At 67.6% G+C, this 56430-nt stretch carries 54 protein-coding genes (1 of these 54 cut by a window edge); 36 read left to right on the forward strand and 18 right to left on the reverse strand.

The annotated features are described in order from the left end of the window. The first annotated feature begins 63 nt into the window (after window positions 1-63). Window positions 64-1587: an aldehyde dehydrogenase gene (gene adh, locus G6N53_RS10710; protein ID WP_163888439.1), complete on the forward strand. Its 1524-nt coding sequence runs from the start codon at window positions 64-66 to the stop codon at window positions 1585-1587. 1 nt (window position 1588) lies between these two features. After that, complete coding sequence (glpK, locus tag G6N53_RS10715; protein WP_163888440.1) at window positions 1589-3106, forward strand: glycerol kinase GlpK; 1518 nt, start codon at window positions 1589-1591, stop codon at window positions 3104-3106. A gap of 17 nt (window positions 3107-3123) precedes the next feature. Here the strand turns inward: glpK and G6N53_RS30185 are convergent, their stop codons facing one another. Next, window positions 3124-3870, reverse strand: a complete 747-nt coding sequence (locus G6N53_RS30185; RefSeq protein ID WP_163888441.1) for a (2Fe-2S)-binding protein — start codon at window positions 3868-3870, stop codon at window positions 3124-3126. Between the two features lie 216 nt (window positions 3871-4086). On the opposite strand from G6N53_RS30185, the gene rplM reads away from it, so the two are divergent. From rplM to G6N53_RS10750, 6 genes are all read left to right on the forward strand, one after another. Then, window positions 4087-4530 (forward strand): 50S ribosomal protein L13, encoded by a 444-nt coding sequence (rplM, locus tag G6N53_RS10725; RefSeq protein WP_159233522.1) that lies wholly within the window; start codon window positions 4087-4089, stop codon window positions 4528-4530. Window positions 4531-4544: 14 nt separating this feature from the next. After that, complete coding sequence (rpsI, locus tag G6N53_RS10730) at window positions 4545-5012, forward strand: 30S ribosomal protein S9 (RefSeq protein ID WP_163895742.1); 468 nt, start codon at window positions 4545-4547, stop codon at window positions 5010-5012. A 99-nt stretch (window positions 5013-5111) separates the two neighbouring features. Beyond that, window positions 5112-5540: a hypothetical protein gene (locus G6N53_RS10735; RefSeq protein ID WP_163888442.1), complete on the forward strand. Its 429-nt coding sequence runs from the start codon at window positions 5112-5114 to the stop codon at window positions 5538-5540. Window positions 5541-5648: 108 nt separating this feature from the next. Then, window positions 5649-6986 carry a phosphoglucosamine mutase gene (gene glmM, locus G6N53_RS10740; RefSeq protein WP_163888443.1) on the forward strand — a complete coding sequence of 446 codons (1338 nt, stop codon included), beginning with the start codon at window positions 5649-5651 and terminating at the stop codon, window positions 6984-6986. 51 nt (window positions 6987-7037) lie between these two features. Further along, window positions 7038-7343, forward strand: coding sequence for a type VII secretion target (locus G6N53_RS10745; RefSeq protein WP_163888444.1), 306 nt, complete (start codon window positions 7038-7040; stop codon window positions 7341-7343). Window positions 7344-7352: 9 nt separating this feature from the next. Further along, entirely contained in the window at window positions 7353-8747 is a 1395-nt protein-coding gene (locus tag G6N53_RS10750; protein WP_163888445.1) for a hypothetical protein, read from the forward strand. On the opposite strand, the gene G6N53_RS10755 is transcribed toward G6N53_RS10750, so the two are convergent. Next, window positions 8725-9864 (reverse strand): acyl-CoA dehydrogenase family protein, encoded by a 1140-nt coding sequence (locus G6N53_RS10755; RefSeq protein ID WP_163888446.1) that lies wholly within the window; start codon window positions 9862-9864, stop codon window positions 8725-8727. The two genes, G6N53_RS10750 and G6N53_RS10755, sit on opposite strands and share 23 nt — an antisense overlap. A gap of 44 nt (window positions 9865-9908) precedes the next feature. On the opposite strand from G6N53_RS10755, the gene G6N53_RS10760 reads away from it, so the two are divergent. Next, complete coding sequence (locus tag G6N53_RS10760; RefSeq protein WP_163888447.1) at window positions 9909-10484, forward strand: TetR/AcrR family transcriptional regulator; 576 nt, start codon at window positions 9909-9911, stop codon at window positions 10482-10484. A gap of 3 nt (window positions 10485-10487) precedes the next feature. Here the strand turns inward: G6N53_RS10760 and G6N53_RS10765 are convergent, their stop codons facing one another. From G6N53_RS10765 to G6N53_RS10775, 3 genes are read right to left on the reverse strand one after another with little or no spacing between them, the layout of a single operon-like run. Next, window positions 10488-10910: a PPOX class F420-dependent oxidoreductase gene (locus G6N53_RS10765; protein ID WP_163888448.1), complete on the reverse strand. Its 423-nt coding sequence runs from the start codon at window positions 10908-10910 to the stop codon at window positions 10488-10490. Then, complete coding sequence (locus G6N53_RS10770) at window positions 10907-11944, reverse strand: LLM class F420-dependent oxidoreductase (protein ID WP_163895744.1); 1038 nt, start codon at window positions 11942-11944, stop codon at window positions 10907-10909. Before G6N53_RS10770 ends, G6N53_RS10765 begins: the two co-directional genes overlap by 4 nt. 53 nt (window positions 11945-11997) lie before the next feature. Next, on the reverse strand, window positions 11998-12843 hold the full coding sequence (locus G6N53_RS10775; RefSeq protein ID WP_163888449.1) for a dienelactone hydrolase family protein: 846 nt from the start codon (window positions 12841-12843) through the stop codon (window positions 11998-12000). 55 nt (window positions 12844-12898) lie between these two features. On the opposite strand from G6N53_RS10775, the gene glmS reads away from it, so the two are divergent. The 3 genes from glmS (at window position 12899) to G6N53_RS10790 (ending at window position 16293) form a co-directional block, all read left to right on the forward strand. After that, on the forward strand, window positions 12899-14773 hold the full coding sequence (gene glmS / locus G6N53_RS10780) for a glutamine--fructose-6-phosphate transaminase (isomerizing) (RefSeq protein WP_163888450.1): 1875 nt from the start codon (window positions 12899-12901) through the stop codon (window positions 14771-14773). Then, a complete protein-coding gene (locus G6N53_RS10785; RefSeq protein WP_308206975.1) occupies window positions 14773-15663 on the forward strand; it encodes an alpha/beta fold hydrolase in 891 nt (296 codons plus the stop codon). Before glmS ends, G6N53_RS10785 begins: the two co-directional genes overlap by 1 nt. A gap of 252 nt (window positions 15664-15915) precedes the next feature. Beyond that, window positions 15916-16293, forward strand: coding sequence for an STAS domain-containing protein (locus G6N53_RS10790; protein WP_163888451.1), 378 nt, complete (start codon window positions 15916-15918; stop codon window positions 16291-16293). A gap of 8 nt (window positions 16294-16301) precedes the next feature. Here G6N53_RS10790 and G6N53_RS10795 read toward each other — a convergent pair whose 3' ends face one another. Further along, entirely contained in the window at window positions 16302-16676 is a 375-nt protein-coding gene (locus tag G6N53_RS10795; RefSeq protein ID WP_163888452.1) for a nuclear transport factor 2 family protein, read from the reverse strand. Between the two features lie 59 nt (window positions 16677-16735). On the opposite strand from G6N53_RS10795, the gene G6N53_RS10800 reads away from it, so the two are divergent. Genes G6N53_RS10800 through tsaD form a run of 8 tightly spaced genes read left to right on the forward strand, consistent with a single transcriptional unit; the run spans window position 16736 to window position 24355 of the window. Then, window positions 16736-18148 carry an NAD(P)H-hydrate dehydratase gene (locus tag G6N53_RS10800; RefSeq protein WP_163888453.1) on the forward strand — a complete coding sequence of 471 codons (1413 nt, stop codon included), beginning with the start codon at window positions 16736-16738 and terminating at the stop codon, window positions 18146-18148. Between the two features lie 10 nt (window positions 18149-18158). Further along, entirely contained in the window at window positions 18159-19550 is a 1392-nt protein-coding gene (gad, locus tag G6N53_RS10805; protein ID WP_163888454.1) for a glutamate decarboxylase, read from the forward strand. A gap of 38 nt (window positions 19551-19588) precedes the next feature. Then, a complete protein-coding gene (gene alr, locus G6N53_RS10810) occupies window positions 19589-20716 on the forward strand; it encodes an alanine racemase (protein WP_163895748.1) in 1128 nt (375 codons plus the stop codon). Beyond that, the gene (locus G6N53_RS10815) at window positions 20713-21801 is read left to right on the forward strand and encodes an alpha/beta fold hydrolase (protein WP_163888455.1); all 1089 of its coding nucleotides are present in this window, start codon (window positions 20713-20715) and stop codon (window positions 21799-21801) included. The genes alr and G6N53_RS10815 overlap by 4 nt, the downstream gene beginning before the upstream one ends. Further along, the gene (gene tsaE / locus G6N53_RS10820; RefSeq protein WP_163888456.1) at window positions 21794-22258 is read left to right on the forward strand and encodes a tRNA (adenosine(37)-N6)-threonylcarbamoyltransferase complex ATPase subunit type 1 TsaE; all 465 of its coding nucleotides are present in this window, start codon (window positions 21794-21796) and stop codon (window positions 22256-22258) included. Before G6N53_RS10815 ends, tsaE begins: the two co-directional genes overlap by 8 nt. Further along, window positions 22255-22884, forward strand: a complete 630-nt coding sequence (tsaB, locus tag G6N53_RS10825) for a tRNA (adenosine(37)-N6)-threonylcarbamoyltransferase complex dimerization subunit type 1 TsaB (protein ID WP_163888457.1) — start codon at window positions 22255-22257, stop codon at window positions 22882-22884. The genes tsaE and tsaB overlap by 4 nt, the downstream gene beginning before the upstream one ends. After that, window positions 22881-23336, forward strand: coding sequence for a ribosomal protein S18-alanine N-acetyltransferase (rimI, locus tag G6N53_RS10830; RefSeq protein ID WP_163888458.1), 456 nt, complete (start codon window positions 22881-22883; stop codon window positions 23334-23336). Before tsaB ends, rimI begins: the two co-directional genes overlap by 4 nt. Further along, complete coding sequence (tsaD, locus tag G6N53_RS10835) at window positions 23333-24355, forward strand: tRNA (adenosine(37)-N6)-threonylcarbamoyltransferase complex transferase subunit TsaD (RefSeq protein ID WP_163888459.1); 1023 nt, start codon at window positions 23333-23335, stop codon at window positions 24353-24355. Before rimI ends, tsaD begins: the two co-directional genes overlap by 4 nt. Here tsaD and G6N53_RS10840 read toward each other — a convergent pair. Continuing rightward, window positions 24343-25911: an HNH endonuclease signature motif containing protein gene (locus G6N53_RS10840; protein ID WP_163888460.1), complete on the reverse strand. Its 1569-nt coding sequence runs from the start codon at window positions 25909-25911 to the stop codon at window positions 24343-24345. The two genes, tsaD and G6N53_RS10840, sit on opposite strands and share 13 nt — an antisense overlap. A gap of 192 nt (window positions 25912-26103) precedes the next feature. On the opposite strand from G6N53_RS10840, the gene groES reads away from it, so the two are divergent. The 3 genes from groES to G6N53_RS10855 all read left to right on the forward strand — a co-directional run bounded on the left by groES (window position 26104) and on the right by G6N53_RS10855 (window position 28599). Continuing rightward, a complete protein-coding gene (groES, locus tag G6N53_RS10845; RefSeq protein WP_048630140.1) occupies window positions 26104-26406 on the forward strand; it encodes a co-chaperone GroES in 303 nt (100 codons plus the stop codon). An 88-nt stretch (window positions 26407-26494) separates the two neighbouring features. After that, window positions 26495-28123: a chaperonin GroEL gene (gene groL, locus G6N53_RS10850; RefSeq protein ID WP_163888461.1), complete on the forward strand. Its 1629-nt coding sequence runs from the start codon at window positions 26495-26497 to the stop codon at window positions 28121-28123. A gap of 71 nt (window positions 28124-28194) precedes the next feature. Continuing rightward, complete coding sequence (locus G6N53_RS10855) at window positions 28195-28599, forward strand: YkvA family protein (RefSeq protein ID WP_163888462.1); 405 nt, start codon at window positions 28195-28197, stop codon at window positions 28597-28599. A 134-nt stretch (window positions 28600-28733) separates the two neighbouring features. On the opposite strand, the gene G6N53_RS10860 is transcribed toward G6N53_RS10855, so the two are convergent. Further along, the gene (locus G6N53_RS10860) at window positions 28734-29024 is read right to left on the reverse strand and encodes a WhiB family transcriptional regulator (RefSeq protein WP_137148761.1); all 291 of its coding nucleotides are present in this window, start codon (window positions 29022-29024) and stop codon (window positions 28734-28736) included. 396 nt (window positions 29025-29420) lie between these two features. Here G6N53_RS10860 and G6N53_RS10865 point away from each other — a divergent pair, with 396 nt between their 5' ends. The 3 genes from G6N53_RS10865 (at window position 29421) to G6N53_RS10875 (ending at window position 32032) form a co-directional block, all read left to right on the forward strand. Continuing rightward, window positions 29421-30191 (forward strand): hypothetical protein, encoded by a 771-nt coding sequence (locus tag G6N53_RS10865; protein WP_163888463.1) that lies wholly within the window; start codon window positions 29421-29423, stop codon window positions 30189-30191. A 133-nt stretch (window positions 30192-30324) separates the two neighbouring features. Next, on the forward strand, window positions 30325-30903 hold the full coding sequence (locus G6N53_RS10870) for a sigma-70 family RNA polymerase sigma factor (RefSeq protein ID WP_163888464.1): 579 nt from the start codon (window positions 30325-30327) through the stop codon (window positions 30901-30903). Then, on the forward strand, window positions 30896-32032 hold the full coding sequence (locus tag G6N53_RS10875) for an anti-sigma-D factor RsdA (protein ID WP_163888465.1): 1137 nt from the start codon (window positions 30896-30898) through the stop codon (window positions 32030-32032). Before G6N53_RS10870 ends, G6N53_RS10875 begins: the two co-directional genes overlap by 8 nt. Window positions 32033-32053: 21 nt before the next feature. Here G6N53_RS10875 and G6N53_RS10880 read toward each other — a convergent pair whose 3' ends face one another. Continuing rightward, window positions 32054-32458 carry a DUF5319 domain-containing protein gene (locus G6N53_RS10880; protein WP_159232913.1) on the reverse strand — a complete coding sequence of 135 codons (405 nt, stop codon included), beginning with the start codon at window positions 32456-32458 and terminating at the stop codon, window positions 32054-32056. A gap of 179 nt (window positions 32459-32637) precedes the next feature. Between G6N53_RS10880 and guaB the strand changes: the two genes are divergently transcribed. After that, window positions 32638-34191, forward strand: coding sequence for an IMP dehydrogenase (gene guaB / locus G6N53_RS10885; protein ID WP_163888466.1), 1554 nt, complete (start codon window positions 32638-32640; stop codon window positions 34189-34191). Between the two features lie 39 nt (window positions 34192-34230). Beyond that, window positions 34231-35358 (forward strand): GuaB3 family IMP dehydrogenase-related protein, encoded by a 1128-nt coding sequence (locus G6N53_RS10890; RefSeq protein WP_205390543.1) that lies wholly within the window; start codon window positions 34231-34233, stop codon window positions 35356-35358. Window positions 35359-35368: 10 nt separating this feature from the next. Here the strand turns inward: G6N53_RS10890 and G6N53_RS10895 are convergent, their stop codons facing one another. Beyond that, window positions 35369-35947 carry a TetR/AcrR family transcriptional regulator gene (locus tag G6N53_RS10895; protein ID WP_163888468.1) on the reverse strand — a complete coding sequence of 193 codons (579 nt, stop codon included), beginning with the start codon at window positions 35945-35947 and terminating at the stop codon, window positions 35369-35371. Between the two features lie 102 nt (window positions 35948-36049). On the opposite strand from G6N53_RS10895, the gene G6N53_RS10900 reads away from it, so the two are divergent. Further along, window positions 36050-37786: a GMC oxidoreductase gene (locus tag G6N53_RS10900; protein ID WP_163888469.1), complete on the forward strand. Its 1737-nt coding sequence runs from the start codon at window positions 36050-36052 to the stop codon at window positions 37784-37786. Here G6N53_RS10900 and G6N53_RS10905 read toward each other — a convergent pair. Continuing rightward, the gene (locus G6N53_RS10905; protein ID WP_163888470.1) at window positions 37770-39995 is read right to left on the reverse strand and encodes an ATP-binding protein; all 2226 of its coding nucleotides are present in this window, start codon (window positions 39993-39995) and stop codon (window positions 37770-37772) included. The two genes, G6N53_RS10900 and G6N53_RS10905, sit on opposite strands and share 17 nt — an antisense overlap. A gap of 168 nt (window positions 39996-40163) precedes the next feature. Between G6N53_RS10905 and G6N53_RS10910 the strand changes: the two genes are divergently transcribed. Together G6N53_RS10910 and G6N53_RS10915 are read left to right on the forward strand one after the other, a co-directional pair. Beyond that, on the forward strand, window positions 40164-40841 hold the full coding sequence (locus tag G6N53_RS10910) for a DNA-binding response regulator (protein ID WP_163895750.1): 678 nt from the start codon (window positions 40164-40166) through the stop codon (window positions 40839-40841). A 388-nt stretch (window positions 40842-41229) separates the two neighbouring features. Beyond that, window positions 41230-42768: a SulP family inorganic anion transporter gene (locus tag G6N53_RS10915; protein ID WP_163888471.1), complete on the forward strand. Its 1539-nt coding sequence runs from the start codon at window positions 41230-41232 to the stop codon at window positions 42766-42768. Window positions 42769-42787: 19 nt separating this feature from the next. On the opposite strand, the gene G6N53_RS10920 is transcribed toward G6N53_RS10915, so the two are convergent. Beyond that, entirely contained in the window at window positions 42788-44017 is a 1230-nt protein-coding gene (locus G6N53_RS10920; RefSeq protein ID WP_163888472.1) for a glycosyltransferase family 87 protein, read from the reverse strand. A 152-nt stretch (window positions 44018-44169) separates the two neighbouring features. Continuing rightward, on the reverse strand, window positions 44170-44886 hold the full coding sequence (locus G6N53_RS10925) for a polyamine aminopropyltransferase (RefSeq protein WP_163888473.1): 717 nt from the start codon (window positions 44884-44886) through the stop codon (window positions 44170-44172). A gap of 200 nt (window positions 44887-45086) precedes the next feature. Between G6N53_RS10925 and G6N53_RS10930 the strand changes: the two genes are divergently transcribed. From G6N53_RS10930 to G6N53_RS10950, 5 genes are all read left to right on the forward strand, one after another. Continuing rightward, the gene (locus tag G6N53_RS10930) at window positions 45087-45488 is read left to right on the forward strand and encodes a MerR family transcriptional regulator (protein WP_163895752.1); all 402 of its coding nucleotides are present in this window, start codon (window positions 45087-45089) and stop codon (window positions 45486-45488) included. A 9-nt stretch (window positions 45489-45497) separates the two neighbouring features. After that, window positions 45498-47057: a glutamine-hydrolyzing GMP synthase gene (guaA, locus tag G6N53_RS10935; RefSeq protein WP_163888474.1), complete on the forward strand. Its 1560-nt coding sequence runs from the start codon at window positions 45498-45500 to the stop codon at window positions 47055-47057. Between the two features lie 59 nt (window positions 47058-47116). Further along, window positions 47117-48109: a sigma-70 family RNA polymerase sigma factor gene (locus G6N53_RS10940; RefSeq protein WP_163888475.1), complete on the forward strand. Its 993-nt coding sequence runs from the start codon at window positions 47117-47119 to the stop codon at window positions 48107-48109. A 94-nt stretch (window positions 48110-48203) separates the two neighbouring features. Next, complete coding sequence (locus tag G6N53_RS10945) at window positions 48204-49598, forward strand: DHA2 family efflux MFS transporter permease subunit (protein ID WP_163888476.1); 1395 nt, start codon at window positions 48204-48206, stop codon at window positions 49596-49598. 112 nt (window positions 49599-49710) lie between these two features. Beyond that, the gene (locus tag G6N53_RS10950) at window positions 49711-51267 is read left to right on the forward strand and encodes an HNH endonuclease signature motif containing protein (protein ID WP_163895754.1); all 1557 of its coding nucleotides are present in this window, start codon (window positions 49711-49713) and stop codon (window positions 51265-51267) included. A 24-nt stretch (window positions 51268-51291) separates the two neighbouring features. Here the strand turns inward: G6N53_RS10950 and G6N53_RS10955 are convergent, their stop codons facing one another. The 5 genes in view from G6N53_RS10955 to G6N53_RS10975 are tightly spaced (at most 11 nt apart) and all read right to left on the reverse strand, a layout consistent with a single transcriptional unit that may run on beyond the window. After that, on the reverse strand, window positions 51292-52188 hold the full coding sequence (locus G6N53_RS10955) for a MerR family transcriptional regulator (protein WP_163888477.1): 897 nt from the start codon (window positions 52186-52188) through the stop codon (window positions 51292-51294). An 11-nt stretch (window positions 52189-52199) separates the two neighbouring features. Beyond that, complete coding sequence (locus G6N53_RS10960) at window positions 52200-53699, reverse strand: flavin-containing monooxygenase (protein ID WP_163888478.1); 1500 nt, start codon at window positions 53697-53699, stop codon at window positions 52200-52202. 4 nt (window positions 53700-53703) lie between these two features. Beyond that, the gene (locus tag G6N53_RS10965) at window positions 53704-54624 is read right to left on the reverse strand and encodes a ferritin-like domain-containing protein (protein ID WP_163888479.1); all 921 of its coding nucleotides are present in this window, start codon (window positions 54622-54624) and stop codon (window positions 53704-53706) included. A 9-nt stretch (window positions 54625-54633) separates the two neighbouring features. Continuing rightward, window positions 54634-55467 carry an SDR family NAD(P)-dependent oxidoreductase gene (locus G6N53_RS10970; RefSeq protein WP_163888480.1) on the reverse strand — a complete coding sequence of 278 codons (834 nt, stop codon included), beginning with the start codon at window positions 55465-55467 and terminating at the stop codon, window positions 54634-54636. 1 nt (window position 55468) lies between these two features. Next, window positions 55469-56430: the 3' portion of an alpha/beta hydrolase gene (locus tag G6N53_RS10975; protein WP_237166483.1), read on the reverse strand. It continues 40 nt past the right edge of the window; 962 of the gene's 1002 nt are visible here — the last part of the coding sequence; its start codon lies beyond the right edge, outside the window; the stop codon is at window positions 55469-55471.

Below are 56430 nucleotides of genomic sequence, written 5' to 3' on the forward strand. Positions count from 1 at the left end.
TGCAACGGTTGTCGGCGTAGGTTCAGTGACACACGACACACCACGAATACCAGGAGAGTCACCATGACCGTGTACGCACGCCCCGGCGCCGAGGGCTCGCTGATGTCGTTCAAGCCCCGCTACGAGAACTTCATCGGCGGCGACTGGGTGCCGCCGACCGCCGGACGGTACTTCGAGAACCCGACACCGATCACCGGCCAGACGTTCTGCGAGATCCCCCGGTCCGACGAAGCCGATGTCGAGAAGGCCCTCGATGCCGCCCACGCCGCGGCACCGGCCTGGGGCAAGACGTCGGCCGCCGAGCGCGCAGTGATCCTGAACAAGATCGCCGACCGGATCGAGGAGAACCTCGAATCGATCGCGCTCGCCGAGGCCTGGGACAACGGCAAGCCGATCCGGGAGACGCTCAACGCCGACATCCCGTTGGCCGTGGATCACTTCCGGTACTTCGCCGGCGCGATCCGGGCACAGGAGGGCTCGCTGTCGGAGATCGACGACGACACCGTCGCCTACCACTTCCACGAGCCGCTCGGGGTGGTCGGCCAGATCATCCCGTGGAACTTCCCGATCCTGATGGCCGTCTGGAAGCTGGCGCCGGCGCTGGCCGCCGGCAACGCGGTCGTCCTCAAGCCCGCCGAACAGACCCCGGCCTCCATCCTGTATCTGCTCGAGGTGATCGGTGACCTGCTGCCCGCAGGCGTGCTCAACGTGGTCAACGGGTTCGGCGTCGAGACGGGCAAGCCGCTGGCGTCGAGCAACCGCATCGCCAAGATCGCGTTCACCGGCGAGACCACCACCGGCCGGCTGATCATGCAGTACGCGTCGCAGAACCTGATCCCGGTCACGCTGGAGCTGGGCGGCAAGAGCCCCAACATCTTCTTCAACGACGTGCTCGCCGCGGCCGACGACTATCAGGACAAGGCACTCGAGGGCTTCACGATGTTCGCCCTCAACCAGGGCGAGGTGTGCACCTGCCCGTCGCGTTCGCTGATCCAGGCCGACATCTACGACGAGTTCCTCGCGCTGGCCGCGATCCGCACCAAGGCGGTGCGCCAGGGCGATCCGTTGGACACCGAGACGATGATCGGCGCGCAGGCGTCCAACGATCAGCTCGAGAAGATCCTGTCCTACATCGAGATCGGCAAGAGCGAGGGCGCCAAAGTCGTCACCGGTGGTGAGCGCGCACAGCTCGGGGGCGACCTCAACGGTGGCTACTACGTCGCACCGACGATCTTCACCGGCAACAACAAGATGCGGGTGTTCCAGGAGGAGATCTTCGGACCGGTGGTGGCCGTGACCTCCTTCACCGACTACGAAGACGCGATCGGCATCGCCAACGACACCCTCTACGGCCTGGGCGCCGGGGTGTGGAGCCGTGACGGCAACACCGCCTACCGTGCGGGCCGGGACATCAAGGCCGGCCGGGTGTGGACGAACTGCTACCACCAGTACCCCGCACACGCCGCGTTCGGCGGGTACAAGCAGTCCGGCATCGGCCGCGAGAACCACAAGATGATGCTCGACCACTACCAGCAGACCAAGAACCTGCTGGTGAGCTACAGCGACAAGGCCCAGGGATTCTTCTGAGGTGGCTGAATTCGTCGTAGCCATCGACCAGGGCACCACCAGTACCCGGGCCATGGTCTTCGACCACGACGGTGCGGAAGTCGGCCGTCATCAGCTCGAACACGAGCAGATCCTGCCGCGGGCGGGGTGGGTCGAGCACAATCCGGTCGAGATCTGGGAGCGCACCGCCTCGGTGCTGACCTCGGTGCTCAACAACACCAACCTGCAGTCGAGTGACCTTGCGGCACTGGGCATCACCAATCAGCGTGAGACGGCACTGGTGTGGAACAAGCACACCGGGCGGCCCTACTACAACGCGATCGTCTGGCAGGACACCCGCACCGATCGGATCGCCACAGCGCTGGACCGGGACGGCAGAGGTGATGTCATCCGCCGCAAGGCCGGTCTGCCGCCCGCCACGTACTTCTCGGCGGGCAAGGTGCAGTGGATCCTGGAGAACGTCGACGGTGTCCGGGAGGCCGCCGAGAACGGTGATGCGATCTTCGGCAACAGCGACACCTGGGTGGTCTGGAATCTGACGGGCGGTCCGCGCGGCGGCGTGCATGTCACCGATGTCACCAACGCCAGCCGGACCATGTTGATGGATCTGGAGACGCTGGACTGGGACGACGAACTGTTGTCGTTCTTCGGCATTCCGCGCCAGATGCTTCCCCGCATCGCACCGTCGTCCTCGCCGGAAAGCTACGGGATGACGTTGGCCACCGGTCCGCTCGGCGGCGAGGTCGCGGTGACAGGCATCCTCGGCGACCAGCAGGCAGCCATGGTCGGGCAGGTCTGTCTGTCACCCGGGGAGGCCAAGAACACCTACGGCACCGGCAACTTCCTACTGCTGAACACCGGCGAGAAGATCGTCCGTTCGGAGAACGGCCTGCTGACCACGGTGTGCTACCAGTTCGGTGACGCGAAACCCGTTTATGCCCTTGAGGGTTCGATTGCCGTGACCGGCTCGGCGGTGCAGTGGCTGCGTGACCAGCTGGGGATCATCAGCGGGGCCGCGCAGAGCGAGGCGCTGGCCCGTCAGGTCGAGGACAACGGCGGCGTGTACTTCGTGCCGGCGTTCTCCGGGCTGTTCGCGCCGTACTGGCGCTCCGATGCCCGCGGCGCGATCGTCGGGCTGTCGCGCTTCAACACCAACGCCCACGTGGCCCGCGCGACTCTGGAGGCGATCTGTTACCAGAGCCGTGACGTCGTCGACGCGATGGAAGCCGACTCCGGGGTGCACCTCGAGGTGCTCAAGGTCGACGGTGGCATCACGGCCAACAACCTGTGCATGCAGATCCAGGCTGACGTGCTCGGTGTCGACGTGGTGAAACCCGTTGTGGCAGAGACCACCGCGCTGGGCGCGGCCTACGCGGCAGGGCTTGCCGTCGGGTTCTGGTCAGATCCCGACGAGCTGCGGGAGAACTGGCAGGAGGACAAGCGCTGGTCCCCCGACTGGTCCGAGGATCATCGTGCCGAGGGGTACGCGGGCTGGAAGAAGGCTGTGCAACGCACCCTGGACTGGGTCGACGTGTCCTGAGCGGCCACGCGTCACGGTCAAGCGTCTGGAGCCGACCCGAGAACGCAGTCCCCGCAAAGCCCGGCCCGCGGTGCCTGATAGAACAGGCAGCAGCTTCGCCGGACGAACCGGCCCTGCGTGTATGTGGCGGTTCCGGCGAGCGGTTCGATGTCCAACAGCGCCCGCACCAACTCGCGACCGGCGCTCTCGCGGTGCGGTTGGGACATCGACAGGACCGTCACGGCGCCGTTGGCGGCGGAGATCACGTTGCCCCAGCTCACCTGCGGTGGCAGCGACAGCAGGCGGTCCAGGGTGTCGTTCAGTGGCCCCAGAACGCCGCGGAGCAGCGAATCCTTGATCAGTTCTGCCGCGCGTGCCGGTGTCGGCCCGTCCGCCCAGTCGATGTGTGGCGCGGCGAACTGCGGAAAGGGTTTCGGGGTGGGCCGCCAGGTCAGCGAGTCGGGACCGAGCAACGGCACCGCGTCGAAGCAGCTGGCCGCTCCGACCGCCGGGGACAACAGACGCGCCGTGATACCCAGTTGGAACGAAGAGGCAGCCAGCCGGAGGGGGATTTCACCGGGTTGGCAGCGTGACGCCGCGGCAATCGCCGTCCGGGTTCGGTCTACGAAACCGCGCAACGTGACCTCATTCAGCAACCCGGGCAGCGTCCGCCATTCGCCGTCATCCTGCGGAGGAATTGCGAAGTACTCGCCGAGTGTTGCGAGTTGCGCCACCAGCCCTGGGCGGGCGGCGTGACCGGCCGAATCACGGGCAGGGGAGTTCACGGGTCCACACGCTAACCGCTGCCCTGGCGATGGCGTTTTGACCTGCGGTGACGCCCGCGGGTAAGCTGCGTCGTTGGCGTGCGCTGGCCTTCGGGCCGCCGGTCGCCTCGGGTCCCTGCCGGTCGCCGAGGCAGTCCACAGCCCACGCTTGACCGGCCCCCGGGACACCGGGATCCAACGCCGAGGTGAAGGCCTCGAAACAGAAGGGTAAGCGCTGTGCCTACGTACACGCCGAAGGCGGGTGACACCACACGCACGTGGTACGTCATCGACGCCACGGACGTGGTGCTCGGCCGGCTCGCCGTCGAAGCAGCGAAGCTGCTGCGCGGCAAGCACAAGCCGACGTTCACGCCCAATGTCGACGGCGGTGACTTCGTCATCGTCATCAACGCAGACAAGGTCGCCATCAGCGGCGACAAGCTCCAGAAGAAATTCGCTTACCGCCACTCGGGATATCCGGGTGGGCTGCGCAGGCGGGCCCTCGGCGACGAGATGGAAAAGCACGCCGACCGCGTCGTCGAGCGGGCCATCGTCGGCATGATCCCGCACACCAAGCTCGGCCGTCAGATCCAGAAGAAGCTGAAGGTCTACGTCGGTGCCGATCATCCGCACACCGCTCAGCAGCCGGTTCCGTACGAGATCAAGCAGGTGGCCCAGTGACCGAGACCCCCGAGATGACCTCTGACATCGCCGCGACCTCCGAGACCGAGGTGGTCGCCGGAGCCGAGGCGGCTCCGCGCGAGCCCATCGTGATGGATCGTCCGATCCAGACCGTCGGTCGCCGCAAGGAAGCCGTGGTGCGGGTGCGCCTGGTGCCCGGCACCGGCCAGTTCAACCTCGACGGCCGCTCGTTGGAGAACTATTTCCCCAACAAGGTGCACCAGCAGTTGATCAAGGCCCCGCTGGTGACCGTCGACCGGCTGGAGAGCTTCGACGTCTACGCCCACCTCGACGGTGGCGGCCCGTCCGGCCAGGCCGGCGCACTGCGCTTGGCGATCGCCCGCGCGCTCATCATCGTGCAGCCGGAGGACCGGCCCGCGCTGAAGAAGGCCGGCTTCCTCACCCGCGATCCGCGTGCCATCGAGCGCAAGAAGTACGGACTGAAGAAGGCCCGTAAGGCGCCTCAGTACAGCAAGCGCTGATCTGTTCACGGCATGGCGCCCGGTCTGCTCGCACTGCGAGTGGCCGGGCGTCAGTCGTCTGCGCGGTGGGTACTCCGCATGGACGGAAAGGAGAGGCCGATGAATGCCGTGAAGATCGAGGTGGTCAGGTACGCCGCGGCCGGTGCCGTGATGGGCGGGTCGTTGCTGTTCACCGCCGGGCTGGTCGTCGCACATGCACAACCCGAGGAGGAGTCCCCCGCGACCTCCGACGGCGTGGTGTCTGTGCTGGTCGGCGGCGCGACAGCGCAGGACAGTGTGCCGCTCGAGGAGGCAGCAGCAGCTGTCACCGAGGTCTGCGGCGGCGACCCTGCGAGTGTTGCGGGGGTGGCGCAGCAGGTTGACACCGACGGTGCTTCCGTGGAGGTGTGCCCGGATGTGCTGATCGTCCAGAACTCCGAGGTGCCGGTGCAGTCGACGCCGACGGAGTCCACGGTGGAATCCGAGGCTCCGGCCGTTCCGGGAGCCGAGGAAGAGGCAGCCGAGGAGGAGGCAGCCGAAGGCGAGTAGGTCCGCCTCAGCAGGGTGAGATCTCGCCCGGATATCGGTTCGGTGCCGGGACGGACGCCGAGAGCTGCGGTTGGCCCTCAAACCACTATTTGTGAGAGGTTGTCTCCCATGGCTCGACTGTTCGGCACCGACGGTGTGCGCGGGGTCGCCAACCAGGAACTGACCGCCGAGTTGGCGATGGCCCTGGGTGGCGCGGCGGCCCGTCGACTGCTCCGCACCGGTGAGACCCGCAGGCGGGTTGCCGTGGTCGGGCGAGATCCGCGCGCCAGCGGCGAGATGCTCGAGGCGGCGGTGATCGCCGGGGTGACGAGCGAAGGCGTGGACGCGCTGCGGGTCGGTGTGCTGCCCACACCGGCGGTCGCGTATCTGACCAGCGCCTACGATGCCGACTTCGGTGTCATGATCTCGGCGTCGCACAACCCGATGCCCGACAACGGCATCAAGATCTTCGGCCCCGGCGGGCACAAGCTCGACGACGCAACCGAGGATCGCATCGAGGATCTGGTCCGTCAGGGTCCCGGGACGAGGCCCGCCGGCGCCGGCATCGGCCGCGTCGTGCGGGCCGACGACGCGTTGGAGCGGTACCTGCGGCACGCGGGAAAGGCCGCCACCACCCGGCTCGAGGAGCTGACCGTCGTCGTCGACTGTGCACACGGCGCGGCGTGGGATGCGGCCCCGCGTGCCTACCGGGCCGCCGGCGCCAACGTGATCCCGATCCATGCCGAGCCGGACGGTTTGAACATCAACGACGGGTGCGGCTCGACGCACATGGAGGCGCTGCGCTCGGCCGTGGTGTCCTACGGCGCCGACCTCGGCCTGGCCCACGACGGCGACGCCGACCGCTGCCTTGCTGTGGACCGCCACGGCCGTGTCATCGACGGTGACGCGATCATGGTGGTGTTGGCGCTGGCCATGCACGAGGCGGGGGAACTCGCCTCCGACACCCTGGTCGCCACCGTGATGAGCAACCTCGGCCTGCACATGGCGATGCGCTCGGCGGGTATCGACGTCCGGACCACCGGTGTCGGCGACCGCTACGTGCTCGAAGAGCTCCGGGCCGGTCAGTTCTCGATCGGAGGGGAGCAGTCCGGTCACCTGGTGATGCCCGCGTTCGGTACCACCGGGGACGGCATCGTCACCGGGCTGCGGCTGATGTCGCGGATGGCGCAGACCCGGCGCAGTCTCGCCGAGCTCGCGGCGCCGATGAAGACGTTGCCGCAGGTGCTGATCAACGTCAACGTGTCGGACAAGGCCACGGTTGCCGACGCTCCGGCGGTGCGGGAAGCGGTGGCCCGGGTGACCGCAGAACTCGGCGACACCGGGCGGATCCTGTTGCGCCCCTCGGGAACCGAACAAGTGGTCCGCGTCATGGTCGAAGCCGTCGACGAGGACACTGCCCGACAGATGGCGGTGCGGGTCGCGGAGTCGGTCAGCGCACAGGGCTGACTTCGCGAAACGGGTAGGAACCGACTGGGCCTCTCCGGCGTCCAATCCCATATGGGGTATACAGACGCTGCGCGCGTCGACGTGGATGCGGTGCGCGCGATAGCGCGTGAATACGAGACGGTGTCGTCGATCGTGGACGCCGCTGTCCGAATCCATCTCGGTGAGCTCGCTTTCGGGGCGCCCTCCGCCGGGCGCGCTCATCTCGCCCATGGGGACACACTCCGCGCCGCCGTGGACGACGTCGTCACGTCGCTGCGGCAGTGGTCACGGGCGGCCGGCGAGATCGCCGGGGCGTTGCGCGCGTCGGTGGACCGCTACCAGGACGTCGACGCGCATGCCGCCGGACGGCTGGGGTAGGCCGCAGCGATGGCCGAGGCGTTCGATGTTCCGTCACGGTTGGCCGATGGGCGACCTGCCGTCGACATCCTGCAGCAGTACGTGTGGGCCTGCCGTCAACTCGGTTACCAGCATCCCGACATGACGCTGCACCCCGGCCAGTTGCGGGACTGGTACGGCAGCGAGGACGGCATGGATCTTGCTGTGCTGCACAGTGATCAGCTGGCTTTGCAGGCTGCCGCCGAGGCTTCTCAGGATGCGCTGGCGGTTCAGGACCGGCAGCTCACCGCACTTGCGGAAGCGTGGCAGGGTGCCGGCGCAGAAGCTTCACGAGGCTTTCTGCAGCGGCACCGCGAAGCGGCGGTGGCCGCGGCGACGGCGGTGCGTACCGCAGCCGAGGCGGTGGGCGCGCTGCGGGAGTGCCTGTGGCAAGCGGTGGACACGAAGGTGGAAGCGGTGGTCACGATCGAGAACGCCACGCAAGCACAACGTGCGGATTGGCTGGCAGCCGCTTCCACGGTGACGACCGGCGCGGGGGACCGGGCAACAGCCGCCGAGATGATCGATCAGGCCGTCAAACCGTTTGTGGACAACGAAGTCCGGAATCAGGCGCTCACCGCTCTGCGCACCGCGATGTCCTCGGTCGCCGACGCCTACCAGCGCGCGACCGCCGAGATGGTGGCCGAGCGGACGCCGGCGTTCGAAGTGCCAGGAGACCTCGGTCCGCGGTGGAGCGCACCGCCTGCCACCGTCTGTGATGACAGACCCCGATGTGAGGACAGCGTCGCACCCGCACCCGCACCCGCGGCGTGGACCGCCCCGGCCGCGGCCACGGTGCCCGCCCCGGCGGCGGCGGTGCCGTCAGGTGTCGCAGAGCAGTCGACTCCACCGGTTGCGCCGGTGCCTGCGGCTCCCTCGATGCCGCCGACGCCGCCCCTGGCTGGCATGGGCACCGGCATGCCGGATCTCGGCGGTGGACTGTCGGGTCTCGGACAGCAGTTCGCCGACACGCTCGGCGGGTTGTTGGGAGGTGGTGGGTTGGACGGTGCTGTCCCGGACCCGCCCGAACTCGATGTCCCTGACCTCGAGGACACCGTCGACGACGAGGGTCCCGAGGAGGAAGCCGAGGAGGAAGCCGACGAAGAGGTCGAGGAAGCCGACATCGTGGGCGACGAGCCTGTCGAGGAAACCGTCATCGCAGCTGAGCCGGAGGCGGACGAATGCGCGGAACCCGAGGAGGTTTTCGCGGAACCGCCACCGGCCCCGACGGCCGCCCCGCCGCCTGCTGAACCGTTGCCGCCGGTCGATATGCCACCGGCCGACCCAGTGGCGGCCGAGCAGACTCCCTGCGCCATCGCCGCGGACGAACTGCCCCAGGTCGGAGATCTGCCCGCCGCGGCGGTCAACGAGCCAGGTGCCGGCTGATCACCAACCGCTGAATCTGGTTGGTGCCCTCGAAGATCTGCATGATCTTGGCTTCTCGCATGTACCGCTCGACGCGGTAGTCACGGGTGTAGCCGGCGCCGCCGAACACCTGGACCGCGTCGGTGGTCACCTTCATGGCTGCGTCGGTGGCGACCAGCTTGGCCACCGAAGCCTGACGCGAGTACGGCAGGCCGGCGTCGCGCCGTCGGGCGGCGTCGAGGTAGGTGGCCCGAGCCGAGTCCACGGCTGCGGCCATGTCGGCGAGCACAAACGCCAACCCCTGGTGATCGATGATCTTGCGGCCGAACGTGGTTCGTTCCTGGCTGTAGTTCACCGCATCGTCGAGCGCCGCCTGGGCCAGGCCGGTGGCCACCGCGGCGATCCCGAGGCGTCCGGAGTCCAAGGCGCTGAAGGCGATCTGCAGACCTTGACCTTCGGTGCCGATGCGACGGCCGGCGTCGACGAACGCATCGTCGTAGTGCGCGGCGGTGGTGGGCACCGCGTGCAGGCCCATCTTCTCCTCGGGCCTGCCGAAAGTCAGGCCGGGGGTGTCCTTCGCGACCAGAAAGCAGGAAATACCTTGCGAGCCTTCACCGGTGCGGGCGAACAGGTTGTAGAAGTCTGCGATGCCGCCGTGGGTGATCCAGGCCTTCGCGCCGGTGATCGTGTAGCCGTCGTCGGCGGCAGTGGCCTTGCAGGTCAGTGCGGCGGCGTCGGAGCCGGCCTGTGGTTCGGAGAGGCTGTAGGCGCCTACTGTGGACCCGCCGAGCATCTCGGGCAGCCAGCGTTGCTGTTGCTCGGGCGTGCCGAAGGCGAAAAGTGGATGACACGACAGGCTGTGGACGCTGACCGCGACGGCAACCGCAGCCCAGCGGGCAGCGATCTCTTCGAGCACCTGCAGATACACCTCATAGGGCTGACTGCCGCCGCCCCACTGTTCGGGGTACGGCAGGCTCAACAGCCCTGCGTCGCCGAGCGTCGCGAACACCCCCGACGGGTAGGCCTCGTCTCTCTCGTGTTGATCGACGATCGGGTCGAGGACCTTGTCACAGATCTGACGGGCGAGCTCGATCAGCTCGTGTGCTTCGTCGGAGGGGAGCAGACGGTCCACAGCCATACCGGAAACAGTACTACAGGACCTATTACAGTACTGTTGCTGCCATGACCAGGCCCGCGTTCGCCACCAGGCGGCGTACCGAGTTGTTCGACTCGCTGACCGACCTGTTGCTGTCCGAGGGCTTCGCTCACCTCACCCTCGACGACATCGCCGCGAGACTGCGATGTTCGAAGTCGACGCTCTACACGCTGGCCGGCAGCAAGGAGCAGTTGGTGCAGGCGGCCACCGTGCACTTCTTCCGTTCGGCGACAGAGTTCGTCGAGGCGCAGGTGGCGGCGGCATCGGGGGCCCGCGCCCGCATCGCCGCCTACCTGTCCGCGGTGGGGACCGCGCTGGATCCCGCATCGGACCAGTTCATGGTCGACCTCGACGCCTTCGTCCCCGCACGCGCGGTGTACGAGCAGAACACCCGGATCGCCGCGCGTCGGGTGCAGGAGTTGATCGCCGAAGGCGTTGCAGCAGGGGACTTCCGCGACGTGCACGCCGCATTCGCCGCCGACCTGGTGGCTGCGGTCATGGTGCGGATCCAGCAGCGCGTGGTGCGGGAGAGCACCGGACTCGACGACGCGGACGCCTACCGCGAGCTCGCCGCCATCCTCACCGGCGGGATCGAGGCCTGACGGTCAGTTCGCCAGGTCGAACGCCTTGAGCACCTTCGTAGGCGTCACCCGAACCACCAACTCGCCCGGGACACCGTTGCGGCGCCCGAACTCCTCGGCCCGGTCCGCGCCCATGTAACGACCGCCGATGCGGGTTGCGGTGTCCAGCACCTCGGCCGGGTCCTCGCCGATGGCCGCGGTGCCCTGGATCTGCACGAACGAGAAGGGTGGACGCTCGTCGTCGACGCAGATCACCACGCGCGGATCACGGGCCAGTGCACGTCCCTTGGCGGTGTCCCGCCCGGTGTTGAAGACCAGCTGGTGCCCGTCGACGATGAACCACACCGGCGCGACCAAGGGCCTGCCGTCCGATGCGACGTAGCCGAGCTTGGCGGTGCGAGTGCCCTGAGCGAGGAAGGCGATCACGTCGTCGGAGAGCTCCGTCATAACAGCGACTGTAATTCCTCCACGAACGCCACGGTCTCCCTTCGGTCACCGGTGAGCGGGTGGACCAGCAGCGTTGTCACGCCCGCCTCGGCGAACGCGGCCACCCGTTCCTCGACGAATCCGCGAGGGCCCACCAATGACACCTGCCGGACGAGCTCGTCGGGTACGGCCTCGATGGCTTCGGCCTTCTTGCCGGCGAGATAGAGATCCTGGATGTGGTCGGCGACGTCGCCGTAGCCGTAACGGGTGGCCAGGTTGTGGTAGAAGTTGCGCCCGCGCGCGCCCATTCCGCCGATGTATAGCGCCAATTGTGGCTTGGCCCAGGCCAACCGGTCGTCCATGTCGTCGCCGATCGCCAGGCTCGCGCTGACCATGACATCCAGTGGACCCAGCGCCGGGTCGCGTTTGGCGGCGCCCGCGCGCAGTGCCGCTCCCCAGACCTCGTCGGCCTTCTCCGGGTAGAAGAACACCGGCTGCCAGCCCTCGGCGATCTCGGCGGTCAACTCGACGTTCTTGGGTCCGAGGGCCGCGATGGTGATCGGGATCTGTTCGCGGACTGGGTGATTGATCAGCTTCAGCGGCTTGCCGAGACCAGTGCCGCGCTCGGCCGGCAGCGGAACCTGGTAGTACTTGCCGTCATAGGCGACGCGCTCGCGCCGCCACACCTGGCGGCAGATCTCGACGACCTCGCGGGTGCGCCCCAGCGGCGCGTCGAACGGCACCCCATGGAAACCCTCGACGACCTGCGGTCCGGACGTTCCCAGGCCGAGCCGGAACCGGCCGTCGGAGACGTAGTCGAGGCCGGCGGCCGTCATCGCCATCAACGCCGGCGTCCGGGAGTAGATCGGGACGACGCCGGTGCCCAGCTCGATCCGCGATGTCCGGGCCGCCAGAAAGCCCAGCTGGCTCACGGCGTCGTAGGAGTACGCCTCGGCGACCAAGGCGATGTCCACCCCGATCTTCTCGAGCTCGACCACCTCGTCGACCGCATCGAGGAAACCGCCGGCGTAGCTGAGAAAGATGCCTGTCCGCATCGGCTTGCGCATTTGTCAGGTATACACCCAACCAGTTGGTTGGGGGTATCCGGTCAGGGCTTCAGCAGCGCGACGACCTTGTTCTCGAGGTCGACGGGATCGTCGGCGAACGGATCCATCACCGGTGCCTTCGGCAACTCGACCTCGGGGTCGGCGAAGTCCTTGTAGTCCTTGTCGTCGGTCAGCATGTGAAGCAGGTAGCCGGTCATCAGCGCCCGAACGATCTTCTGGGTGCCCTTGTCGGCGCCCGGCAGCCCGACCACCGGGGCGAGACGGCGGCCTTCGACGAGGCCACCGGCCTTGGTCTTGGAGGTGGTGCGCAGCGTGGCCGTCTTCCATGAGCGGGCCAGTTCGACGGCATTGGAACGCAAGGTCATCGGGTCCCCGGGATCCACCAGGATCAGCCCGGGCACCGACAGCCCCGCACCGGGCTCCTCCGCCGACGGCCTGGTGACCAGCGGATACGCGGCGAAGACCGCGCGGGGTTTGGCCGACATGCCCGCCGCGGCGAACACCGCCGCCGAGGCGCCGAACCCGTGCCCGGCGACACCCAACTTCGCCGGATGCACGCTGATCTCTCCGGTGCCCAGGCGCACGCCTGCGATGATGTCCAGCGCGGTGCCCACGTCGTAGGCCAGGTTGAGCACCGACGGAACCAGCCCCGTCTCGGTGTTGGGCGCGGCGGCCACGATTCCCCAGGACGCCAGATGCTCCAGCGTTCCGTGGTACCGATCCGCCGATGTGATCCAGTCGTGCGCAAACGCGACACCAGGCAGATTCTTACCGGCAACCGGGGTGTAGACAACGCCCGGGAGTCCGGCAAAGGCCAGGTCACCGCGCATGACGCGGTGTGGACCACGGCGGGTCAACGCGCCAAAGAGCTTCTTCGTGCGGGCCACCCGATGACCGTATCCCACCGGGTGCAGCGGTATTCCTGCACTACCCTGGATGGCTATGTGTGGAATCGTCGGCTACGTCGGGCAGCGCCCTGCCTGCGCCATCGTCGTCGACGCGCTACGGCGCATGGAGTACCGGGGCTACGACTCGGCCGGCGTGGCGCTCCTCGACGGTCACGGGGGTCTCACCGTGCGCCGCAAGGCGGGCCGCCTGGCCAACCTGGAGAGTGCGCTCGGTGAGGCCGGGCCTGATCAGCTCGTCGGTGCCACCGGGCTCGGACACACCCGGTGGGCCACCCACGGCAGGCCGACCGACCGCAATGCGCACCCGCACCGTGACGCTTCCGGCAAGGTGGCGGTGGTCCACAACGGCATCATCGAGAACCACGCCGCGCTGCGTGCGGAACTCGAGGGCTTCGGGGTGGAGTTCGCCAGCGACACCGACACCGAAGTGGCAGTGCACATGGTCGCGCGCGAATTCGCCGGCGGTGAGCACGCCGGGGACTTCGCGGCCGCGGCGCTGTCGGTGCTGCGCCGGCTCGAAGGGCATTTCACGCTGGTGTTCGCCCACGCCGACGAGCCGGGAACCATCGTGGCCGCCCGCCGCTCCACGCCGCTGGTGCTCGGGGTCGGCGACGGGGAGATGTTCGTCGGCTCGGACGTCTCGGCGTTCATCGAGCACACCCGCGAGGCAGTCGAGCTCGGCCAGGATCAGGCGGTCGTGGTCACCGCCGACGGCTACCGCATCACCAATTTTGATGGCATCCCCGCTGATCCGTCGAAGGACTACCGGAACTTCCACATCGACTGGGACACCTCGGCCGCCGAAAAGGGTGGCTACGAGTACTTCATGCTCAAGGAGATCGCCGAGCAGCCCGCCGCCGTCTCCGACACGCTGCTCGGCCACTTCATCGACAACCGCATCGTTCTCGACGAGCAGCGGCTGTCCGATCAGGAACTGCGCGAGATCGACAAGGTCTTCATCGTCGCCTGCGGTACCGCGTTCCACTCCGGGCTGCTGGCCAAGTACGCGATCGAGCACTGGACCCGGCTGCCGGTCGAGGTCGAGCTCGCCAGCGAGTTCCGTTACCGCGACCCGGTTCTGGACAGTCACACGCTGGTGGTGGCGATCTCGCAGTCCGGCGAGACGGCCGACACGCTCGAGGCGGTGCGGCACGCCAAGGAGCAGAAGGCCAAGGTGCTCGCCATCTGCAACACCAATGGCAGCCAGATCCCGCGGGAATGTGACGCGGTGCTCTACACCCGGGCGGGTCCGGAGATCGGCGTGGCGTCGACCAAGACGTTCCTGGCGCAGATCGCCGCCAGTTACCTTGTCGGACTGGCACTTGCGCAGGCGCGCGGCACCAAGTACCCGGACGAGGTGGCACGTGAGTACGCCGATCTGGAGGCGATGCCGGACTTGATCTCGCGGGTGCTAGCCACCACGGACCCCGTCGTGGCGCTCGCTCACCGGTTCGCCCCGTCGCAGACCGTGCTGTTCCTCGGTCGCCATGTGGGATACCCGGTCGCCCTCGAAGGTGCGCTCAAGCTCAAGGAGCTGGCCTACATGCACGCCGAGGGGTTCGCGGCCGGCGAACTCAAACACGGCCCGATCGCTCTGATCGAGGACGACCTGCCGGTCATCGTCGTGATGCCGTCACCGAAAAACGCGGCGATGCTGCACTCGAAGCTGTTGTCGAACATCCGGGAGATCCAGGCCCGCGGTGCCATCACGATCGTCATCGCCGAGGAAGGCGACGACACGGTACGGCCGTACGCCGATCATTTGATCGAAATCCCCTCCGTGCCAACCCTTTACCAGCCGCTGCTGTCGACGATCCCGCTACAGGTGTTCGCCGCCGGTGTCGCCCAGGCCCGGGGGTACGACGTCGACAAGCCGCGCAACCTGGCGAAGTCGGTCACCGTCGAGTAGTGCCCGTGGCCGGGGTCGGGTATTTCCGCAGCGACGGTGCGCGCGTGCACTTCCTGGCCGCCTACGACGCCGCGATGGCACAGCTACCCGCGTTCGGCGCCGCGGCCGACGTCGAGACGTCGTTCGGATCGGTACGCGCGTACCGGTTCGGTGACAGCTCCGGGTCGACGCCGGTGGTGCTGTTGCCGGGACGCAACGCCTCGACCCCGATGTGGCGCGCCAACCTGCCCGGTCTGACGGCCCGGCGCACCGTCTACTCGCTCGACCTGCTCGGCGAGGCGGGCCGCAGCGTGCAGACCGCGCCCATCACCAGCGCGCAGGATCAGGCCCAGTGGCTCGAGGAGACGCTCGCCGGCCTCGACCTCCCGCATGTTCACCTGCTGGGCGCGTCGATCGGCGGGTGGGCCGCGGCCAACTACGCATGCCGATTCCCGGCCCGGGTGGCGTCGGCGACGCTGCTGGACCCGGTGTTCACGTTCGCGCCCATTCCGCTGCGCACGCTCGCGTTCTCGGCGGTGATGGCGGTGCCTGCCGCGCCCGAGGGGATGCGTCGATGGTTTCTGAGTTGGGTGTCCGGTGGGGAGGCCGCCGACGACTCACTTCCCGAGGCGCGGCTCATCGCCGCCGCGATGACGGACTTCGTGCTGCGCCTTCCGCCGCCGACCGCGATCACCGACGAGCAACTGCGCACCCTGCAAACCCCGGTGCTGGCGTTTCTTGGCGGGCGTAGCGTGATGCTCGACGCCGCCAGGGCCGCGCGTCGGGCGCGGACGCTGTTGCCCCACGGTCACATCGAGGTCCACCGCGACGCGACCCACGCGATCAACGGCGAGTGCGCCGAACAGATCACCGAGTGCGCACACCGATTCTGGGACGCGGTGGACAGGTGAGGCTGCCGTGACGACACCCGAACTGTCGCCGAAAGTGTGACCCATTCTTTCCCGGACATACTGACCTGCGCTTATCCGCGCGTTGGCACCCGCCCGCGGTCGAATTCTGCGTGGCGGCGCTAACGCTGAAGACTGTGTGTTCGATAAGAAAAGTAAGAACCGCATCTTATGCGGCCCGACGGCGTGAGCTGGGGCTGGATGGCGCTTGCGCCCGCCCTGGGACGCTTCTGCACAGGTCCGGGGGACTGGAAGATGACTGGAATCGAACACGATCGACGCGGCAGGTTCACCGTCTGCCCGCATCGTGACGGTGAGACGTTGGTTCTGCGCGTCACAGGGGACCTGGACGTGCTCACCGCACCCACGCTCGGCACCCACCTCGACGTGGCTCTGTCGAGTCCGATCTCGACGTCGGTGGTGATCGTCGACCTGACCGGCGTGGAGTTCTTGTCCTCTGCGGGGATCAGCGTGCTCGTCGAGACCCATCGGCTCACTGCATCGACGGACCTGTCACTACGGGTGGTGGCCGAGGGGCCCGCCACGAGCCGGCCGCTGCAGCTGATGCGCCTCGACGAGATCATCGATCTGTATTCATCCGTCGAGGATGCGCAGCAGGGCTGCGAGCGCTGACCGCGCCCTCAGCTCACGGCGGACTGCTGGTAGAGCACCAGCTTCCAGCCGCCCGCCGCGCGGTGGTACACCGAGGACATCGCGCCCACGAACGGCGCCTGCTGGCCGTCTCGCCAGCCCTTCCCGGTGTAGACCAGAGCGGCGGTGTCGGGTGCCACCTCGATCAGCCGGACGTCCTCGATCTCGTAGCGTTCCCACGGCGGTGACTGCCCGAGCGCCGAGGTGACGGTGTCGCGGTCCATCACCGCGCCGTTGGCGAGCACCATCACCGCGTCGCCGGTCATCAGTCCGCCGTAGAACCGGTCGCCGCTGCCCTCGCACAGCGACTTCCACCCGGCGTGTTCGAGTTCGAGTAGCTCCTCGATCAGCTGACGATTCGTCATGGCAGAAAAGTACCCATCGACGCCCGTGGCGAATCCGCCGGCCGACTAGCGTGGGGAAGATGCGGTACTACTACTCCGCCGAGGCGATCAGGGCTGCCGAAGAGCCGTTGCTGGCCGCGCTTCCCGACGGCGTGCTGATGCGCCGCGCCGCGTTCGGCCTGGCTACCGCGATCGCCCGGGAACTCGGCGCCGTGGCCGGCAGGAACGTCTGCGCGGTCGTCGGCTCGGGAGACAACGGCGGCGACGCGCTGTGGGCGGCGACATTGCTGCGACGTCGCGGCGCCTGGGCGTCCGCGATCCTGCTCAACCCCGACAAGGCACATCCCAAAGCGCTCACCGCGTTTCGGCGTGCGGGTGGCCGCATCGTCGAAAAGCTCCCTGCGGCAACCGACCTGGTCATCGACGGGGTTGTCGGGATCTCCGGCTCCGGACCGCTGCGGCCGAACGCCGCCGACGTCTTCGCAGCCGTCGGGCAGGCGGGCATCCCGGTGGTCGCCGTCGACCTGCCCAGTGGGGTCGATGTCGGGACCGGTGCGGCCGACGGCCCGCACGTGAGCCCGGCGGTGACGGTCACGTTCGGCGGACTCAAACCGGTCCACGCGCTGCGGGACTGCGGCCGCGTCGAGCTGATCGACATCGGTTTGGATCTGCCGCCGAGCCCGCTGGCGGCGTTCGAGGCCGGTGACGTGGCCGCCCGCTGGCCGGTGCCCGGATCCGGCGACGACAAGTACAGCCAGGGCGTCACCGGTGTGATGGCGGGTTCGGCGACCTACCCGGGCGCGGCGGTGCTGTGCACCGGGGCCGCGGTGGCCGCCCACTCGGGTATGGTCCGCTATGCCGGAACAGCTGCCGCAGAAGTGGTTTCGCACTGGCCCGAGGTGATCGCCACACCCGGACACGCCACCGCCGGCCGGGTCCAGTCCTGGGTGGTCGGCCCCGGTCTGGGCACCGACGAGACTGCCGCGGCCGCACTGTGCTTCGCGCTCGAGGCCGACGTTCCCGTCCTCGTCGACGCCGACGGGCTGACGATGCTGGCCGCACACCCCGAACTGATCGCGAACCGCCGGGCCCCGACCGTCCTGACACCACACGCGGGCGAGTTCGCCCGGCTGGCCGGATCTCCGCCGGGACAGGACCGCGTCGCCGACACTCGCAGGCTGGCCGACCGCCTCGGCGTCACCGTGTTGCTCAAGGGAAACGTCACCGTCATCGCCGAACCCGGGGGCCCGGCGTATTTGAACGTCGCCGGCCAGTCCTGGGCGGCCACCGCCGGTTCCGGCGACGTGCTCTCGGGGATCATCGGGGCGCTGCTGGCAGCGGGACTGCCGCCCGGCGAGGCTGCGGCGGCCGCTGCGTACGTGCATTCCCGCGCCGCCGAGATGTCCGCCCGCGACCCCGGCCCGGCGCCGGTGCCGACATCGTCGTCGCGGATCCTTGCCCATCTGCGCACGGCGTTGGGTTCGATCCTCTAGAAAGAACCCCATGCCCAACATCTCCCGTCATTCGTCGCTCACCCCTGCCTACTGCGGACGAATGTCCAACACCCCGGTGCCGGCGCTGCGGCTGCCCGACGAGTCGATGGAACCCGATCAGACCTATCGGTTCATCCACGACGAGCTGATGCTGGACGGCAGCTCGCGCCTCAACCTGGCCACGTTCGTGACGACGTGGATGGACCCCGAGGCCGGCCTACTCATGTCGGAGACGTTCGACAAGAACATGATCGACAAGGACGAATACCCCGTGACCGCGGCCATCGAGCAGCGCTGTGTGTGCATGGTGGCCGATCTGTTCCACGCGGAGGGGCTACGCGATGACGACCCGTCGACCGGGATCGGGGTGTCCACGGTCGGGTCCAGCGAGGCGGTGATGCTGGCGGGTCTGGCGATGAAGTGGCGGTGGCGCGAACGGGTCGGCGGGCAGAAGGGCGACGGCTGGAAGACGCGCACCCCCAACATGGTGATGGGCTCCAACGTGCAGGTGGTGTGGGAGAAGTTCTGCCGGTACTTCGATGTCGAGGCCCGCTACCTCCCGATGGAGGAGGGGCGCTACGTCATCACCCCGCAACAGGTGCTCGACGCGGTCGACGAGGACACCATCGGCGTCGTGGCCATCCTGGGCACCACGTTCACCGGTGAGCTCGAACCCGTCGCCGAGATCTGCGCCGCGCTCGACGACCTCGCAGCCCAGAAGGGCAAACCCGACGTGCCGGTGCACGTCGACGCTGCCAGCGGCGGCTTCGTGGTGCCGTTCCTGCACCCCGATGTGGCCTGGGACTTCCGGCTGCCCCGGGTGGTCTCGATCAACGTCAGTGGGCACAAGTACGGCCTGACGTACCCGGGCATCGGCTTCGTGGTGTGGCGCAACGCGGAACACCTGCCGGAGGATCTGGTCTTCCGGGTGAACTATCTGGGCGGTGACATGCCCACCTTCACGTTGAACTTCTCCCGCTCCGGCAACCAGGTGGTCGGCCAGTATTACAACTTCCTGCGGCTGGGCCGGGAAGGTTTCATCCAGGTGATGCGCTGCCTGTCCGACACCGCGCAGTGGTTCGCCCGGGAACTGGCCGGCATGCCCGAATTCGAGGTGATCTCCGACGGGTCGGCCATCCCCGTGGTGGCATTCAAGCTGGTGAAGGGCACGAAGTACACGGTGTTCGACGTCTCGGCGCTGCTGCGCAGCTTCGGCTGGCAGGTGCCCGCGTACACGATGCCGGACGACGCCTCCGACGTCGCGGTGCTGCGCGTGGTGGTGCGCGAGGGTTTCTCGGCGAACCTGGCCCGCGCGCTGCGCGACGATCTGGTCAAAGTGCTGGCCAAGCTGGACCAGGTGGACCTCGGTGGCTTCGCCGACGAGGCGCACTTCGCCCACTGAACCCGCGCCTGGGACAATCGGGCGCAGTGATCACAACCATGAACACGCCCACCGCGGTCGTCGACCTCGACGCCATCGCCCACAACGTGGCCACGCTGCGCGAGCATGCCGGCGCCGCGGCGGTGATGGCTGTCGTCAAGGCCGACGGCTACGGTCACGGCGCCGCCCCGGTGGCGCGGGCCGCGCTGGCCGCCGGGGCCGCCGAGCTGGGCGTCGCGACCCTCGACGAGGCACTGGCGCTGCGCCGCGCCGGCATCACCGCACCCGTGATGGCGTGGTTGCACACCCCGAACACCGATTTTGCGCCGGCGCTGCAGAACGACATTCAGGTCGCGGTTTCCTCGGAACGCCAGCTCGACGACGTCGTCGACGCCGTGCGCCGCACCGGCACTACCGCGACGGTCACCGTCAAGGCCGACACCGGCCTCAACCGCAACGGGGTCGCGCCGGCCGCCTTTCCCGGGCTGCTCGACGCGTTGCGCCGCGCCCAGGCCGAGGAAACGGTGCGGGTGCGCGGGATCATGTCGCACCTGGCACACGGCGACGACCCCCAGAACCCGTTCAACGACGTGCAGGCGCAGCGGCTGACCGATCTGGCGGCGGCGGCCCGCGCGGTTGGCGTGCGGTTCGACGTGGTGCACCTGTGCAACTCGCCGGCGGTCCTGACACGCCCCGATCTCGCGTTCGACATGGTGCGCCCGGGCATCGCGGTGTACGGCCAGAGCCCCATCCCGGACCTCGGCGATTTCGGGTTGCGCGCGGCGATGACGGTGAAATGCCCGGTGGCCATGATCCGGTCGCTGCAGGCCGGCGACGGCGTCTCCTACGGGCACACCTGGACCGCGGACCGCGACACCACGGTTGCCCTTCTCCCGGTCGGGTACGCCGACGGGGTGTTCCGGCCGCTGAGCAATCGCTTCGAGGTGTCGATCAACGGCAGGCGGTACCCGAACGTCGGCCGCGTCTGCATGGACCAGTTCGTGGTGGATCTCGGTCCGGACCCGACCGGCGTCACCGAGGGTGACGACGCGATCCTGTTCGGTCCGGGCACCGACGGCGAACCGACCGCACAGGACTGGGCGGACCTGCTCGACACCATCAACTACGAGGTCGTCACCAGTCCACGGCGACGCATCGGGCGCAGCTATCGAGGCGGACCGCGGTGAGCGCACGCGCAGGATGGTTCGCCGGGGCGGCGGGGGTGTCCGCAGTCGGCACCGCCGCAGGGGTCTCGATGGCACGGTCGCTTCGTCGCCGCATCACCAGTGAAGACCCGCATGTGGACGAGGATTTCGAGCTGCTCGACGCCGACCGCAGCTGTGTGGTGACGACGCCCGACGGGGTGCCGCTGGCGGTGCGCGAGGTCGGACCGAAAGACGCCCCGCTGACCGTGGTGTTCGCGCACGGGTTCTGTCTGCGGATGGGGTCGTTTCATTTCCAGCGGGCACGGCTCAGCGAACAGTGGGGACCGCAGGTGCGCATGGTCTTCTACGACCAACGCGGCCACGGGCAGTCGGGGGAGGCGCCGCCGGACACCTACACCGTCGAACAACTGGGCCAGGACCTCGAGAGCGTGCTGGCCCTGATGGCGCCGCGCGGCCCCGTGGTGTTGGTCGGTCACTCGATGGGTGGCATGACGGTGCTCTCCCACGCCCGCCAGTACCCGCAGCGCTACCCGACCCGAATCGTCGGCGCCGCATTGATCGCCTCTGCCGCAGAAGGGGTTTCGCGATCCCCGCTCGGTGAGATCCTCCGGAACCCGGCGCTGGAAGCGGTGCGTTTCACGGCGCGCTACGCCCCGAAGCTGGTGCACCGGGGACGCGGCGCCGCGCGCCGGGTGATCGGGCCGATCCTGCGGGCTGCCTCCTACGGCGACGAGAAGATCAGCCCGAGCGTGGTGGCGTTCTCCGAAGAGATGATGCACGACACCCCGATCACCACCCTGGTGGAGTTCCTGCACGCACTGGAGGTGCACGACGAGACCGAGGGGCTGTCGACGCTGAACAAGGTGCCGACCCTGGTCGCCTGCGGTGACCGTGACCTGTTGACGCCGATGGAGTACTCGGAGGAGATGGCCGGCGCGCTGACCAAAGCGGAGCTGGTGATCGTCTGCGGTGCTGGTCATCTGGTCCAACTCGAGCGCCCGGAAGTGATCGACGATGCGCTGGTCCGGCTGGTGGAGCGGGCCACTCCGTCCAAGCTCGTCGCGCTGACCCGCCGGGTGCGGGAGCGGGTGCGCGCCAATGGATGAGCGCTCGGGCACGGCCGAACTGTTGACCGCCGACGACACCATCGCGCTGGGGGCCAGGCTGGGACGCGAGCTGCGCGCCGGCGACGTCGTCGTGCTCTCCGGGCCCCTCGGCGCCGGAAAAACGGTTCTCGCCAAGGGGATCGCACAAGCCATGGACGTCGAAGGCCCGGTGATCTCGCCGACTTTCGTCCTGGCCCGGGTGCACCGGTCACGCCGAGCGGACACCCCGGCGATGGTGCACGTCGACCTGTACCGGCTGCTCGACCAGACGTCGGTCGACCTTCTGGCTGAACTGGACTCGCTGGATCTCGACACCGATCTCGACGACGCGGTCGTGGTCGTGGAATGGGGCGAGGGCGTCGCGGAACGGTTGTCGGACAGCCATCTCGACATCCGACTGGAGCGCGCACCGGAAACCGATGTGCGCACCGCGATCTGGCAGTGGAGCCGACCATGAGCATCCTGGTGCTGGCGATCGACACCGCGACACCCGCCGTCACGGCCGGTGTGGTCCGACTGGACGGCGATGTCACCGAACTCCTTGCCGAGCACGTGATCGTCGACCCCCGGGCGCACGCGGAACGCCTCACCCCGAACATCGTCGGCGCGCTCGCCGACGCGGAGGTCACCGTCGACCAGGTCGACGCCGTCGTGGTGGGTTGCGGCCCAGGCCCGTTCACCGGACTACGGGTGGGCATGGCGACGGCGGCCGCGTTCGGTCATGCCCTCGGCGTCCCGGTGCGGGGAGTGTGCAGCCTGGACGCCATTGCGGTCGGCACCGCCGGTGAGGTGCTGGTGGTCACCGATGCGCGACGCCGCGAGGTGTACTGGGCGCGGTACCGCGACGGCGCACGGGTCGACGGCCCGGCCGTCAATGCGGCGGTCGACGTGCCGGTCAGCGCCGACGCGGTCGCCGGGTCGCCCGAGCACGCCGCGTTGTTCGATCTGCCGCGGCTGGCGCCGGTCTACCCCAGTGCGGTGGGTCTGGTTCGCGCCGTGTCGGATTGGGACGGCGAGCCCGACCCGCTGGTGCCGATGTATCTGCGCAGGCCCGATGCCAAGCCCTCGGCGGCAGCACGGTGAACACCGCGCAGTACGGCCCGCTGAAGCCCGGTGACGCCGCGCGCTGCGCGGAGCTGGAAGCGCAGCTGTTCGACGGCGACGATCCGTGGCCGGAGCGGGCGTTCCTGTCGGAGCTCGCCGCCAAACACAACCACTACGAGGCGGCACGCGTCGACGACAAGCTGGTGGGTTATGCGGGCATCGCCCGGCTGGGCCGCATCCGTCCCTACGAGTACGAGATCCACACCATCGGTGTCGACCCCGCGTACCAGGGGCATGGCATCGGCAGGCAGCTGCTCGACCGGCTGTTCGAATTCGCCGACGGGGGAACGATTTTTCTCGAGGTGAGGACCGACAACGCGGCGGCGATCGCGCTGTACGAGAGCGCAGGCTTCACCAGGGTGGGCATCCGCAAACGCTACTACCGCGTCAGCGGAGCTGACGCCTACACGATGAAACGGGAGCGCCGATGATCGTCCTGGCCATCGAGAGTTCCTGCGACGAGACCGGTGTCGGCGTCGCCGAACTCGGCGATGACGGGACCGTGACGCTGCTGGCCGACGAGGTGGCGTCGAGTGTGGACGAGCACGCCCGCTTCGGCGGGGTGGTACCCGAGATCGCATCCCGCGCCCATCTGGAGGCGCTGGGCCCGACGATGCGCCGAGCGCTGCAGGTCGCAGGAATCACCAAGCCCGATGTCGTCGCGGCCACCATCGGTCCAGGCCTGGCCGGTGCGCTGCTGGTCGGGGTGGCTGCGGCCAAGGCGTACTCGGCGGCGTGGCAGGTGCCTTTCTACGCCGTGAACCACCTCGGCGGGCACCTGGCTGCCGACGTGTTCGACCACGGTCCGCTGCCGGAGTGCATCGGCCTGCTGGTGTCCGGAGGACACACCAACCTGCTGCACGTCCGTTCGCTGGGGGAGCCGATCATCGAACTGGGTTCGACTGTCGACGACGCCGCAGGCGAGGCCTATGACAAGGTGGCCCGGCTGCTGGGCCTGGGCTATCCGGGCGGCAGGGTTCTCGACGAGCTCGCTCGAACCGGTGATCCCGGCGCGATCGTGTTCCCCCGCGGTATGACCGGCCCGCGCGATGCCCCGTACTCGTTCAGCTTCTCCGGATTGAAGACCGCGGTGGCCCGCTATGTGGAAAGGCATCCCGATGCCTCGCAGGCCGATGTCGCGGCGGGATTCCAGGAGGCTGTCGCGGACGTGCTGACAGCGAAGGCGGTGCGCGCGGCCGGTGAGCTCGGAGTGTCGACCCTGTTGATTGCCGGCGGGGTCGCCGCGAACTCACGGCTTCGGGAGCTGGCGGGGGAGCGTTGCGCCGCAGCGGGTTTGACGTTGCGGATCCCCCGGCCGCGGTTGTGCACCGACAACGGCGCGATGATCGCATCGTTCGCCGCACACCTGATCGCCGCGGGTGCACCGGCTTCGCCGCTGGACGTGGCCAGCGACCCTGGCCTGCCGGTGGTGCAGGGTCAGGTCGCCTGAATATTTTGTGCGCGTTCGGTTTTGATGCGTGCGGCGTCGTCGGCGGCGCGGGTGCGGCGTCGGCGGGGCATCATCATCGACCGGGCAGCGGCGGGGTCTGGCGGGTCTGAGGTGGGTGGGGGGAGGTCGGCGGTGGTCAGATTGTGGGCGGGGAAGAACAGGGTGCTGCCCGGGCGGGTGGTGTGGGTCCGCCCGTCGGGGGCTGTCCAGATCACCGTTCCGTCCGGCCACTGAGTATCGCGCCAGCCGCCCGGTCCGCCCCAGAAGGTTTTGATCAGGTGATGGGTTCGGCATTTGCAGTTCAGGTTCGACGGATGGGTGGGACCCAATGGCCAGGGGTTCACGTGGTCGATGTCGCAGCGGTCGGCGGGCACATCACAGCCCGGGAAGCGGCAGAACATGTCGCGGACCCGGATGAACTCCGCCAGCCGCGCCGAGGGTCGGTACTGCGGTTCGGGGTCCGGGCCGGGCAGCCACAACGGGTTGACTTTCGCGCCACCGCGGATCGCCTCGGCCAGCACCGGCGTCGGGATCACCCCGCGCCCCGGCAACAACGCCACCCCCGAATCGGTCAACCGCGGCGGCTCGGCATCCTGCGTCGGCTCGGGGTCCCGCGGCGGCTCGGGGTCCTGCGGGGGCGTCGTCTCGGGGTCCTGCGGCGGCTCGGCATCGTGCGGGCGCGCCGGTTCGGGTTTGGCGGCCTTGGCCTGGGCGTGTGCGGTGTCCTCGGCGGCGATCAGTCGTCGGGCGGCGTCGACGGCGGCCTGGTCGGCGATCACCCGGATCGCCACCGCCGAGGCCGGCGCCGTCTGCGCGGACGGGCACTGCGCGCCGCCGCACCGGCACGCCAGCACCGTGGTGCCGTGCCCGAGCGCGCCCACCGCATCGGCCCAGCGTTCACCGGCGCTGCGCGGATCATCAGCACACAGCCCGGCCACCATCGCGGTGATCCGCCGACGCAACGCGGCGGCGTCGGTGGGCGTCAACCGGCCCCACACCACGGTGATCTCGTTGGTGTCCTCACACGCCCCGATGTGGAAATCGCGGGTCCGGACAGCGTCTTTGGCGCGGCGTACCCCGTCGGGGTCATAGCGTTCGATCACCGCGTCGATCGCCCGATCCAACTGGCCTTCGGACAGCGTTCCCCACCGCACTGCTTTGTCGGCCAGTTCGGTGTCGATCAACGCGATCAACTCGTCGTTGTCGACCAGCTGGGTCCGCCAGGTGATCTCCGAGATCAGCCGCGCACCGATCAACCCCTGGCCAAACAGTGCCGCCACCGCCGGAAGGCGATCCCGCAACGCCACCGCGATCCGCATCTGCCCCGAGGCCCGCCGCTGCCCCACACCCAGCGCTGCGGCCAGCCGTGCGGCGGTGTGGCTCCACGGATCCACCGCCCACCGGGCCCGCTCGTCATCCTCACCAACGCTGCGATGCACCAACTCCGCAATCGCGGCCAGCCGCCGCGCCGCGACCTTGGCCTCCTCCCGGGCCAACTGCTCGATCTCACCCACCAACGCGCCATCATCCACGTGGTCGAACTTCGAATCGAACATGTGTGCGATTTTACCGCCAGCCACCGACACGTCGGCAGTTCAAGCGCATCCCGATCTTGAGTGCTAGCACTCGCGTGTATAGAGTGCTAGGTGGCAGTCGGTTCAACCCCTGTGTCGGCACCCGCGACGACGGCGCGAGGGCGGTCACCGGCCGCCGAGTACATACACCAACATGAGTGAAGGGGCTCCATCGTGGCGAGCGTGAACATCAAGCCACTCGAGGACAAGATCCTCGTTCAGGCCAACGAGGCCGAGACCACGACCGCTTCCGGTCTGGTCATCCCCGACACCGCCAAGGAGAAGCCGCAGGAAGGCACCGTCGTCGCAGTAGGCCCCGGCCGCTGGGATGAGGATGGCGAGAAGCGGATTCCCCTGGATGTGTCTGAGGGCGACGTGGTGATCTACAGCAAGTACGGCGGCACCGAGATCAAGTACAACAACGAGGAGTACCTGATCCTGTCGGCGCGCGACGTGCTGGCTGTCGTTTCCAAGTAAGCAATATCGTGTTCCGCCCCGGACGTTCCCGCATACGGGTGATGTCCGGGGCGGTGCGCGTCATACCCCGTCTTAGGGAAAGAAACTTATGAGCAAGCAGATTGAATTCAACGAGACCGCGCGCCGCGCGATGGAGGCGGGCGTCGACAAGCTCGCTGACGCCGTCAAGGTGACGCTCGGCCCGCGCGGCCGCCATGTGGTGCTGGCCAAGGCGTTCGGTGGCCCTACCGTCACCAACGACGGCGTCACCATCGCCCGTGAGATCGACCTGGAAGACCCGTTCGAGAACCTCGGCGCTCAGCTGGTCAAGTCCGTCGCCACCAAGACCAACGACGTCGCCGGCGATGGCACCACCACCGCAACCGTGTTGGCGCAGGCGCTAGTCAAGGCCGGCCTGCGCAACGTCGCAGCCGGTGCCAACCCGATTGCGCTCGGTGCCGGCATCTCCAAGGCAGCCGACGCGGTGTCGGAAGCCCTGTTGGCCGGGGCCACCCCCGTCACCGACAAGAAGTCGATCGCACAGGTCGCCACCGTGTCCTCCCGTGACGAAGAGGTCGGCGAGCTGGTCGGCGAGGCGATGACCAAGGTCGGCCACGACGGCGTGGTGTCGGTCGAGGAGTCCTCGACGCTGTCCACCGAGCTGGAGATCACCGACGGCGTGGGATTCGACAAGGGCTACCTGTCGGCGTACTTCGTCACCGACTTCGACGCGCAGCAGGCCATCCTCGAGGACGTGCTGGTGCTGCTGCACCGCGAGAAGATCAGCTCGCTGCCGGACCTGCTCCCGCTGCTGGAGAAGGTCGCCGAGAGCGGCAAACCGCTGCTGATCGTCGCCGAGGACGTCGAGGGTGAGGCGCTGTCGACCCTCGTCGTCAACGCGATCCGCAAGACGCTGAAGGCTGTTGCGGTCAAGGCGCCGTTCTTCGGCGACCGCCGCAAGGCGTTCCTCGACGATCTCGCGGTCGTCACCGGTGGCCAGGTCGTCAACCCCGACGTGGGTCTGATGCTGCGTGAGGTCGGCCTCGAGGTGCTGGGCAGCGCCCGCCGCGTCGTCGTCGACAAGGACAGCACCACGATCGTCGACGGTGGCGGAACCAAGGAGGCCATCGACGGCCGCGCCGCTCAGTTGCGGGCGGAGATCGAGGCCAGCGACTCGGACTGGGACCGCGAGAAGCTCGAGGAGCGGCTGGCCAAGCTGGCCGGCGGGGTGGCTGTGATCAAGGTCGGCGCAGCCACCGAGACCGATCTGAAGAAGCGCAAGGAGGCCGTCGAGGACGCCGTCTCCGCGGCCAAGGCTGCCGTCGAAGAGGGCATCGTCGTCGGTGGCGGTGCTGCGCTGGTGCAGGCCCGCGCCGGCCTGGCGAAGCTGCGCGACTCGCTGTCCGGTGACGAGGCACTCGGGGTCGACGTGTTTTCGTCGGCGTTGGTGTCGCCGCTGTACTGGATCGCCACCAACGCCGGGCTGGACGGTTCGGTCGTGGTGAACAAGGTCGCGGAATTGCCGGCCGGCCACGGTTTCAACGCCGCCACGCTGGAATACGGCGATCTTCTCGCCGACGGCGTGATCGACCCGGTGAAGGTGACCCGATCCGCGGTCGTCAACGCCGCGTCGGTGGCGCGGATGATCCTGACCACCGAGACGGCGATCGTCGACAAGCCGGCCGATGAAGAAGGTGATGGCCACGGCCACGGTCATCATCACGGCCACTCGCACTAGAAGCACGCTGTACGGAGCACCCCCGGTCCACAGGGCCGGGGGTGTTTTGCGCGAAGGGCGAGGATAAGAGCATGTGGTCGCTTGTGTTCGGCGTGATCGCGGGTCTTGCGATGTGTTGGCTGGCCCTTGCCGTCGCCTTGTGGAGGGCGAAGCCGGCGGATCTCGGCCCGCGCGAGATCGCCCGGTTGCTTCCCGATCTGTTGCGGCTGATCAAGCGCCTGGCAACCGATCCCACGATGCCGAAAGGTGTCCACATCCGGATCGCGCTGCTGACGGGCTACTTGGCGCTGCCATTCGATCTGATTCCCGACTTCATTCCGGTGCTCGGCTACGCCGACGACGCGCTGGTCGTCGCATTGGTCCTTCGTTCTGTCACTCGGCGTGCCGGTCCAGAAGCGCTGACCGAGCACTGGCCCGGGTCGCCGCAGGGTCTCGATGCGGTGCGCCGACTGTGCAGACTTCCGGTGGGCGACTAGTGCGTCGCGACGTCAGTCGCGAGCGAACCCGAGCTGACCCACGGCGTCGGGGTGATGCTCGCCATCGCCGGAGAACTCGAGGGCGACGTGGTCGGCAGGCCTTCGACGTCCTGCGTCGGGCCGGCGACTAGCGGTCAGGCGGTTCGGCGGATACCCCGCTTGAGGAGCAGTTCGCGCTCGGACTCGCTGAGGCCGCCCCAGATGCCGTAAGGCTCGCCGACGGCAAGAGCGTGGGTGCGGCACTGGGTGATCACGGGGCAGCGACGGCACATCTCCTTGGCCCGCATCTCCCGCTGTGCGCGGGCGCGACCGCGCTCACCATCGGGGTGGAAGAACATCGAGGAGTCGACTCCCCGGCAAAGGCCCGACATCTGCCAATCCCAGATATCGGCATTCGGCCCGGGCAACTGTTGCGGCTGTGGCATTTCAATACCCCTCTCTGCGCATCCAATTCGTATACGCGCTGGATGCGTGAGTTGTTGAACAGATCCGAGCGCAGTCGCCGATGACCTCTCGTGCACACAACGTAGAAGGGCTTCGGAATTGCCGTCAATAGGCTGGCGTTGTGCTGAACCGCATATCCGCAGGCAGAGAATTTACATCACGTTCATCCATGCGACCCGTGCGCAACGGGTTCGGTGCTAACAACTCCGGCCGCCACGTAATCGTCACCGCTGTTTTGGCTGATCAGTCCTCTGCTGTGTCGCTCTCGTTCATACCGCGCCTAGTAGCCAGTTGACACGGCGTTAACAGTGCGTCGACGAATTGTTAACTAACGCAGTATTAAAACCATTTCTGAATTGGTAGCGTCCCGATTCGGCATGAATGACGCGGCGTTCGGCGGTGACCCCGGGCAATGGCCGCTGCCGCCAGCCAGCACACCACAAGAGCTGTGGTTGCGCGCGGTGGCAGCCGGCGGGCAGGGCCACTACGCCGGCGCCCTGGCAGACCTGGACCTGCTACGCCGGCAACGCACCGGCGGCCGGCTCGCGTCGCTGGCGTGGAGCACCCACGCGTCGTTTGCGCGCCAACTCGGCTGGCACGATCGGGCCCGCCCGCTCGACGGCAGGGCACTGGCGCTGTCCGGCGAGGACGCCGAGGCCGACGCCGACGCGCTCATCGGGCTGGCCGCCGACGCGCTGGGTGTCGGCAGGTTTGCCGCGTCGGCGCGGGCGCTGCAGCGTGCGGCGGATCTGGTGATGCGATCACCCGTTGCGCGCCTGCCAGTGCGGTTCGCGTGGGTGTCGGCGGAACTCGCGATGGTCCGTGGCGACGGCAGCGCCGCCGTCGACCATGCCGAACACGCACTGCACCTGGCTTCGACGCTGGGGTCGACGCGCCACCTCGTCAAGTCCGGGGTGGTCCTGGCCGCTGCGCGATGCAGTAGCGGCGACGTCGCTGCGGCACGTCGACAGGCCGATGAGGTGCTGGTGGCAGCCGGGGCATCCGGGCTGGTCCCGTTGCGGTGGGCGGTGGCGTGCCTGCTGGCCGATATCGGCAGCGGGCAGCATTCGCCCGTCGAAATAGCGGCCATCCGCGACGGCTGCGTCGAAACCGTGACCCGACGGGGCGGCGTGTGGCGATCGTGGTAACCCGGTTGTGCCCTGTCCGGTCGTTATTGTTTAGCTGAGCCGCACCCTGTGGTGGGGCCACCTGCCCACCGGCAGACCCACCTCCCGCGACGCGGGGAGTGCCCCCGACGTAACGCTGGAGATACCGCCCACGATGACAATTTCGGGAGAACATCTCGACGCTGTCGTCGCTGAGGCGGTCGCCGGCGACCGGGACGCGCTCCAGGAAGTGCTGAAGACCATCCGTCCTGTCATCGTCCGGTACTGCCGGGCGAGGGTGGGGACCACGGAGCGCAGTGGACTCTCAGCAGACGATGTCGCACAGGAGGTCTGCTTGGCTGCCATCACAGCGCTGCCGCGCTACAAGGATCAGGGACGCCCGTTCCTGGCCTTCGTCTACGGCATCGCTGCACACAAGGTTGCTGACGCCCATCGTGCTGCCGGGCGTAACCGGGCCGATCCGATGGATGTGGTCCCGGAGCGGCTGTCCGTCGAGTCGGGCCCCGAGCAGCTGGCGATCGAGTCCGAACAGTCGACCCGGATGAACGAACTGCTGCAGATCCTTCCGGACAAACAGCGGGAGATCCTGATACTGCGTGTGGTGGTCGGGATGAGCGCGGAGGAGACCGCCGAGGCCGTCGGCAGCACCGCCGGCGCGGTGCGGGTGGCGCAGCACCGCGCGCTGGCGCGGCTGAAGACCGAGATCATGGCGACGGGGCGGGACCATGCCTGACTTCGGACGCTGGACTTCCAACGGGGGTGATCCCTCCCTCAACGAGATCAACCGCACCGACCGGTTCCTCGACGCGTTGGCCGCGCAGGAGCCGGTGTATGCGACCGATCGCGGCGAAGCCGAGCTGGCGAACCTGCTGGCGGGCTGGCGCGACGACGTCCGCGAGACGCCGATGGGCGAGCTGCTGACGACGAACGAGGCCGCGCAGGCGCTGGACCGTGTCACCCCGCGGGGCCGCGGCCGACGGCTGTCGCTGGCGGTGGTGGGTTCGGCGGCCGCCGCGGTGTTGTGCCTCGGCGGCTTCGGCGCCGTGGTCGCGGGAGCGGGCCCTGGTGACGCGCTGTACGGGTTGCGGACCATGCTGTTCGGTGAGCAGACCACGACCCGTGACGACGCGGTGATCCTGGCCGCCCAGACCGAGATGGCGCAGGTGCAGGAGCTGATCGAGCAGGGCGACTGGCAGGCCGCCCAGGACAAGCTGCAGACGATCACCACCACCGTGGCGACGGTGAACGACGTCGAGAGCAAGCAGGACCTCGTCACGCAGTGGCAGGAGCTCACGGTCAAGGTCGAAGCGCAGGACCCGGCCGCCGTCGTCGCGCCGGGCGCACCGCCGCCCGTCTTCCCGGAGGTACCGGTGGTCGAACTCGACCCCGGAACGCTCGTCCCGCTGCTGCCCGGGACCACCGAAACCTCGGAGACCACCACATCGGAGACCACCACATCGGAGACCACCACGTCGACTTCTGAGACGACTTCGGAGACGAGTACGTCGGAGACGGCGACCTCGGAGACGAGCACTTCGCCGACGGAGACCAGCTCGCCGGTCTCTGAGACGCCGCCGACAACTACTTCGCCGTCGACCACTTCGCCGTCCACGTCGCCCACGCCGACGACCAGTCGGTCACCGGTGTCGACCACCACCACCACGTCGACGTCAGTCATCGCCCAGCAATCCACGACGGCGCCTTCGCCGTCCCCGGCGGCTCCGTCGAGTTCGGCGGCTCCGTCGGCGAGGTCGACAGCTACGCCGGTACCGTCGCCAACTCCGACGGTGGTGCCGTCACCGACACCTGCGCCGCTGCCGACCACCACCACGCTCGGTGTGGCCCCGGTGGCACCGGGCTGACTCGTCGGCTGTGTTCAGCCCTCAGCGATAACCGTCGGACTCCGATGTCGCCTCGTTGAGCGAGGCATCGGCGTACCCGCGGCAGTAGTCCCACGTGACGTAGGAATCCGGTTCCGGGTCGAAGGCCGGTTCGTGGGGGCGGACGGTGCCGTCGACGAGCAGTTGCAGCAGGTTCGCGCGCAGCATGTCCCAGTCGTGGTAGTGGTCCTGCTGGCATTCGTCACAGCAGACGACCAGGCCGCGTATCCCCTTGTGGGCGAGCAACGTCTCGTAGATCGCCAGGTCGGCGAGGTCGGCTTCGACCGCGGTGCGCTCCTGCGGGTCCAGTGGCTGACCCGGCTCCAGGGCGTCGAGCGCTGCCGACGGATCGCAAGGGTCGTCGGCGAACGGGTCGGGCGGCAGTCCTGGCGGCAAGTGATCTCGCACGACTCCAAGACTACGCAGCCTCCCAGGTATCGCGCCAGCGCTTCCGCGGCACGCCGACCAGGGAGGTGGCGCGATCGTTCATTGGAGGTGGGGAACCGAAACTGCGAGCTCGATGCCGATAAGATGGAGGTTTCAGGCCGTGCCCGGGCCTGGCTGCACCTGTTACTGGAGGCTTATCCGTGTCGCTTGCCGAAAGCAGCATCCCCCTCGCCGTTCCGGTGCCCACCGGCGGTGATGACCCCACCAAGGTCGCGATGCTGGGGCTCACCTTCGACGATGTCCTGCTGCTGCCCGCGGCCTCGGACGTGATCCCGGCCACAGCTAACACTTCGAGCCGGTTGACCCGCAAGATCCGGCTCAATGTGCCGCTGGTGAGTTCGGCCATGGACACCGTCACCGAGTCACGGATGGCGATCGCGATGGCGCGTGCCGGCGGCATGGGCGTGCTGCACCGCAACCTGCCGGTCGCTGAACAGGCCGGGCAGGTCGAGACCGTCAAGCGGTCCGAGGCCGGGATGGTGACCGACCCGGTGACGTGCTCGCCCGAGAACACGTTGGCCGAGGTCGACGCGATGTGTGCGCGGTTCCGGATCTCCGGCCTGCCGGTGGTGGACAAGGACGGGCAACTGGTCGGGATCATCACCAACCGCGACATGCGGTTCGAGGTGGACCAGTCCAAGCCGGTCTCCGAGGTGATGACCAAGGCGCCGCTGATCACCGCCCATGCGGGAGTCTCCGCCGAAGCGGCGCTGGGTCTGTTGCGCCGCAACAAGATCGAGAAGCTGCCGATCGTCGACGGCAACGGCAAGCTCACCGGGCTCATCACCGTCAAGGACTTCGTCAAGACCGAGCAGTTCCCGCTCGCCACCAAGGACAGCGACGGCCGACTGCTCGTCGGCGCCGCGGTGGGTGTCGGTGAGGACGCGTGGACGCGGGCGATGACGCTGACCGAAGCCGGTGTCGACGTGCTGATCGTCGACACCGCGCACGCCCACAACCGGGGCGTGCTCGACATGGTGCACCGCCTCAAGACCGTGGTGGGCGACCGCGTCGAGGTGGTCGGTGGCAACGTCGCCACCCGGGCGGCGGCTGCCGCGCTGGTGGATGCGGGTGCCGATGCCGTGAAGGTGGGCGTCGGTCCCGGTTCGATCTGTACCACCCGGGTGGTCGCGGGCGTCGGTGCTCCGCAGATCACCGCGATCATGGAGGCTGTCGCCGCATGCGCGCCCGCCGGTGTTCCGGTGATCGCCGACGGCGGGCTGCAGTACTCCGGTGACATCGCCAAGGCGCTGGCCGCGGGTGCGTCCACCGCGATGCTGGGTTCGCTGCTGGCCGGCACCGCGGAATCGCCCGGTGACCTGATCCTGGTCAACGGCAAACAGTTCAAGGGTTACCGGGGCATGGGCTCGCTCGGCGCGATGCAGGGCCGGGGCGCTGCAGGCGGCGTCCGCACCTCGTATTCCAAGGACCGCTACTTCCAGGACGACGTGCTCTCCGAGGACAAGCTGGTGCCCGAGGGGATCGAGGGCCGGGTGCCGTTCCGCGGGCCGCTGGCCACTGTCATCCACCAGCTCACCGGCGGGTTGCGCGCGGCGATGGGCTATACCGGATCCGCCACCATCGAGCAGCTCCAGCAGGCGCAATTCGTGCAGATCACCGCGGCCGGGCTCAAGGAGAGCCACCCCCACGACATCACGATGACCGCGGAATCCCCGAACTACTCCACTCGCTGAGGCCCTCGGCCCTTTCAACGGAAGCTGAATATGCGCGACATGGTTGAGATCGGCATGGGGCGGACCGCTCGCCGCACCTATGAACTCGGCGACATCAACATCGTGCCGTCGCGGCGCACCCGCTCGTCGAAGGACGTGTCGACCGCCTGGCAGCTGGATGCCTACCGGTTCGAGATCCCTGTGATCTCGCATCCCACCGACGCGCTGGTGTCGGTGGAGTTCGCGATCGAGCTCGGACGGCTCGGCGGTCTCGGCGTGCTCAACGGCGAGGGACTGATCGGGCGGCACGCCGACGTCGCCGACAAGGTCGCGCAGGTGCTCGAGGCCGCGGACAAGGAGCCGTACCCGTCGGCGTCCATCCGGCTGCTGCAGCAATTCCATGCCGCGCCACTGGATCCGGATCTTCTCGGAGCCGCGGTGGCACAGATCCGGGAGGCCGGGGTGACGACCGCGGTACGGGTCAGCCCGCAGAACGCCCAGGCGCTGACGCCGGCGCTGGTATCGGCCGGCATCGACCTGCTGGTCATCCAGGGCACCATCATCTCCGCCGAACGCGTCGCGCAGGATTCCGAACCGCTCAACCTCAAGACATTCATCTCCGAACTCGACGTTCCGGTGGTTGCCGGCGGTGTGCTCGACCACCGCACCGCGCTGCACCTGATGCGCACCGGTGCCGCGGGCGTGATCGTCGGCTACGGCTCCACCAGCGGGGTCACCACGAGCGACGAGGTGCTGGGTATCAGCGTGCCGATGGCCACCGCGATCGCCGACGCCGCGGCGGCACGTCGGGAGTACCTCGACGAGACCGGTGGCAGGTACGTCCACGTGCTCGCCGACGGCGACATCCACACCTCCGGCGACCTGGCCAAGGCCATCGCCTGCGGTGCCGACGCGGCGGTCCTCGGCACGCCGCTGGCGTCTGCCGCCGAAGCGCTTGGGGGAGGCTGGTTCTGGCCTGCGGCCGCCGCCCATCCGTCGTTGCCGCGCGGCGCACTGCTCGAGGTGGCCTCAGGCGAACGGCCTTCCCTGGAGCAGGTGCTCACGGGCCCGTCCGATGACCCGTTCGGCTCGCTGAACCTCGTCGGCGGGCTGAGTCGGTCGATGGCCAAGGCGGGCTACTGCGACCTCAAGGAGTTCCAGAAGGCCGGGTTGACCGTCGGCAGTTGAGGCAGCCGAGCTACTGCATGCTGCGCAGCGTGCGCGCCAGGTAGTCGTCGATCAAACCGGTGCGCCCCGCGGAGTCGTCGAGCGTGATCAACAACGCGTAGAGACCGAGCAGGAAGTAGATGGCGCTGTTCATCGGTGTCACGTCGGCGGCGGTGTCGCCGCGCGCCTGCGCCTTTTCGATCTCGCCGGCGACCAGGACGATCAGCGGATGATCGTCGCTCTCCTCGGCCGGCGGCCGGGTCGGGGAGAAGTGCAGCGCCAGAAAGTCTTTGAAGAGCAGCTCGCCGAGGCGACGCTCCAGGTCCATCACCAGATCCACCGCCGCACGCAGCGTCGACCGAAGATCTGGCTCCGACTTGGTGAACTGGGCGAATCGCTTGGCGATGCGGTCCTCTTCGCGCCGTTCCAGTTCGAGCAGCACGTGTTCCTTGGTCGGAAAGTGGAAGAAGAAGGTGCCGTGAGCAACGCCGGCCGCCCCGACGATCGCGCCGACGTCGGCGTCGGCCATGCCGGACCGCTTGAACTCCGCGACAGCGGCGCCCATCAGCCGTTCCCTGGTCTGTAGGCGTTTCGCGTCGCGAGTCGTCATCGCCTCCACCGTCCGGTTGGCCACAGGCACCGACATTAGCTGCTGGCGTGGTTAGGGTCGCCTCGCTAGCAGGTTACCGGTGGGTAAGTTCATAATGTTGGGATGAGGCCTGACTATGACGTCGTCATCATCGGCTCGGGGTTCGGCGGCAGCGTGAGTGCGCTGCGGCTCACCGAGAAGGGCTACCGGGTCGGTGTGCTGGAAGCAGGCCGCCGGTTCACCGACGCCGAGTTCGCCAAGACGTCATGGAACCTGCGCAAGTTCCTGTGGATGCCGCAGCTCGGGATGTACGGGATCCAGCGCATCCACCTGCTGCGAAACGTCATGATCCTGGCCGGGGCGGGGGTCGGCGGCGGTTCGCTGAACTACGCCAACACGCTGTATGTGCCACCGGAGCCGTTCTTCAACGACCCGCAGTGGCGCGACATCACCGACTGGCGTGCCGAGCTGATGCCGCACTACGAGCAGGCCCAGCGGATGCTCGGTGTGGTGACCAACCCGACGTTCACCGATGCGGACCGGATCATGAAGGAGGTCGCCGACGACATGGGTGTCGGTGACACCTTTGTCCCGACGCCCGTCGGCGTGTTCTTCGGCACCGACGGCCAGAAGATGCCGGGCAAGCGCGTCGAGGACCCGTACTTCGGTGGTGCCGGTCCGGCCCGCACCGGTTGCATCGAGTGCGGATCGTGCATGACCGGATGTCGGTTCGGTGCAAAGAACACTCTGGTGAAGAACTATCTGGGGCTGGCCGAATCCGCTGGTGCACAGGTGCATCCATTGACCATGGTCAAGGGTCTCGAGCAGCGGGCAGACGGCCTGTGGGACGTGCAGACCGCGCGCACCGGCGGCAAGCTGCGCAGGCGCCGCAAGACGTTCACGGCGCGCTACGTGATCCTGGCGGCCGGTACGTACGGCACCCAGAAGCTGCTGTTCAAGATGCGGGACACGAACAAGCTGCCGAAGCTGTCCGACCGGCTGGGCGTGCTGACCAGGACCAACTCGGAGTCCATCGTCGGCGCGGGGCGTTTGGTGGTCGGTGACGATCTCGATCTCACGCACGGGGTCGCCATCACGTCGTCGATCCACCCGACGCCGGACACCCATGTCGAACCCGTGCGATACGGCAAGGGGTCCAACGCGATGGGTCTGCTGCAGACGTTGATGACCGACGGCGCCGGTCCGCAGGGCACCGACGTGCCGCGGTGGAGGCAGTTGGTCGTCACCGCGCGGAACGATCCGCGCGGCACGTTGCGGTTGCTGAACCCGCGCCGGTGGAGCGAGCGCACCGTGATCGCGCTCGTCATGCAACATCTGGACAACTCGATCACCACCTTCACCAGGAAGACCAGGTTCGGTTTCCGGATGCTGGACAGCAAGCAGGGCCACGGCGAACCGAACCCGACGTGGATCCCGGCAGGCAACGAGGTCACCCGACGTATCGCCAAGAAGATCGACGGCGTGGCGGGCGGAACCTGGGGCGAGTTGTTCAACATCCCGCTCACCGCGCACTTCCTGGGCGGTGCGGCGATCGGCGACAGTCCCGAGCACGGCGTGATCGATCCGTATCAGCGGGTGTACGGCTATCCGACGCTGTCGGTGATGGATGGTGCCGCGATCTCGGCCAATCTCGGTGTGAACCCGTCGCTTTCGATCACCGCCCAAGCGGAGCGGGCGGCGTCGCTGTGGCCGAACAAGGGTGAGGACGACCTCCGCCCCGCGCAGGGCGAGCCCTATCGGCACCTCGCGCCCATCGCTCCGGCGCATCCGGTGGTCCCCGCCGACGCTCCTGGTGCGCTGCGCAACCTGCCGATCGAACCGGTCACCTCGGCGGGGTAGGTGTGCGGCCGGAAATTCTCACTAGGCACCAGATCTCGTTGCCCGCGACGACCAGTTCGGTATGCCCCAGCCGACGCCGCAGTTTGGCCAGATCGGACGTGACGTCGCAGACGATGCTCAGTTCGATGAGTCCACCGGAGGTGGTGACGACCACCCGTGCATACGAATTTGCGTGCTGGAGAACGTCACCCAGTGGTGTCACCAGAGAGGCGATCTGATCGGTGCCCAGATCGCCGATCGTGCCGCCGAGATCGACGACGACCTCCACCTGTCGGGATTCCGCCAGGTCGATGAGTGTTCGGATCTCCTGCATCAGCGGGTGATCGAAGGCGGCGGCCTGATCGAACAACACGCGCAGTCTCCGGCATTCGGTCCTGGCACGAAGTTGCATTTCGGGGTCGACTTCGTGGCCGCGTGCCAGTGCGTCGAGCAGCGGAACGACGTTGTCGACGACCTTGGCGTAGCGCCGTCGGTACTCGGCCTGCAAGGCTCGGGACACCCGGTCGCGGGTCAGGAGCCGCTGGTGTGCCTGAATTTCCACATGGGCGTCGGCTGCAGCGTCTCGCATCAGCCCGTTGAATATCAGCGCGAACAGCTGCACGGCGAGAATGCTGGCGGTGCCGAGTCCGATGTTGAGGAGTGCGGCCGCTGAGGGCTCACGAATCAACGTGACAGCGCTCCCGACGAGCCAGTAGCCGGTCAGTATCGCCGCCCCGGTGTGCGTCGGACGTCGGAGCACCAGCGGAAGCACACACCAGCCGATCGTGCTCTGGGCCCAGTGCGCGTATCCGACCACGAGTTCGGCGGGGAGCAGCGCCGGCTGCACCGCGGCGACAACCAGCAGCGTGATCCCGGCTGGCGCCGCGTAGCGCCAACGCCCGTACAGAATTCCGGGGATCGCCGCCAGCGTGCTGAGCGCAGCCAGGATCCCGAGGACAGTGTTGAGCCCGGGCTCGGCAGCCGAGGTGACCGCGGGTGGGACGGTGATCAGAAGGTTCACCAGGGCAAAAGTTGTCAAAGCGAGGGCGTAGCGCGCCCGCGTCCTTTCGACGAGCGGATCCGGTTCGTTCACCGCCGAGGTGGCCGGCAAACCCGCCGGCGTTGCCGCCCAACACAGTTCGGTCACCGTGCCTGCACCTGGCGTCGACGTCACGCGGGCGTGACCGCCGCTGCGGCGCATCCGACCGATGATGGAGTCATTCAGGCCATGGCCCGCCTGCGGGGCGTGCGCGTCGAATCCCACACCGTCGTCCTCGATTCGCACCAGGCTGTCGGTGACCACTACGTGGAGACCGCTTGCGCGTGCGTGGCGGTCGACGTTGGTCATGGCCTCTCGGGCCGCGGCGATGACCGGATGCGCCGACTCACCGGGCAGCCAGACGCTGTCACGCCCGCTGAACCTCACCGGCGTCGAGATGTGTGCCGCGCACTCACGAAGACTCGCAACGAGTTCGACTTCCAGCGGTGGCGTCACCCAGGCGCCGTTGTCGAGCAGGTCGAGATCGCGCCGGGCCTGAGCGGCCAGTCGCTCTGCGCTGACCGGGATGTCCTGTCCCACGACCAGCAGCGTCGAGGCGGCGGTATCGTGCAGCAGGGCGAGCTGTTCGTACTCGTAGTCGCGAACGGCGTCGACGATCCGCCTGTTCAGCTCGGCTCGGTGGCGTTCGGCGCGTGCCCGGTCGATGACCCCTGCCATCCGAAGCAAGATGAAGCGAATCGCGGACGCCGTCACCCACTGGACGGCGAAGTAGTACAGGGCAGTGACCGAGGAGAGGTTCTCCCAGCCGATCACCCCAGCCGCACCCCAGGCGTAGGCGGCGGCGACGCCCGCGGTCATCAGGATGCTGCGATACGGCGACACGGCGACCGAGATGCTGACCACCGCCGTTCCGGCGATCGCCTGGGGCGCGGTATTGGAGGTGTGAAACCCAGGGTCGGGGACCAACACCGGGATCGATGCGCAGACCGCCAGCACAAGAAGGTAGTCCACGCCAAGCCACCCGATTCCACGAGAGCGGGTCAGCAGCCGGTACAGAGACCACACCGCAAGGATCGCCAGCAGCCACTCACCGGTCGTTCGGGCGGACGTATCCGGGTCGGCGAGTGCGATCAGCGCGACGCCGAGGTTGACCGTGTTGCGCATCAGCAGACCAACGGTGGCGGCCCGGTTCCCGAGATGTCGCCGGGACGCGTCAAGGTCAGTCGCCACGGCCCCCCCGCGAACTGGCCGGTCATCCGATCATGGCCGGCGCGTCGGTCAAACGTATCAATTCCTCGACGCGGAGTGCTCGGTCAGCATCGCGCCCTTACGTTCTGGATAGAGTCCGCAAGCCAGGTTGACACGTAGTGCAGAGTGTCAAGTCAGGGGAGGGGGGCGATTGTGCGCGAAGGTGGGGTGCAGAACCGTGTTCGGATTGCGATCATCGATGACCACGATGTGGTGCACGCTGGAATCCAGGCGTGGTGCGTGGATGCGGATCCGCCCATTGAACTCGTTGCGAGTTTCTTGCAACCGCAAGAGTATTTCGCGGCTTACCCGGACCCGAACAGTGACGTGGACGTGGTTCTCCTGGATCTGCAGATCGACGGCAATCGTCCTGATTTCGACACGCTGAGAAGGCTCTCCGACAGAGACCAGCGCGTCGTGGTGTACTCCCACATCACCGCCGATGAAGTGATCCTGACGTGCCTGGAGCTCGGGGCGGTGACGTACCTGGTCAAGTCAGAGGGCAAGCGTCACCTCATCGAGGCGATCCACGCGGCACACACCTCCACCCCGTATGTAGGCCCGCGCATGGGCAAGGCGCTGCTCGACGACAACGCTGCCGGGCGGATCAAGCTGTCCGAGCGGGAGAAGCAAGTGCTGATCGCCTGGTTTCAGACCGAAAGCAAGGAGCTGGTCGCCAAGCGGCTTTTCATCGCACCGACCACCGTCCGCACCCACCTGCAGCGGGCGCGCGCCAAGTACGCCAGCGTGGGCAGGCCGGCCCCGACGAAGTCTGCGCTCCTCGCACGGGCCATCGAGGATGGCATTCTCAGCCTCAACGACCTGTAGCGATTTCGACCGTTCGGCCGACAGACTGCCGAACCGATCGCCGTTAACGTGTTGCCGGGGTTGAGCTGGTCGCCGGTGGCGCCGATCTCGTTCCACGCGTACGGCCAGGGTGCGGCAGCCGCGTTCGAGGGGTGGCGGTGTGTCGGATCCGCGTCCGGGGGAGTACGTGGTGGCCGATCGGCGCCCCGGCGTACTGGTGACGTGCACCACCAAATTTCAACTCATCCCTCCGGTAAGGGTAAAGTTCCCGGAGGCAGCCCTCGCGGCGTCGTAGTTCCCATTCTCAGGTGAACCTTCCGCGAGACGTGCATCGGTGCACCTGCCGCCAACCGTCTACTTGGTCGCCCATAACGCGGGTGACATTGTGTTGCAACCTGATCGGAGTGCCTTGAACAAGCGAGTGGCTGCGGCCGGCCCCACGATCCGCGAGGCCGGGGACCCGACGACGTCGGTGTGGGCAGCACTGCGCTCGCCGCGACGGCTGAAGACCGAGGTGCTGGCGGGCCTGGTCGTCGCGATGGCGCTGATACCCGAGGCCATCTCGTTCTCGATCATCGCGGGTGTTGATCCCCGGGTAGGGCTGTTCGCGTCGTTCACGATGGCGGTGACGATTGCGTTCGTGGGTGGTCGCCCGGCGATGATCTCGGCGGCGACCGGTGCCATCGCGTTGGTCATCGCACCGCTCGCGCGTCAGTACGGCCTCGACTACTTCGTCGCGGCGGTGATTCTCGCCGGCGTATTGCAGATCGTGCTCAGCGTATTGGGCGTGGCGCGGTTGATGCGGTTCATCCCGCGCAGCGTCATGGTGGGTTTTGTCAATGCACTGGCAATCCTGATCTTTCTGTCCCAGATGCCGCATCTGCTGGGCGTTCCCGCGTTGGTGTACCCGTTCGTTGTTGTCGGTCTGCTGGTCATGGTTCTCCTTCCCAAGCTGACCACCGCAGTTCCGGCACCGCTGATCGCCATCGTGGGACTCACCGGCGCGGCCGTCATGCTGGGCGTCGACCTGCCCGACGTCGGTGATCAGGGCGAACTGCCGTCGAATCTGCCGAGCCTGCTCATTCCCGATGTGCCGTTCTCCATGGAGACCCTCACGATCATCGCCCCCTATGCGCTGGCCATGGCGTTGGTCGGTCTGCTGGAGTCCCTGATGACGGCCAAGCTCGTCGACGACATCACCGACACCCACTCCGACAAGACCCGCGAGGGATGGGGCCAGGGCGTCGCCAACGTGGTCACCGGCTTCTTCGGCGGCATGGGCGGCTGCGCGATGATCGGCCAGACCATGATCAACGTGAAGGTCTCGGGCGCCCGCACCCGGATCTCCACCTTCCTGGCCGGCGTGTTCCTGCTCGGACTGGTGGTCGGTCTGGGTGACGTGGTCGGGTTGATCCCGATGGCGGCACTTGTCGCGGTGATGATCATGGTGTCGGTGGCGACGATGGACTGGCACAGCATCGCCCCGTCGACCCTGCGGCGAATGCCCCGCAGCGAGACCCTGGTGATGGTGGCCACCGTGGCGGTGACCGTGTTCAGTCACAACCTCGCCTACGGAGTCATCGTCGGTTCACTCACGGCCATGGTGCTTTTCGCCCGCCGTGTGGCCCACCTGGTGACGGTAGAGCGGGCCGAGGAGACCAAAGACGTTGACGGGAACGTGATCAGCGTGGTCTACAGGGTGACCGGGGAGCTCTTCTTCGCGTCCAGCAACGACCTGGTGTATCAGTTCGACTATCTGGGCGATCCCGAGGCCGTTGTCATCGACATGTCCGAATCACATATCTGGGACGCCTCCACGGTGGCGGCGCTGGACGCCATCACCACCAAGTACCAGGCAAGACACAAGAGCGTCGAGATCATCGGGCTGAACCAGGATTCCGCCGACCGCCACGACCGGCTGTCGGGGCAACTCGGCGCCGCGGAGTGAGTCGCCCGAACGGCCGCGACTACCCGTTTGCGCCGACCAGCTGAGCGTCCTGACCCGCAGCTGGATCGGTCTCCTCGGAATCAGCGGTCCGCCGCCGTGCCACAAGTGCCGCGGCAATCAACAACAAAGCAGCGGTGAGGAACTGAGCGTTGCCCACCAGGCCGATTCCGACCTGCTGCCAGGCTCCCGACGGCACGGCGTTCTCCAGAACGTCGTGCGGGCCGATGAGAAACACCACCACCGCGACCGCGAGGAACGGTCGCCACGACCGGTACTGCGGTGCAATCAACAGCGGCAGCAGGATGACGCAGTACACCCAGTGGTGGGTGACGGCGATCGGCGCAGCCAGCAGGACAGCCAAGGCCACCACACCGAGGGCTGCGACGTGCTCGCCGTTGCGTGCGAAACGCCGAGCGGCCCAGAACGCGACAGCGGCAACCGTGAGGGCGGCGACCAGCCACACCGCATCCTTGAGTCCACCCTCGAGGCCGAGGCGCGCGAGAGGCCCGGTGATCGCCTGGTTGCGGTGGAACTCATGACCGCCGGCACGGTCGTCGCGGAAGAACTCGCTCACCCAAAACCACTTCGAGTCCTGGGGCCGGAGCCAGAACCCCACGGCAACGGTCGCCAGGATGACGGCGGTGGCGGTGGCGATCGCTTTCGTGTCGCGTCGCGCCAGCAGGAGCAGGCCGAAGCCCGCCGGGGTGAGCTTGACAGCGGCCGCGAGTCCGATGAATGCGCCCCGCAGTGCCTGGGGCACGGCGCGCAGGCAATCGGAGACGACCAGGGCCATCAGGATGATGTTGATCTGGCCGAAGGCGAAATTGGACCGGACCGGCTCGAGGAGCAGTGCCGGCCCGAGGATGAGCACCGCGACAGCACTCGGCCGGTCGAAGTCCAGCCGCGCGAGGCAGAGTCGCAGGACCCACCAGACCAACACGATGTTCGTCAACGTCCAGACGAATTGCAGCAGTGCCGTCGACAGCCAGGTCAGCGGCGCGAACAGCATGGCCGCGAACGGCGGGTAGATGAACCGGAATCCCGACGAGCTGGGAAAATCCTCGGAGTACAGGGGAAGGTGGCGGCTGAAGGCGCTCCCGGCATCGCGGAACACCGACAGATCCAGTTGGAAGAGCGTGACCGACTGGACGATCAACGTCGCGGAGACCCAGACGGTGCAGAGCACGGCTGCGGTGCAGTAGAGCCTTCGTGCTGGTGGGGCGCCGAGGACACCCAAGCTCTCCCGCATCCGACGCATCCCTTCGCTCTCCTCTGTGCGAACTCCCAGGCACTCGAGGAGCGCCACCCTATGGTACCGATACCCAACCGTGTCGAAACTGAGATCTGGTTTTCGATACCCCTCGGGTTAGAACTGCAAACCTGGGCGCGAAGTGCGGCGCGTCACGGCCGGTTGGCGAGATACACGGTGTTGGCGGAGCGGCCCTGGGTCAGCGGGTTGTCGAACCAGATCTGCCGGGCTTCGACGTCGGTGAACACCGATTCCAGGGTTGAGCAGAAGTCGTCGTCCGGCGGGTCGTCGGACCACAGGGCGAACGTTCCTCCCGGGACGAGGCGGGTGGCTGCAGCGAGCAGGCCGTCCCGGGTGTAGAAGGCGGCGTGGGCCGGGTCGAGAACGTGGCGGGGGGAGTGGTCGATGTCGAGCAGGATCGCGTCATACGTTTTGCCGGGATCTCCGGGCTCGAACCCCTTCGGGTCCGTCGCCGCGGCGAAGAAGTCCGCACGCATCACGGTGACCCTGCTGTCGGCAGCGAGCCCAACAGTATCCGGAAGTAGGTCGCGTTGATGCCACTCGATGATCGCCTCGGAGTACTCGATCACCGTCAAGGATCGAATGCGATTGCACAGCAGGGCTTCCTGTGCGGTGTAGCCCAGGCCGAGTCCGCCGACGACGACGTCCAGGTCTGCTCCGGGCGTGCGCTGCAGGCCGAGTCTGGCCAGTTCCCGTTCGGCGACGGTGAAAAGACTCGACATCAGGTACTCGTCGTCGATTTTGACCTCGTAGACGTCGGTACGCACCGACAGGTCGAAACGCCGCCGAAGGCTGATCTGTCCCATCGGCGTTTGTTGCCAGCCCAATTCCTCGAAGCGCGCGCTCATCAGCGCAACGATAGCTCAGCGTGGACGGCGACTGGATTGCGCTGATGGAAGCCGAGTTTCGTCTACTTGGCACCGCTCGGGCCCGGGGCGGCTCTCCTCAGACGCTAGGGTAGGTTCCAGTGGCGGATGCTGCAGGCGTTGCGCCGGACAGGTCGGCGGGCTGGAGGAGAGTCACGGTGGGGGATACCCGGGGTGTGCACATGCAGATCGGCCAGGTCGCAGCGCGAACCGAGCTCTCGATCCGTACCGTGCGCCACTACGACGACGTCGGGTTGGTGACGCCATCGGTCCGCAGTGCCGGCGGCTTTCGGTTGTACACCGAAGCCGACGTCGACCGACTGCTCGTCATTCGGCGGATGAAGCCGCTGGGGTTCACACTCGCCGAGATGAAGGAGCTCCTGACCGCGCTGGACGTGTTGGAAGACGCGAAATCCCCGGCGGCCGAACGTGAACAGGCGGTACAGCAGCTTCGCGATTACTGCACCAAGACCGACGAGAGCGCCGAGCGGCTGCGCCGCCAACTCGCCTACGCCGAGGAACTGGCGGAATTGCTGGCTCAGCGGGCCCAAGTCAAGGTTCGCGGCGCCGAAGACCCCCATTAGACTGACCCGGTGGATTCTGCAGCTCCCCGTCCCGTGCTGGTCGTCGACTTCGGCGCGCAGTACGCCCAGTTGATCGCGCGCCGGGTCCGCGAGGCGCGGGTGTACTCCGAGGTCATCCCGCACACCGCCAGCGTCGAGGAGATCAAGGAGCGCAATCCCCGTGCGGTCGTGCTGTCCGGTGGCCCGGCCAGCGTCTACGCCGAGGGCGCCCCGCAACTGGATCCCGGTTTGTTCGACCTGGACGTCCCGGTCTTCGGCATCTGTTACGGCTTCCAGGCCATGGCGCAGGCGCTGGGGGGCACGGTGGCCCGCACGGGTACCAGCGAGTACGGCCGCACCGAATTGAAAGTCACTGGCGGGCAACTGCATTCGGACCTTCCGAACACCCAGCCGGTGTGGATGAGCCACGGCGACGCGGTCACCGAGGCCCCGGAAGGCTTCGAGGTCGTTGCCACCAGCTCCGGGGCACCGGTGGCGGCGTTCGAGAACCCGGGCCGGCGGCTGGCCGGGGTGCAATATCACCCCGAGGTCATGCACACCCCCCACGGTCAGCAGGTGCTGAGCCGGTTCCTGCACGAGTTCGCCGGAATCGACGCCACCTGGACCGCGGCCAACATCGCCGACGCGCTCGTCGAGCAGGTGCGCGCGCAGATCGGTGACGGCCGCGCGATCTGCGGGCTCTCCGGCGGTGTCGACTCGGCTGTCGCGGCGGCGCTGGTGCAGCGGGCCGTCGGCGATCAGCTGACCTGCGTGTTCGTCGACCACGGGCTGCTTCGCGCCGGCGAGCGGGGACAGGTGCAACGTGACTTCGTCGCCGCTACGGGTGCCAACCTGGTGACCGTCGACGTCGCCGACCGGTTCCTCGAGGCACTGTCCGGGGTCACCAATCCCGAGGGCAAACGCAAGATCATCGGCCGCGAGTTCATCAGGGCTTTCGAAGGTGCGGTGCGTGACGCGCTGGGGGCAGCGGACGGTGATGTCGAGTTCCTGGTTCAGGGCACGCTGTACCCCGACGTGGTGGAGTCCGGCGGTGGATCGGGAACCGCCAACATCAAGAGTCACCACAACGTCGGCGGGTTGCCCGGCGACCTGAAGTTCAAGCTCGTCGAGCCGTTGCGGCTGCTGTTCAAAGACGAGGTGCGCGCCGTCGGGCGGGAACTCGGCCTACCGGAGGAAATCGTTGCCCGCCAACCGTTTCCCGGCCCCGGTCTGGGCATCCGGATCGTCGGCGAGGTCACTGCGGGACGCCTCGACACGCTGCGGCGCGCCGATGCCATCACCCGCGAGGAACTGACGTCGGCCGGGTTGGACCATCAGATCTGGCAGTGCCCCGTGGTGCTCCTGGCCGATGTCCGTTCGGTGGGTGTGCAGGGCGACGGCCGCACCTACGGACATCCCATCGTGCTGCGTCCGGTCTCCAGCGAGGACGCCATGACCGCGGACTGGACTCGGGTGCCTTACGAAGTGCTGGAACGGATTTCGACTCGGATCACCAACGAGGTCCCTGAGGTGAATCGGGTCGTGCTGGATGTCACCAGCAAGCCGCCGGGCACCATCGAGTGGGAGTGATCAGCCGATCCTGAGCGCTGTCGGCGATGAGTTGAGCAGGTCACGCCAGTCACTACATCATGACCTATGACCAACATGTCGCTTCGCTGATTGCGGCACAAAGCGGTGACGATCGGGCATTTGCGGAACTGACCGGCCGGTACGCAGTGGAGTTGCATACCCACTGCTACCGGATGCTGGGCTCGGTACACGACGCCGACGAAGCCCTGCAGGACGTCTGGTTTCGGGCCTGGCGCGGTCTGGGTGGTTTCACGGGACGCGGCACGGTCCGTGGATGGCTCTACCGCATCGCAACGAATGTCTGTCTGACGATGATCGAACAGCGGGGCAGGCGGATGCTGCCGATCGACCTGTCGTCCCCTCCGGTGACCGAAACGGCCTGGCTGGAGCCGTATCCGGACACTGTGCCGCTGTTGCTCGACAACCGATCCGATCCGCATGAGCGCGCCGAACGGCGAGAGCACCTGACACTGGCCTTCGTCGCCGCGCTCCAGCACCTGCCCGGCAACGAACGCGCGGCGCTGCTGCTCCGCGAGGTCGTGGGCTATTCGGCCTCTGAGGTCGCCGACCTGATGGACACCTCGGTCGCCGCAGTCAACAGTGCGCTGCAGCGCGCCCGTCGGATGGTCGGCGAACGTATCGGAGGTGGCAACTCCGCAGCACGACCGGCACCCCAGGACAAACAGTTGGCGCAGGTTGTCGATGCCTATGTCGACGCCATGGAACGTGCCGATCTCGCAGCACTGGTTGGCCTGCTGACCGACGATGTCACCTGGTCGATGCCGCCGATGGGCTCGTGGTTCCGCGGAAGAGATGCGGTGACCGCTTTCCTCGCCGACGGGCCGATGCGCCATAAATGGCGCCATCTGGTGACGGCGGCCAACGGCCAACCCGCGGTGGGTTGTTACGTGTGGTCACCCGAAGAGTGCTGCTTCCTCGCCCAAGTGCTCGACGTGCTCACTGTCGACGACGGCGCCATCACCGCGGTGACGTCGTTCGTCGACGGCGCACTGATGTCCCGATTCGGGCTGCCGGCAACGCTGGACGGCTAGCAGGCGCTCGTGCCGGCTTGATGAGTCGGCGACCCTCCCACGGTCATAACAGGTGAAACCGTTGAGGCGCGCTGCGTCGGAAAAGGAGCTTGTTGTGCCGTCATTCACCGTCCACCAACGCTGGGTGATCGGACTGACTTCGGTGGCCTCGTTCATGGTGGCCCTCGACTTGCTGGTGGTGTCCACTGCGCTTCCGACGATCCAGAACGACCTCGACGCATCGCTCGGACTTGTGCAGTGGGCCGTCACCGGTTACGGCCTCGCCTTCGCGGTCCTGTTGCCGGTCGGCGCCGCGCTGGGCGACCGATTCGGGCGTCGCCGGGTGTTCGGCGTCGGGTTGGCGCTGTTCGCCGCCGCGTCCGCCGCGTGCGCGTTGTCGTCCGGGATCGAGTTCCTGATCGCGGCGCGGGTTGCCCAGGGGGCTGGCGCGGCTGTCGTCATGCCGCTGGCGGTGGCGCTGCTGAGCAGCGAGATGTCTGATGACCGACGGGGCCAAGCACTGGGCGTGTTCGAGGGGCTGACCGGGCTGGCGACCATCGCCGGGCCGCCGGTCGGCGGCATCGTGGCGTACTTCGTCGGCTGGGAGTGGATCTTCTGGGTCAACGTGCCGATCGCGGTGATCTTGATTCCATTGACCAGGAGACTGGCCGACAGCCGGGGCCCGGACACCGCGCTCGACCTGGGTGGCATCGTCCTGATCACCGGCGGCTGCCTCGGCGTGGTCTGGGCGTTGGTGACGGGCAATGAATCCGGTTGGGCCAGTGCCGAAGTCGTGGTGCCGCTGGCGTCCGGTGTTGTTCTGCTGGGCCTTTTCATCGGCTGGGAAGGCCGTGCCGCCACACCGATGCTGCCGTTGAAACTGTTCCGTCGGCGTACGTTCTCCGCGTCTGCGGTCGTCAGTTTGCTTCTGTACGCAGCGCTGTACGGCACCGTGTTCTTTCTGTCGCAGTACCTGCAGATCGGACGCGGATACACCGCACTCGAGTCCGGACTCCGGCTGATTCCGTGGACCGCCACCCTGTTGGTGGTGGCTCCATTGGCCGGTGCGATGGCCGACCGCTTCGGCAACCGGCCCGTCCTGGTGCTCGGTCTGGCCTTGAAGGCGGTCGGACTCGGATGGCTGTCCTTGGTAGCCACTCCCGAGACCTCCTACGCCGCGTTGCTGCTGCCGCTGCTCGTGGAGGGAATCGGCACGTCGATGGCGATACCGGTGGTCCAGAGCGCGATGTTGGGCGCGGTGCCGCCCGATGACATCGGTAGAGCCTCCGGCGTCAACGGCGTCAGTCAAGAGGTCGGTGGTGTGCTCGGCATTGCGGTGCTCGTCGCGCTGTTCGCCGCTGCCGGCAGCCATCTTTCGTCCGGTGAGTTCGTCAGCGGGTTCGTGGTGGTGGCGGCTGCGTGTGCGGTGTTCTCTGCTGCTGCAGCGATCATCGCCGCCACGATGGGCGAGCGTGAGGAGCGGTTCGTCGAGGCGACTACGGCTTGCTGACACCTGCCGACCCAGGCGGACCCGCGATCCTGGGCCCGTGTGTCACTCGTGCCTCAGATTTCACGCGGTGTCACATCCCGCGGTTCCGCAAGGGTGACTTGTCGGTGTTCGACTGTATGTTCGAATCATGTCGAGGACGGTCGCGCAGGAAGCAATGACCGCATTGCTGGATGCCTACGACGCGGTCGCCGACTGCGATCTTGAAACCCTGCCAGCGGCGGGGCTGCTGGAGTTCATGGACGGACTCGAAACCTTGACGTGTCAGCTGCCCACGCAGTCACACCGCGCGCTGTCCAGGTTGCAGACTGAAGCCACACCCCAAGAACTGGGCGCCAAGTCTTGGAAGGACGTTCTGGCGCTCCGCTGGCGCATCACCACAGGCGAGGCCCGCCGTCGGCTCAACGAAGCAGCCGAGATCGGGCCGCGACAGGCACTGACCGGCGAACCTCTACCCCCGTTGCTGCCCGCAGTAGCTGCCGCGCAGATCGGCGGGCTGATCAACCGCGAACACGTCAAAGTGCTCCGAGACGCGATCAAGGCCCTACCCGCGTGGGTCGACACGACCACCCGCGAGCAGTTCGAAGTCGACCTGGTCCGCGTCGCCGTCGGGGTGGGACCCAAGGCTCTCAAGGACACCGCCGCGTTGAGGTTGTTTCTGCTCGATCAGGACGGCCCGGTCCCTGATGATGCCGAGCGGGCCCGCAAACGCGGAGTGAGGCTGGGTAAGCAGCGCGGTGATGCGATGACCCCGGTCACCGGGGAGTTGTCTCCTGAAGCCGCGGCGGTGTGGGAGGCGATCTTCGCCAAGTACGCCGCCCCAGGCATGTGCAACCCTGATGACCCTGAACCGTGCACCTCGGGGACGCCGTCGCAAGCCCAGATCGACAACGACCACCGCAGCCTGGCCCAGCGCCAGCACGACGCACTGGTGGTGGTGGGGCGGATCGCGTTGATGAGCGGGGAACTCGGCACGCTCAACGGGTTACCGGTCGCGGTCATCATCCGCACCACGCTGCAGGATCTGGAATCGCGTGCCGGGGTCGGTGTCAGCGGTGGGGGCACGGTGGTGCCGATCGCCGAGGTGATCCGGATGGGTGCCCACGCCAACCATCACCTGGCGGTGTTCGACAAAGCCACCGGCTCGGCGCTGGCGTTGTTCCGGGCGAAACGGGTCGCGTCTCCGGCGCAGCGGATCATGCTGATCGCCCGCGACGGGGGTTGCACCAAACCGGGCTGCACCGTGGGTGCCTACGGCTGCCAGGTCCATCACGCCGCTGCTGACTGGGCTGACGGCGGGAACACCAACGTCGACGAGATGGGTTTGGCGTGCGGGCCTGATAACCGCGCTGTGGACACCGACGGCGGCTGGCGCACCCGGATGAACGAACGCTGCGAGGTCGAATGGATCCCGCCACCACCCTTGGACACCGGCCAGACCCGGATCAACTACCAACACCGCCCCGAAGCCCTACTCCGGCCCGACGAACTACAACCCCAAAGCCCCAACAACGCCGGCGAACCCCGTGACCGCGAGCGTGTCGACCCCCAGAGTGTTGAGGACGATCGCGACGACCCCCAACCGATTGACCCCGAGCCGGGCAACCCATCACCGATCAACAACGCCGGCGAACCTGGTGGACCCGCGCCACCTCACCAGCAAGCAGCCTGACAGGTGCGGACGCGTCCAGCACCTCTAGGCCTCGGTGTCCGGGGCCGCACTCTCCAGGGACTGGGCAAGGACGGCTGCCACCACCGATTCGACGTTCGCCTCGATCGAGGACGCCAGCGTCGCCGTCACTGCGGAGACCGCCACCGTGCGGAACCGCACCAGCATGGTGATCATCTCCGCCATCTCGGTGTCCGGCGGCAGCTCCGCGCCGGGGTTGAGGCGGTCGCCGATGTGCTCCACCCCCGCGCGCACCAGGATGTCGCTGATCTGATCGACCAGCGGGGCGATCTGCTCGTGGATGTCGATCAGCTTGTCGGTGGCCACGCCGTACTGCCGGATCTCGTTGAACGCCTCGATCAGCTTCGGCCGCATGATCGTGGCATCGACACCGTCGTCCTCGAGCTTGATCACCCCGATGGCGACCATCCGTTCGAAGCCGGGTTCGTCGTCGACCAGGTTTTTGGCGTCGGCCAGCGACATCCGTTCGGGCTTCTCGGTGGCCCAGCTGCCCGAGATCGCAGACTCCAGGCCCAGCATGTCGCCGACGTCCTTGCCCTGCTCCCAGGCCGACAGCATCTCGTTGACGTGGGCGATGTTGTAGCCCCGGTCCAGCAGCGAGGTGATCAACCGCAGCCGGGTCAGGTGGGTGTCGTTGAACAGCACGATGCGGCCGACCCGAAGCGGCGGGTGCAGCAGGCCGCGGTCGCGGTACACCCGGATGTTGCGGGTGGTGGTGCCGGCCAGCCGGGCGAGGTCCTCGATACGGTACTCGCCGGATGCCGCGACGCCGTGGGGCTGCACGGCCGCGTCGAACAGCTGTGACACCGCGGCCTCGACCACATCCCGGGATCCGCGGCGGATTCGTCGCAGGATCGCCGGGACCGGCCCGCTCGGCGGGCGGGGCTGCCTGGCGGTGGACATCTCAGGACATCTCAGGCCGTCGAGGTGACAACCCGCGGGTGCACGTCGTGTGCGACCGCGTGATAATCCTCGAACTGAAACTGACGCATCTGTCGAAGATACTGCGTCGCGAAGCCGGGGTACATCGAGGCGTTGAAACCGTCAGCGGTCAGATACCAGCTGTTGCAGCCCGACATCCAGGTGGTCCTGGCCAGCCGCTGCTGCATGCGGTTGTTGTAGCGGGCCTGGACCTCGGCGCGGACGTGGAGATAGCGCAGGTTCTGGTTCAGGATCGTGGTGATCCCGGTGACCGCGTAGTCCAGTTGCCCCTCGACGTAGACCAACAGTGAGTTGTGGCCCGGCCCGGAGTTCGGCCCGCACATGAAGAACAGGTTCGGATAGCCGTGCGCGCTCGCGCTCTTGTAGGCCTCGGCGTGACCTGCCCACTCCTGCTGCAGCGACCGTCCGCCCAGCCCGGTGACGGGGAACGGCGGCCCGGCCAGGTGCACGTCATACCCGGTCGCGAACACGATCGCGTCGAGGTGGTGCTCGACGCCGTCGGCGGTGCGGATCCCGACCGGGCTCAGGGTGGCGATCGGCCAGTCGATCAGCTTGCAGTTGTCGCGTTGCAGTGCCGGGTAGTAGTCGCTGGAGATCAGCATCCGCTTGCAGCCGGGGGTGAAGTCTGGGGTGAGTTGGCGGCGCAGCCAGGGGTCGGCGACGCTGCGGCGCAGATATGCCTTGCCCAGTCGGCCGACCAGACGGCTCAACGGGGTGTTCCACACCAGTGCGGTGGCGCTGGCCTCGTGGCCCCAGAACAACGCCTGGCGGGCCAGTTCCTGGGCGGCGGGCACCTTGGCGAACAGCGATTGCACCGCCGGCGGCATCCCAACGTCCAGGCGGGGGAGCACCCATCCGGGAGTGCGTTGGAACACCTTGACGAAGTCGGCGGTCTTGACCAGTTCGGGAACGATCTGCACGGCACTCGCGCCGGTGCCGATCACCGCGACGCGCTTGCCGGTGAAGTCGTAGTCGTGATCCCAGGCCGCGCTGTGGATCTTGTGGCCCCGGTAGGTGTTGATGCCACGGATGTCGGGCAGCGTGTGATCGGCCAGCGGGCCGCCGGCGAGCACCACGGTGCGGGCCTGGAACCGTTTGCGCCCGTTGGTGGTCGCCGTCCACACACCGGCGTCCTCGTCGAAGCTCAACCCGGTGATCTCGGTGTTGAACCTGATCAGCGGCCGCAGCCCGTGCTGATCGGTCAGGTCCTCGATGTGCCGGCAGATCTCGTCACCTGACGGGTACGCCCGCGACCACGTCGGGTTCTTGACGAACGAGAACGAATACAGCAGCGATGGGATGTCGCAGGCCACCCCGGGGTAGGTGTTGTCACGCCAGGTCCCGCCGACGCGGTCGGCGCGTTCGACGACGACGATGTCGTCGACCCCGGCCTGCCTGAGTTTGATCGCGGTACCCAGGCCGGTGAAGCCGGCGCCGACGATCAAGGTGTCGTGGATGTGTGTGGCGGCCATGGTCTCAGGCCGCCGGCTCGTGGGTGAGTTCTTTGAACCACGACGGGATCGGCTTGAGCAGTGCCTTGGGGTAGTAGTCGGACGCCCACACCATCGGGTTGGCCACCCAGTGGTATGGATTGTTGGGTTTGACGACCATGCGGGCGTGCAGTTTGAGGATCTGGTACGTCGGTACCCGCCAGGTGCTCTCGCTGCGTTCGCCGAGGGTCTTGAACCGCTTCATCGCGTTGTAGAGCTTCTCGGGCTGCAAACCCATGTCGACGATGTTGTTGCGCATCCGGTTCAGCAGCGGGATGTACATGAGCGCACCGATGATCACCCCGGGGGTGGCGACGTTGCCGACGAACTGGACCAGCAGCCGGCGTGCATCGGCCTGGCCGATCATGTTGAGAACCTCGAAATCGACAGCGATGTGCCGGGATTCATCGTTGTTGATCTTCTCGAACACCTGGTGACAGACCGGGTCGTGGACTTCTTCGAGCAGGAACTTCAGAAGTGCGCCGTCGAGTGCGACCTCGAGCATCGGGATGACGGTGCCCAGGATCGACAGCGACATGTCGTCGGCGTAGGTGTCGAGCCAGTCGATCGCCAACCGGATGTTGACGTTCGGTTCCGGCATCTCACCGTCGTCGAGCATGCCCCACCGCTTCATCAGGGCCAGTTCGGCGTTGGCGTGCCGTTGTTCCTCGGCGTGGAAGTAGCGGTAGATCTCGGCGATCGTCGGCGTCGGCGCCTTCTTGGCCATCGCGGCGAACCCGCGTGCGCCGACGTTCTCGATCCAGCACAGGTCGGCCATGAACGCCTTGAGCTTGGGCCGCATCTCGTCGGTGATCATCTCGGCACCCGGAGCGTCCCAGTCGATGTCGGCCAGCGCCCACTGGCGATCCTTGATCTTCGCCAGCATGACATCCATGTCGATTGCCATCTTTTCCTCCTAGGTGGTGACGCGAGAGGTGAGACCGGCGGCGCGGGTGTACACCGTCGGAGTGAAACGCTTGATTCCCCAGCCGATCCGGGCTTCGGGTTGCGGCATGCAGTAGAGGCCGCCGCGGTCGAGGGTGTCCAGGCAGGTCCGCGCGACCCGCTCGGGGGAGATGCCGGTCCAGCGCATCAGCTGGTCGGCCAGCTGGCCGGACTTCGACGAGATCCGCCCTGCGCCGACGATGTTGGTCTTGACGAACGTCGGGCACAACACGGTGACGTTGATGCCGGTGCCCGCCAGTTCGGCGGCCAGGGTCTCCGACAGGGACAGGGTGCCCGCCTTGCTGACGTTGTAGGCGGCCATGCCGGGCGCGGCGCCGAACGCCGCCGCAGAGGCGACGTTGATGATGCCCGCCGGCCGGCCGGCTTCCCGCAGGATCGGGGCGAAGACGTGGCAGCCGTGGATCGGTCCCCACAGGTTGATGTTCAGCACCCACGTCCAGTCGGCGAGGTCGGACTCGCCGATCATGGCTCCACCGGCGCCCACCCCCGCGTTGTTGATCACCAGCGTCGGTGGGCCGCCGAACCAGGACTGAGCCTGCTCGGCGAGCTGCTGCACCTGCTCGATCTCGGTGACGTCGCACTGGACCGGCAGCGCCCGGCCGCCGCCGGCTTCGATCACATCCGAGGTGACGCGGGCGGTCTCGAGGTTGATGTCACTGCACACCACGCGTCCGCCGCGGCGGGACAGTTCGGTGGCGAACGCGGCACCGATGCCGCTGCCCGCACCGGTGATCACCGCGTCGGCGGCGTGGCTGCGCTTCGGAGATCCGAAGAGACCCAGCATTTCAGCTCACCTGTCCGATGCTGTTGGTGCGCAGCGCATCTGTGACGAATACGGCGATCTCCCGCATCGCCGGTGCGGCTTCGGGGGTGAGCCGGGGCAGGGCGTGGAAGACGTGTACCTGGCCGGGCCAGATCCGCAGGTCGCACCGGCCACCGGCGGAGGCGAGGTCGTCGGCGAGGGTGATGGCGTCGGCGGCGAGCATCTCCGCACCGCCGGCGTGGATCAGCGTGGCCGGCAGCGGCCGTCCGCCCGCCACGTCGAGTGCCAGCCGCGGATGGTCGGGCTCGATTCCCGCGCAGTACAACTCGACCAGGCGTGCGGCGTCGCGGGACCGGATCGCGGGATCGGGAGACATCTGTTCGCGGGATCGGGCCAGCCCGAACGTCAGATCCACCAGTGGGGAGAGCAGCACGAGACCCGCGGGATGGCGGACGTCGGGTTGCAGCATCAGGTCGACGGCGAGGTGTCCCCCTGCCGAATCGCCGGCGACGACGATCTGCTCGGCAGGGATCCCGCACTGATCGGTCAGCCACTGCCACCCATGCCGGACATCGTCTGCTGCGGTGGGGAACCGGTGCCGCGGCGCCAGTCGGTAGTCGATGCTGAAGACCGGGATTCCAGTGAGCTGCGACAGCCATGAGGTGAGGCGGCGGTGGGTTCGCGGTGAGCACAACGCGTAACCGCTGCCGTGGACGAAGTAGATCGCACGAGCGGTGTGCTCGCCCTGAAGGGCAACGCCTTTGCCGTAGACCCACTCGCCGACGACCCGGTGTCCGGCGGAGGTCCTGGTGTCGACGTGGACGACGTCGGTCCCGGCCAGTGACGGCCCGAAGGCATCCATGATCCGAGCCACGATCTGGCGCGAGGTCCACAGACCCCATGCCCGGTCGGCCGGGAGCACGCTGCTGATCTGGCGCAGTGTCAGGCTGCTGATGACCACGGCACTGCGGGAGCGGAGCGACC

The organism is Mycolicibacterium hippocampi (assembly GCF_010723735.1).
GTDB lineage: Bacteria > Actinomycetota > Actinomycetes > Mycobacteriales > Mycobacteriaceae > Mycobacterium > Mycobacterium hippocampi.

Coding starts and splice junctions, on each gene's coding strand:
- adh (WP_163888439.1), top strand. CDS start 64: ATGACCGTGTACGCACGCCCCGGCGCCGAGGGCTCGCTGATGTCGTTC.
- rpsI (WP_163895742.1), top strand. CDS start 4,545: ATGACCTCTGACATCGCCGCGACCTCCGAGACCGAGGTGGTCGCCGGA.
- G6N53_RS10735 (WP_163888442.1), top strand. CDS start 5,112: ATGAATGCCGTGAAGATCGAGGTGGTCAGGTACGCCGCGGCCGGTGCC.
- glmM (WP_163888443.1), top strand. CDS start 5,649: ATGGCTCGACTGTTCGGCACCGACGGTGTGCGCGGGGTCGCCAACCAG.
- G6N53_RS10745 (WP_163888444.1), top strand. CDS start 7,038: ATGGGGTATACAGACGCTGCGCGCGTCGACGTGGATGCGGTGCGCGCG.
- G6N53_RS10750 (WP_163888445.1), top strand. CDS start 7,353: ATGGCCGAGGCGTTCGATGTTCCGTCACGGTTGGCCGATGGGCGACCT.
- G6N53_RS10755 (WP_163888446.1), bottom strand. CDS start 9,864: ATGGCTGTGGACCGTCTGCTCCCCTCCGACGAAGCACACGAGCTGATC.
- G6N53_RS10760 (WP_163888447.1), top strand. CDS start 9,909: ATGACCAGGCCCGCGTTCGCCACCAGGCGGCGTACCGAGTTGTTCGAC.
- G6N53_RS10765 (WP_163888448.1), bottom strand. CDS start 10,910: ATGACGGAGCTCTCCGACGACGTGATCGCCTTCCTCGCTCAGGGCACT.
- G6N53_RS10770 (WP_163895744.1), bottom strand. CDS start 11,944: ATGCGGACAGGCATCTTTCTCAGCTACGCCGGCGGTTTCCTCGATGCG.
- glmS (WP_163888450.1), top strand. CDS start 12,899: ATGTGTGGAATCGTCGGCTACGTCGGGCAGCGCCCTGCCTGCGCCATC.
- G6N53_RS10790 (WP_163888451.1), top strand. CDS start 15,916: ATGACTGGAATCGAACACGATCGACGCGGCAGGTTCACCGTCTGCCCG.
- G6N53_RS10795 (WP_163888452.1), bottom strand. CDS start 16,676: ATGACGAATCGTCAGCTGATCGAGGAGCTACTCGAACTCGAACACGCC.
- G6N53_RS10800 (WP_163888453.1), top strand. CDS start 16,736: ATGCGGTACTACTACTCCGCCGAGGCGATCAGGGCTGCCGAAGAGCCG.
- gad (WP_163888454.1), top strand. CDS start 18,159: ATGCCCAACATCTCCCGTCATTCGTCGCTCACCCCTGCCTACTGCGGA.
- alr (WP_163895748.1), top strand. CDS start 19,589: ATGAACACGCCCACCGCGGTCGTCGACCTCGACGCCATCGCCCACAAC.
- tsaE (WP_163888456.1), top strand. CDS start 21,794: ATGGATGAGCGCTCGGGCACGGCCGAACTGTTGACCGCCGACGACACC.
- tsaB (WP_163888457.1), top strand. CDS start 22,255: ATGAGCATCCTGGTGCTGGCGATCGACACCGCGACACCCGCCGTCACG.
- tsaD (WP_163888459.1), top strand. CDS start 23,333: ATGATCGTCCTGGCCATCGAGAGTTCCTGCGACGAGACCGGTGTCGGC.
- G6N53_RS10840 (WP_163888460.1), bottom strand. CDS start 25,911: ATGTTCGATTCGAAGTTCGACCACGTGGATGATGGCGCGTTGGTGGGT.
- groL (WP_163888461.1), top strand. CDS start 26,495: ATGAGCAAGCAGATTGAATTCAACGAGACCGCGCGCCGCGCGATGGAG.
- G6N53_RS10855 (WP_163888462.1), top strand. CDS start 28,195: ATGTGGTCGCTTGTGTTCGGCGTGATCGCGGGTCTTGCGATGTGTTGG.
- G6N53_RS10860 (WP_137148761.1), bottom strand. CDS start 29,024: ATGCCACAGCCGCAACAGTTGCCCGGGCCGAATGCCGATATCTGGGAT.
- G6N53_RS10865 (WP_163888463.1), top strand. CDS start 29,421: ATGAATGACGCGGCGTTCGGCGGTGACCCCGGGCAATGGCCGCTGCCG.
- G6N53_RS10870 (WP_163888464.1), top strand. CDS start 30,325: ATGACAATTTCGGGAGAACATCTCGACGCTGTCGTCGCTGAGGCGGTC.
- G6N53_RS10875 (WP_163888465.1), top strand. CDS start 30,896: ATGCCTGACTTCGGACGCTGGACTTCCAACGGGGGTGATCCCTCCCTC.
- G6N53_RS10890 (WP_205390543.1), top strand. CDS start 34,231: ATGGTTGAGATCGGCATGGGGCGGACCGCTCGCCGCACCTATGAACTC.
- G6N53_RS10895 (WP_163888468.1), bottom strand. CDS start 35,947: ATGACGACTCGCGACGCGAAACGCCTACAGACCAGGGAACGGCTGATG.
- G6N53_RS10900 (WP_163888469.1), top strand. CDS start 36,050: ATGAGGCCTGACTATGACGTCGTCATCATCGGCTCGGGGTTCGGCGGC.
- G6N53_RS10920 (WP_163888472.1), bottom strand. CDS start 44,017: ATGCGGGAGAGCTTGGGTGTCCTCGGCGCCCCACCAGCACGAAGGCTC.
- G6N53_RS10925 (WP_163888473.1), bottom strand. CDS start 44,886: ATGAGCGCGCGCTTCGAGGAATTGGGCTGGCAACAAACGCCGATGGGA.
- G6N53_RS10930 (WP_163895752.1), top strand. CDS start 45,087: ATGCAGATCGGCCAGGTCGCAGCGCGAACCGAGCTCTCGATCCGTACC.
- G6N53_RS10940 (WP_163888475.1), top strand. CDS start 47,117: ATGACCTATGACCAACATGTCGCTTCGCTGATTGCGGCACAAAGCGGT.
- G6N53_RS10955 (WP_163888477.1), bottom strand. CDS start 52,188: ATGTCCACCGCCAGGCAGCCCCGCCCGCCGAGCGGGCCGGTCCCGGCG.
- G6N53_RS10960 (WP_163888478.1), bottom strand. CDS start 53,699: ATGGCCGCCACACACATCCACGACACCTTGATCGTCGGCGCCGGCTTC.
- G6N53_RS10965 (WP_163888479.1), bottom strand. CDS start 54,624: ATGGCAATCGACATGGATGTCATGCTGGCGAAGATCAAGGATCGCCAG.
- G6N53_RS10970 (WP_163888480.1), bottom strand. CDS start 55,467: ATGCTGGGTCTCTTCGGATCTCCGAAGCGCAGCCACGCCGCCGACGCG.